The organism is Variovorax sp. 05T418 (assembly GCF_056396385.1).
Genome location: NZ_JBFTLJ010000027.1, coordinates 1 through 49576, shown reverse-complemented (window position 1 = coordinate 49576; position 49576 = coordinate 1). Strand labels below are relative to the sequence as shown.

Genomic DNA, 49576 nt, shown 5'->3' with positions numbered 1-49576 from the left:
CTCACGCGGGCGAGCAGTTCCTTGTAGCTGACGCGGGTGACGGCGCCGTCGTCGGCTTCGAAGACGATGGCGGTCTTGTGTTCGACGGGGGTGCCGATGTGGCGGTCCAGGCAGTTGGCGCTGGCGTTGAGTTCGCCGTCGCCGAACCAYTSGTAGAASGGSGCSTTGGATTCGTCGAGTGTCTTCGTGAAGGGYTGGGTCCAGCTCAGGTTCTCGCGCGCCAGGCGGCTCCAGAAGCCTTCGAAGTCCTGTTCGGCYTCCTGGCACAGGGCCTCGTAGGCGGCCATGCCGGCAATGCGCGCGCCAGCGCTGGCGCGGGCGTCRGGRGGGAACACGCGGTTCTCGACCAGGACGGATTCGATGTTCTTCGATGCGCTGCTGCTCATTTTCTTGTCTCCTTGATCTAGGTGCGGCCGTAATGTCGGCGGGCCCACTTACGGGCCACTGACGGTTGCGATGTTAGTTCGCAGGGTTATCACGAGTCGGACATGGGGGCACCTCTAGAATCGCCGGTCGTTTCCAACCATCCTCTCCATGTCCGCACCCGAATCCTTCGACCGCCCGAATACGCCTGTTCCAGCCCGCGGCTCGCCGCTGCGGCCGCTGCCCAAGCTGATTTTCGCGAGCCGCTGGCTGCAGCTGCCGCTCTACCTGGGGCTGATCGTGGCGCAGGCGGTGTACGTGGTGCACTTCCTGGTCGAGCTGCTGCACCTGGTGGAGGCGGCCTTCGGCAGCAAGGACGCGCTGCAGGCGCTGATCACCAGCATCGGCTACAAGACCACCGCGCCGGTGGGCACGCTCAACGAAACAGTGATCATGCTGGTGGTGCTGGCGCTGATCGACGTGGTGATGATCTCCAACCTGCTGATCATGGTGATCGTGGGCGGCTACGAAACCTTCGTGAGCCGCATGGACCTCGAAGGCCACCGCGACCAGCCCGAGTGGCTGAGCCATGTGAACGCCTCGGTGCTCAAGGTCAAGCTGGCCACCGCCATCATCGGCATCAGCTCGATCCACCTGCTGAAGACCTTCATCAACGCGGACAACTACACCGACCGCGTGCTGATTGCGCAGACCGTGATCCACATCGCCTTCCTGTTCTCGGCCATGGCCATCGCCTACACCGACAGGCTCATGGCGCCCGCCGTGCCGCAGGGCGGCGGTTCGCACTGAGCGCCGGGCCTGCCTGCGGCAGGTCCCAGGCGGGCACGCCGGTAAAACGCCTGGCAAGAAAGTCGAGCATTGTGCGCAGCGTGGCCGGCATGTGCTTGCGCGAGGCATACACCGCATACATGCCGACCACCTGCGGCTCGAACTCCGGGAACAGCCGCACCAGTTCGCCGGCCTGCAGCAGGCCGGCGGTCAGGTAGGTCGGCAGCATCGCGATGCCGGCCCCGGCCCGCGCCAGGTGCATCAGGCTCGCGGCATCGTTGGTCGACACGTTGCCGCCCACGGCCACCGACACGGGCGTGCCGTCTTCCCTGCGCGTGAAATTCCAGAGGCTGCGCCCGAAGTACGAGTGCGTGAGGCAGTTGCGCTGGGCCAGCTCCTCCACGCGCAGCGGCTGCCCGTGCTCCTTCAGGTAGCCGGGTGATGCGCACACCACCGAGCGGCAATCGGTGAGCCGCCGCGCAATCAGGTTGGGATCGATCTCCACCGCCACGCGGATCGCCAGGTCGATGCGCTCGTCCACCAGGTTCACCGCCCGGTCCAGCAGCACCAGGTCGACCGCCACGCCGGGATGGAGCCGCACGTAGTCGGCCACGGCATCGGCCAGCTGCGCCTGTGCGAACGAGGTGCTGGCCGTGATGCGCAGCTGGCCGCGCGGCGCCTCGGCCGGCTGCCGCACGGCCTCCTGCATGTCGCCCGCGAGCTCGAGCACCTGGCGGCAGCGCGGCAGCAGTTCCTCGCCCGCCGCCGTGAGGCTCAGCCGGCGCGTCGTGCGGTGCAAGAGGCGCGCACCCGTCCATTGCTCGAGTTCGGCCACGTAGCGCGTGACCACCGGGCGCGAGAGGTCGAGCTTGTCGGCCGCGGCCGAAAGGCTGCCCGAATCCACCACGGTGACGAACACGCGCATTGCATTCAATCGGTCCATTCGAACGATTTTAGGAATAAACAAGCGCGCAATTCGAGGTATTTCTTTCGAAAGCAGAAACCTAAGATGCGCTTCATCCCAACCACTTTCTGGAGCCATCCAATGAGCCACATCGCCATCATCGGCGCCACCGGACGCGCCGGCGGCCGCCTTCTCGAAGAGGCCCTGCGCCGCGGCCACACCGTGACGGCCATCGCGCGCAAGGCGAGCGAAAAACTCTCGGGCCGCACCAACGTGAAGGCCATCGACCTCGACGTGCTCGACAGCGCCGCGCTCGAAAAGGCACTGGCCGGCCACGACGCCGTCTTCAGCGCCGCGCACTTCTCCACCGTGCCGCCCGCGGCCATCATCGAGCCGGCCAAGCGCGCAGGCGTGAAGCGCCTGCTGGTGGTCGGCGGCGCCGGCAGCCTGTTCGCGGCGCCGGGCCTGAAGGTGATCGACACGCCGAACTTCCCCGAGGCCTACAAGGCCGAGGCCACAGCCGGCGGCGTGTTCCTGGAGGCGCTGCGCAACGAGAAGGAACTCGACTGGACTTTTCTCTCGCCCTCGGCCGAGTTCGTCGAAGGCGAGCGCACGGGCAAGTTCCGCCTGGGCAAGGACGACCTGCTCGTGAGCGCCGAGGGGCGCAGCTGGATCACCTTCGAGGACTACGCGATCGCGTTCATCGACGAGCTCGAAAAACCGGCGCACTCGCGCCAGCGCTACACCATCGGGTACTGATCAACGGCCGGTCATGTTCTCCGGCACCACCCACTGGTCGAACTGCTCGGCCGTGAGGTGGCCCGAAGCAATCGCGGCCTCGCGCAGGCTGGTGCCTTCCTTGTGCGCCTTCTTCGCGATGTAGGCCGACTTGTCGTAGCCGATGTGCGTGTTGAGCGCCGTCACCAGCATCAGCGAACGCTGCACCAGCTCGGTGATGCGTTCGCGGTTCGGCTCGATGCCCACGGCGCAGTGGTCGTTGAAGCTCACCATGCCGTCGGCCAGCAGGCGCACGCTCTGCAGGAAGTTGTGCGCCACCATCGGGCGGAACACATTCAGTTCGAAGTTGCCCGAGGCGCCGCCGATGTTGATGGCCACGTCGTTGCCGAACACCTGCGCGGCCAGCATCGTGACGGCTTCGCTCTGTGTCGGGTTGACCTTGCCCGGCATGATCGAAGAGCCCGGTTCGTTCTCTGGAATGCTGAGTTCGCCGATGCCGCTGCGCGGGCCGCTCGCGAGCCAGCGCACGTCGTTGGCAATCTTGTTCATGCTGGCGGCAAGTGTCTTGAGCGCGCCGTGGGCATGCACCAGCGCATCGACGCTGGCCATGGCTTCGAACTTGTTGGGCGCGGTCACGAACGGCAGGCCCGTGAGCTTGGCCAGCTCGGCCGCCACCTGCTCGGCATAGCCCTTGGGCGCATTGAGCCCGGTGCCGACGGCCGTGCCGCCCAGCGCCAGTTCGCACAGGTGCGGCAGCGCGGCGCGCACATGCGCCTCGCCATGCGCGAGCTGCGCCACATAGCCCGAGAACTCCTGGCCCAGCGTGAGCGGCGTGGCGTCCTGCAGGTGGGTGCGGCCGATCTTCACGATGTCGGCAAAGTCCTTCGACTTCTGCTCGAGCGTGCTGCGCAGCCTGGCGATGGCCGGCAGCAGCTTGTGCGTGATGGCCTCGACGGCCGCCACGTGCATGGCGGTGGGGAACACGTCGTTGCTCGACTGGCTGCGGTTCACGTCGTCGTTCGGGTGCACGAGGCGCCCTTCCCCGCGCTCGCCGCCGAGCAGTTCGCTCGCGCGGTTGGCCAGCACCTCGTTGACGTTCATGTTGGTCTGCGTGCCCGAGCCGGTCTGCCAGACCACCAGCGGAAACTCGCCCGGATGCTTGCCGGCAATGACCTCGTCGGCCGCGGCCACGATGGCCTTGGTTTTTTTCTCGTCCTGCAGGCCCAGCGCGTGGTTGACCACGGCCGAGGCGCGCTTGACCTGCGCCAGCGCCTTGATGATCTCGCGCGGCTGCTGCTCGCCGGAGATGTCGAAGTTCTGCAGCGAGCGCTGCGTCTGCGCACCCCACAGCTTGTCGGCCGGCACGTCGATCGGTCCGAAGGTATCGCGCTCGGCACGGGTCTTGGGGGAAGTCGTCATGAGAAAAACTCCGCAGTCATGGATGGTCGCGCCGCCTGATCGGGCGCGGGCCCGAGTATCGGCCAACAAGAATAGCTCGCATCTGACGGGGCCATTGAGCCGCCGCCGACATCACGTTACGCCCGTCGGGTTGACTCGCGTCATGTCAAAAAGTTATAATCGTGGGCTTCAGACGACCAACAAGTCATGTAAATCATGGTTGGTCGGCCCTGCACTACTCGCGGATCTCCGAATCCCGTCGCGGTGCGAGGTTCTCCCCGCCGGGCCCTGTCCGGCGAACCGGCCGGATCGTTCCGGCCCCACTGCCACGCCACCTTTCGGCGGGCACTGGTTTCGTCGCCACGTCGTCTTCAGTGCCTGTCGGCAGCCTCCAGGGCTCGCCGGGCCATTGCACGCGTTCGCTCGCGCTCTGTGTTCGCAGCCTGTCGGCTGATGGCGTGACCGTTGCCGCTTCGCGCTTTGTCGCAGCGGCGCTGTGTCCAACCTTCACACAAGGAGCCCCGGCGTATGGCCAAAGGAATTCTCATCGACCATGTCTTCAAGGTGTTCGGCGACGCGCCCGAACAGGCGCTCGAACTCGTGCGCCAAGGTTTTTCGAAGAAGGAGATCCTTGCGCAAACGGGCCAGTCGATCGGCGTGTTCGATGCCACCTTCGAGATCCAGGCCGGCGAGATCTTCGTCATCATGGGCCTCTCGGGTTCGGGCAAGTCGACGTTGGTGCGCCTGCTGAACCGGCTGATCGAGCCGACCGCAGGCCGCATCGTGATCGACGGCGCGGACATCAACGAGCACTCCGACGCCAGGCTGCGCGCGCTGCGCCGCAAGGACATCAGCATGGTGTTCCAGTCCTTCGCGCTGATGCCGCACATGACGGTGCGCGAGAACACCGCCTTCGGCCTCGAACTGTCGGGCACGAGCAAGAAGGAACGCCTCGCGCAGGCCGACCTGGCGCTCGCGCAGGTGGGCCTCGCGGGCTGGGGCGACAGCTATCCCGACGAGCTCTCGGGCGGCATGCAGCAGCGCGTGGGCCTGGCGCGCGCGCTGGCCTCGGACCCGTCGATCCTCTTGATGGACGAGGCCTTCTCGGCGCTCGACCCGATCATCCGCACCGAGATGCAGTCGGAGCTGCTGCGGCTGCAGAAGGAGCAGCGGCGCACCATCGTCTTCATCTCGCACGACCTCGACGAGGCCATGCGCATCGGCGACCGCATCGCGATCATGAAGGACGGCCAGGTGATCCAGGTCGGCACGCCCGACGAGATCCTGCGCAGCCCGGCCGACGACTACGTGCGCAGCTTCGTGCGCGGCGTCGATGCGGCGGCTGTGTTCAAGGCGGCGGACATCGCGCGCAAGTCGCTCACGGTGGTGTGCGAGCACCCCGAGCGCGGTGCGCGCGCGGCGCTCAAGCTGCTCGAAGACCAGGACCGCGACTTCGCCTACGTGACGAGCCCGAACAAGCGCTTCCTCGGCGTGGTGTCGGCGGACACGCTGCGCGGCGCGCTCGACGGGCATTCAGGCTCGCTGGGGCTGCAGCACGCATTCATTGGCGACCTGCCGCGCATCGATGCCGAAGCCCCGGTGGCAGGCCTGATCGGCCAGCTCGCGCAGGCGCCGTGCGCGCTGCCGGTGGTGGCGAACGATGGCCGCTTCTGCGGTGCGATCAGCAAGACGACGCTGCTCAAGTTCCTCGACCGCGACACGCCGCCGATCGAGCCCGTCCTGCCCAACGCCGCACCCGCGCTCGCCGCCGAGCCGCACTGAAGAATTCACGAAGGCCCCCTGAACGATGAACGACAACACACTTCCTTCCGACCTGAGCACGCCCGCAACTCCCGCCTTCGCCGATCCGTGGGAAGCGCTCTCTGCCGCGCCCGACACCTCGGCCACCAGCGCCTGGCTCGATGCGCCCGCCGACGCGGCCCACCAGCTGGCCGGCTCGGCCGATGCCACGGCCAGCGGCTTGCAGCTGCACCGCCTGTGGGACGGCTCCCTGCCCGTCGAATCCTGGATCAACCAGGGCCTCGGCTGGGTGGTCGAGCATTTCCGCCCCTTCTTCCAGACCCTGCGCCTGCCCATCGACAGCACGCTGAACTGGGTCCAGGGCCTGCTGACCGGCCTGCCGACGCTCGCGATGATCGCGCTGATCGGCCTCTTCGCCTGGCAGTTCGCCGGCCGTGCGCTGGCCATCGGCACCACGGCGGCGCTGCTGCTCGTGGCCATGCTGGGCATCTGGCCCGAGGCGATGGTGACGCTGTCGCTGGTGCTGACCTCGCTGGTGTTCTGCATGATCATCGGCCTGCCGCTCGGCGTGCTGCTGGCCAGCAGCGACCGCGCGCAGCGCCTCATGCGCCCGGTGCTCGACGCGATGCAGACCACGCCCGCCTTCGTCTACCTGGTGCCGGTGGTGATGCTGTTCGGCATCGGCAACGTGCCGGGCGTGATCGTGACCATCATCTTCGCGCTGGCGCCGCTGGTGCGCCTGACCAACCTGGGCCTGCGCCAGGTGCGGCCCGACCTGATCGAGGCCGCGCGCGCCTACGGCGCCTCGCCCTGGCAGATGCTCGTGAAGGTGCAGCTGCCGCTGGCCATGCCTTCGATCATGGCGGGCATCAACCAGGCGCTGATGCTGTCGCTGTCGATGGTGGTGATCGCCTCGATGATCGCCGTCGGCGGCCTGGGCCAGATGGTGCTGCGCGGCATCGGCCGGCTCGACATGGGCCTCGCGACCGTGGGCGGCCTGGGCATCGTGCTGCTGGCGATCTCGCTCGACCGGCTCACGCAGGCCATGGGCAAGTCGCGCCGCAGCGCCGGGCGCCGCTGGTGGCACACCGGGCCGGCCGGCCTGGCGCTGCGCCTGCTGCAGCGCCTCGTGGGTACGCCGCCCCGCGGTGACGGTGCGAACGAGCCCGTTCCCGCCCTCGCCACGCAAGCGCAATGAGCCGTCACGCAGGAAATCAACGCATGAAGAAAAGAACCCGTCTCATCCTTGCCCGCGGCCTGCTGGCCCTCGGTTTCGCCGCCTTCGGCATGGGCGCACAGGCCGCCAATGACCTGCCCGGCCAGGGCGTCACCGTGCAGCCGCTCAAGAGCTCGCTCGCCGAAGAGGCGTTCCAGACGCTGCTCGTGATGCGCGCGCTCGAGAAGCTCGGCTACACGGTGGAGCCCATGAAGGACCTCGAACCCGCCACCGAGCACCTGGCCATCGCCAATGGCGACGCCACCTTCATGGCCAACCACTGGAGCCTGCTGCACGCCGACTTCTACAAGAACAGCGGCGGCGACGCCAAGCTGTGGCGCAAGGGCGTGTACTCGGACGGCGCGGTGCAGGGCTACCTGATCGACCGCAAGACGGCCGAGCAGTACAACATCCGCAGCATCGCGCAGCTGAAAGACCCGGCCATCGCCAGGCTGTTCGATGCCGACGGCGACGGCAAGGCCGACCTGACGGGCTGCAACCCCGGCTGGGGCTGCGAACTGGCGATCGAGAACCACCTGACGGCCTACCAGCTGCGCGACACCGTCACGCACAAGCAGGGCAGCTATGCCGCGCTGATGGCCGACACCATCGCCCGCTTCAAGCAGGACAAGCCGGTGCTGTACTACACCTGGACGCCCTACTGGGTCAGCGCGGTGCTGCGGCCCGGTGCGGACGTGGTGTGGCTGCAGGTGCCCTTCTCGTCCTCCCAGGGCGGCAACGCGGACACGCAGCTTCCCAACGGCAAGAACTACGGCTTCCAGGCCAACCAGGAGCAGATCGTCGCCAACCGGGCCTTCGTCGAGAAAAACCCGGCCGCCGGCCGGCTGTTCGAGGTGATGAAACTGCCGATCGGCGACATCAACGCCCAGAACCTGCGCATGAGCCAGGGCGCCAACACGCAGCAAGACCTGGAGCGCCACACTGACGGCTGGATCCGGGCGCACCGGCCGCTGTTCGATGGCTGGATCGAGCAAGCCCGGGCCGCCGCAAGGTAGAACGCGGCGGCTGAGATAATCGGGGGGCGTTTCCACACTCCAAAAAACACCCCCCACCATGACGACCACGATCCAGCAGGCCGACCTGATCGAATCGATCAGCGCCGCGCTGCAGTACATCAGCTACTACCATCCCGCCGACTACATCGCCCACTTGGCCAAGGCCTACGAGCGCGAGCAAAGCCCCGCCGCCAAGGACGCCATCGCGCAGATCCTCACCAACAGCAAGATGAGCGCCACGGGCCACCGCCCGATCTGCCAGGACACCGGCATCGTCAACGTGTTCCTCAAGGTGGGCATGGACGTGCGCTGGGGCGGCTTCACCGGCAGCCTGGACGACGCCATCAACGAAGGCGTGCGCCGCGGCTACAACCATCCCGACAACACGCTGCGCGCCTCGGTCGTGGCCGATCCGCAGTTCGACCGCAAGAACACCAAGGACAACACGCCCGCGGTGATCTTCACCGAGATCGTCCCGGGCAACACCGTCGAGGTGACGGTCGCAGCCAAGGGCGGCGGCAGCGAGAACAAGAGCAAGCTCGTGATGCTGAACCCCGGCGACAGCGTGGTCGACTGGGTGCTCAAGACCGTGCCGACCATGGGCGCCGGCTGGTGCCCGCCGGGCATGCTGGGCATCGGCATCGGCGGCACGGCCGAGAAGGCCGCGCTGATGGCCAAGGAAAGCCTGATGGACGACCTCGACATGCACGAGCTGCAGGCCAAGAAGGCCTCGGGCGCGGAACTGAGCAAGGTCGAGGCGCTGCGCATCGAGCTGTACGAGAAGGTCAATGCGCTGGGCATCGGCGCGCAAGGCCTGGGCGGCCTGGCCACCGTGCTGGACATCAAGATCAAGATGTATCCGACGCACGCGGCCAGCAAGCCCGTGGCAATGATCCCCAACTGCGCGGCCACGCGGCATGCGCACTTCGTGATGGACGGCAGCGGCGCGGTCTACCTCGACCCGCCCTCGCTCGACCTCTGGCCCGACGTCAACTGGGCACCCGACGAAAAGAAGAGCAAGCGCGTCGACCTCGACAAGCTCACGCCCGCCGAAGTGGCCAGCTGGAAGCCCGGAGACACACTGCTGCTCAACGGCAAGATGCTCACCGGCCGCGATGCCGCGCACAAGCGCATCCAGGACATGCTGGCCAAGGGCGAGAAGCTGCCAGTCGATTTCACCAACCGCGTCATCTACTACGTCGGCCCGGTCGATCCGGTGGGCGGCGAGGCCGTGGGCCCGGCCGGCCCGACCACCGCCACGCGCATGGACGGCTTCACCGAGATGATGCTGGCCCAGACCGGCCTGATCGCGATGATCGGCAAGGCCGAGCGCGGCCCGGTTGCCATCGATGCCATCAAGAAGCACAAGAGCGCCTACCTCATGGCCGTGGGCGGCGCCGCCTACCTCGTGAGCAAGGCGATCAAGACCGCCAAGGTGGTGGGCTTCGAGGACCTGGGCATGGAAGCCATCTATGAATTCGACGTGGTCGACATGCCGGTGACGGTGGCGGTCGATGCCGGCGGCACCAGCGCGCACATCACCGGCCCGGCCGAGTGGCAGAAGCGCATTGCGAGCGGCGAGTTCAAGACCATCATGATGGAAGAGGCTTGAACCACCCGGTCGGCGTCTTCGACAGCGGCGTCGGCGGGCTCAGCGTGCTGGCCGCGCTGCGCGCCGAGCTGCCGCACGAGCGCTTCGTGTACTTTGCCGACACCGCGTTCGCGCCCTATGGCGAACGCGGCGATGCCTACGTGATCGAGCGCTCGCGCAAGGTGGCGGAGCAACTGATGGCCGAGCACGGCATCAAGGCGCTGGTGGTGGCCTGCAACACGGCCACCACGGCCGCGATCCACCTGCTGCGCGCCGAGCATCCGGCCTTGCCCATCGTCGGCCTGGAGCCTGCGCTCAAGCCCGCCGTGGCGACCAGCCGCACCGGCCACATCGCGGTGATGGCCACGCGCGGAACGCTGGCCAGCGCCAAATACGCGGCGCTGCGCGACTCCTTCGCAGGAACAGCCAATGTGCGCGCCGTGCCCTGCGACGGGCTCGTGAAGGCGATCGAGGGCTTCGACACCGCGGCCATCACCGAACTCTGCGCCCGCTACATGGCCGAAGCCGGCCCCCTCGGCGATGGACCCGGCCAGGTCGATACCGTGGTGCTCGGCTGCACCCACTACCCACTCGTGAAAAATGAACTTCAGCGCCATGCGCCGCCCGCGCTGCGCTTCATCGACACCGGCGCGCCGGTCGCGCAGCAGGCCCGGCGCGTGCTGGCTTCGCTCGGCCGCCTCGCGCCCAGCGGCGAAGGCGGGCTGGTCCTGCAGGGCAGCGGCGACGCCGCCGTGCTCGAAGCCGCCGCTGCGCACTGGCTGCAACAGCCCCAAGCTGCTCCGGCTGCTGCCGCAACCGCTGCCTGAAGCCGATCCGACAACAACATGCGTCTTCGTCTCTTGCGCTGCGCCCTGCTGCTGCTCGGCCTCTCGGCAGCAGGCCTCGGCCATGCGGCCTGCGAGAGCGGCCTTGCCGAGCGCATGCATGCCAAGCTCCATCCGAACCGCCCGCTCGACGAGCGCCTGGCCGCCTGCAAGCCCTGGCCCGCCTTTCCGGGCCGCAGCATCGTGGTGCTGCCCGTGCCGCGCGAAACCAGCAGCACGGGCGCCAAGGTCTTCGACCTGGAGCTGCTGCTGATCCAGCGGCCCGACAACGGCAACACCGAGCGCGACACGGTGATCGGCCGCATCTTCCAGCCCGAGGCGCTCGACGAAGACGCCGCCACCGCCATCCAGGACATCCGCATCGACACCTCGCGCTACGTGCTGTCGTCCGACACGCGCGCCTTCGGGCTGCGCGTGCGCTACCGGGGCACGGCGCCGGGCAGCACGGTGGCCAGCGAAACCATCCGCCTCTACGTGCACCACGGCAGCAAGCTGCGCGAGGTGCTGCAGGAAGTCGAGCTCGACCACGACAGCGGCGAATGGGACAGCAGTTGCACCGGCCGCTTCGAGCAGCTTCGCACCATGCTTTCGGTCGGCAAGTCGGCGAGCAACGGCTATGCCGATCTGCAGCTGTCGCGCACGCTGGTGCAGGGCCGCGCGCAGATGCAGGAAGACCAGAGCTGCACCGAGAAGGCCATGCCCGCGCGCTTCAATGCCGTGACGCTGCGCTACGACGGCGAGCGCTACCGCGTGCCCAAGTCGCTGCGCCAGCAGCCGCCCTGAGCCGGCCGGTTCAGGCGCCGCGCAGCGCGGCCGCCCTGCCGCGCGCCATGTCGATCGGCAGCAACAGCAGCAGCCCCGCAATGAACAGCGCCGCGGTCGAGAGAATCGCAATGCGCTGGTTGCCGCCCGCGGCCCAGGTGATGGCGCCGAACATCAGCGGACCGATGATGCCCGCGAGCCGCGTGGCAAAGGTCCAGAGCCCGAAGAACTCCGCAAGCTGCCGCGGCGGCGCCAGGAAGCCCGTCATCGCGCGGCCGGCCGACTGGCTCGAGCCCATCGCAAGCCCTGCAATGGCGGCGGCCCACCAGAAGGTGCCCTTGGTGGTCGCCATCGCGGCAATCACGCAGACCGCGATCCAGGCCACCAGCGTGCCGGCCAGCGAGATCTTGTGGCCGATGCGGTCCTGCACGTAGCCGAAGCCGAAGGCGCCGACAGCGGCCGCGATGTTGAGCACGAAGATCAGCACCATGGTCTCGCTCGCCACGAAGCCGATGACCTGCTCGGCATAGATGGCGGCGAGCGTGATGGCCACTGCCACGCCGCCCTGGTAGCAGACGGTGCAGACCAGCAGCTGCATGAAATCGCGGTAGGCGCGGGCCTGCCCGAAGGTGGCGCGCAATTGCTGCCATGCGCCCACTGCGCTGCCGGCCGCACGGGGCTGCGCACGCTCGGGCAGGAGCGCGAAGGTGGCGCAGGCGGCTGCGCCGTAGATGGCCGCGGTGATCAGCATCGTGACCGGGACGAAATGCGATGCAGGCAGGCCTTTGGCCTGGGCCGACAGCACGTAGGCCAGGCACAGCCCGAGCGCCAGCATGCCGCCGACGTAGCCGAAGCTCCAGCCCCATCCGCTGACCTTGCCCATGCCCTCGGCGGTCGCGAGTTCAGGCAGGAAGGCGCCGGTCAGCGACTCGCCGTAGGAATAGAAGGTGTTGGAGACGATGATCAGCGCCATCGCAACCGCAACGCCCATGGCCCCCGAGAACCTCGGCGTGAATGCGAGCGCCGCCGTGGCAAGTACGCAGCCCAGCGTCGCCACGGCGAGCACGCGCTTCTTGGCGGCACGCCGGTCGGCCCAGGCGCCGATCGCGGGCATCGAAAGCATGACGACGGCATAGGACGCGCTGAGCGCCGCAGTCCAGGCGAATGCGGCCCACGGCGCCCCCTTGGCGATGCCGCCCACGAAGTAGGCGGCAAACACGGCCGTGATGACGACCGTGGTGTAGCCGGAATTCGCAAAGTCGTACATGGCCCAGCCGAACACCTCGCGCTTGCGCACGCCGGCGTTCAGGGCAGATGACGGAAACAGCGCCATGCGGCGACGGATGATCGACCGGGCGCCGGACGCAGCCTTGGCCCGATCGGATCAGTGCAGGTGGCGCGGGCGGCGGCCGCCGCCATGCCCACCGCCGCTGCCACTGCCGCCCGTGCCCCGCGGGCGCTTGCCGATCTCGAGCGAATTCACGAGCGCATCGAAGCGGTCGCTGAAAAGGCGGTCGATCTCGGACACCACGCCGCCGAGCTCGGCGCCATCGAAGTGGCGCTCCATCAGGTTGACGACGTCTTCCACCAGCAGGTCGCGCTGCACCTGCATGATCGCGGCCGGGTTGGGGCCGACGAACAGCATCAGGAAATCGTCGCGCGACTCTTCGTCGGGGTCGCCCTCTTCTTCGTCGAAGTCGGTGTCGTAGAAGGTGACCTCGATGGCGGCGCCGCGCTCGGACAGTTCGTTCAGGGCCATGCACATCTCGTCGAGCGCCTGGCGAAAGTCTTCGTCGCCCGGCACCGTCCAGCAGATCTGGAGCATGTGGTCCTTCTGCTCGAAGCGGATGCCGGGTTCTTCTTCGTAGGTGCTGGTCGCGCCGTCGGCCAGCGACTTGGCGCCTGCGTAGGCCCACAGCGGCTTGAGCGCTTCCTGGATCTGGTCGAAGCCGACGTCGGAGCGCAAGGGCACGTCGCCGTGCACATGGATTTCAAATGGAGCGTTGTAACGAGGCATGGAGTGCTCCCTTGTCTAAATGTGGTGCCCGGAACGGGGGTCGAACCCGTATGCCCCGATTAAGGAAGCGGCGGATTTTAAGTCCGATGTGTCTACCAATTTCACCATCCGGGCCTCGGGTTGAACATCGACGATAACCCAAACGAAACGGGCCCCGGCAACGCAGGTTGGCGGGGCTGGTTTTTTTCGGTGGAGGGCGGATCGAGCTTGATCAGAGAGGGAGAAGGTGGAGGCGCGACCCGGAGTCGAACCGGGCTAGACGGATTTGCAATCCGTTGCATAACCGCTTTGCTATCGCGCCACGCTGCTGAAAACGAAATCGAATTCGCGAAAAAAAGGGAAGCAGTGCTTCCCTTTTTCAAAACTGGAGCGGGAAAAGAGTCTCGAACTCTCGACCTCAACCTTGGCAAGGTTGCGCTCTACCAACTGAGCTATTCCCGCGTTTCGAGCCTTGAATTATAGAACATTTTTTCGGGGCTCGGCAAGTTCTGCCGATCAATGTTTGACGGAACCCTCTGAAGCCGGCGTGCCCGCACGTTGCTTGGCCAGCTCGGCCACGGCGGCCGCGGAGGCGGCAACCTCCTCGTCCGACAGCGGCTCGGGCATCTTCTCGAGCGCGATCTCCAGGACCTTGTCGATCCACTTCACGGGCACGATCTCGAGGCCGTTCTTCACGTTCTCGGGAATGTCCTGCAGGTCCTTCGCGTTTTCCTCGGGAATCAACACGGTCTTGATGCCGCCGCGCAATGCGGCCAGCAGCTTTTCCTTCAGGCCGCCGATGGCCGTGACCTCGCCGCGCAGCGTGATCTCGCCCGTCATGGCAACGTCTGCACGCACGGGAATGCCCGTGAGCGCCGACACGAAGGCCGTGGTCATGGCCGCACCCGCGCTCGGGCCGTCCTTGGGCGTTGCGCCATCGGGCACGTGGATGTGGATGTCGCGCTTCTCGAACACCTCGTCCTTGATGCCCAGGCGGCGCGAGCGGCTGCGCACCACGGTGCGCGCGGCCTCGACCGATTCCTTCATCACGTCGCCCAGCGATCCGGTGCGGCTGATCACGCCCTTGCCGGGCATGGTGACCGCCTCGATGGTGAGCAGGTCGCCGCCCACCTCGGTCCAGGCCAGGCCGACCACCTGGCCCACCTGGTTCTGCTTCTCGGCCAGTCCGAAGCTGTACTTGCGCACGCCCAGGAAGTCGTTGAGGTTGGAGCCATCCACCGTGACCTTGGGCGTCATCTGCTTGAGCAGCAGGCCCTTGACCACCTTGCGGCAGATCTTGGAAAGCTCGCGCTCGAGCGAACGCACACCGGCTTCGCGCGTGTAGTAGCGCACGATGCCGCGCACGGCCTCTTCGGTGACGAGCAGTTCGTCTTCCTTGACGCCGTTGTTCTTCATCTGCTTGGGCAGCAGGTACTTGATCGCGATGTTGGTCTTCTCGTCCTCGGTGTAGCCCGAGAGGCGGATGACTTCCATCCGGTCGAGCAGCGCCGGCGGGATGTTCATCGAGTTCGAGGTGGCGACGAACATCACGTCGGACAGGTCGAAGTCGACCTCGACGTAGTGGTCGCCGAAGGTGTGGTTCTGCTCGGGGTCGAGCACCTCGAGCAGCGCACTCGACGGGTCGCCGCGGAAGTCGGTGCCCAGCTTGTCGATTTCGTCGAGCAGGAACAGCGGATTGCGCGTGCCGATCTTGCTCAGCCCCTGCAGCACCTTGCCCGGCAGTGCGCCGATGTAGGTGCGGCGGTGGCCGCGGATCTCGGCCTCGTCGCGCATGCCGCCCAGCGCCATGCGGGTGTACTTGCGGCCGGTCGCCTTGGCGATCGACTGCCCGAGCGAGGTCTTGCCCACGCCGGGCGGGCCCACGAGGCACAGGATGGGCGCCTTGACCTTGTCGACGCGCTGCTGCACCGCGAGATATTCGAGGATGCGGTCCTTGACCTTCTCCAGGCCGTAGTGGTCGGCATTGAGCACCGCCTCGGCATTGGCCAGGTCGTGCTTGATCTTGGTCTTCTTGCTCCAGGGCAGGCCGACCAGCACGTCGATGTAGTTGCGCACCACGGTGGCCTCGGCCGACATGGGCGACATCAGCTTGAGCTTCTTGAGCTCGCCCTCGGCCTTCTTGAGCGCTTCCTTGGGCATCTTGGCGAGCTTGATCTTCTTCTCGATCTCCTCGATGTCCGCGCCCTCTTCGCCTTCGCCGAGCTCCTTCTGGATCGCCTTGACCTGCTCGTTGAGATAGAAGTCGCGCTGGTTCTTTTCCATCTGGCGCTTCACGCGGCCGCGGATCTTCTTGTCGACGTTGAGGATGTCGACCTCGCGCTCGAGCTGGCCGAACAGGTTCTCCAGGCGCGACTTGACGTCGTCCAGGTCGAGCACGGCCTGCTTGTTGTCGAGCTTGAGCGGCAGGTGCGCGGCGATGGTGTCGGCCAGGCGGCCCGGATCGTCGATGCTGGAGATCGACGTGAGGATCTCGGGCGGGATCTTCTTGTTGAGCTTGACGTACTGGTCGAACTGCTGCATCACGGCACGGCGCAGCGCCTCGACCTCGGTGCCCTTCTCGCTGCTCGCGGCCGCCTCGACGGGCGTCACGTTGGCCGAGAAGTGGGTCTCGCCGTCGTCGATGCGGTTCACGCGGGCGCGCTGCTGGCCTTCGACCAGCACCTTCACGGTGCCGTCAGGCAGCTTGAGCATCTGCAGGATGGTCGAGACGCAACCCACCTCGAACATGTCCTCGACCGAGGGCTCGTCCTTGGCGGCGGCCTTCTGGGCCACCAGCATGATGCGGCGCTCGGCCTCCATGGCCAGTTCGAGCGCCTTGATGCTCTTGGGGCGACCCACGAACAGCGGGATCACCATGTGAGGGAACACGACCACGTCGCGCAGCGGCAGCAGCGGCAGGTCGATCGCGTCGGCAGGCAGGGGGGTATGACCGGACATGAATATCCTTTGATTGATCAGGCAAAGATGGATGGGTGTTCGGGCATTTCAAGCCCGTGCACCCGGTCTTTGTCGAAGGCGCCGGACGCCTTGCTGGAAAGTGCCGGCGCCGCGTTCACTCAGGCCTTCTTGGCCGCTTCGCGGTACACGAGCAGCGGCGGCTTGTTTTCATCAATTGTGGATTCCTCGACCACAACCTTGTCGACGTTGGTGGCATTCGGCAGCTCGAACATGGTGTCGATCAGCGACTGTTCGAGGATCGAACGCAGGCCCCGCGCGCCGGTCTTGCGGGCCAGCGCCTTGCGTGCAATGGCCTTGAGCGCCGCGGGACGGATCTCCAGGTCGACGCCTTCCATCTGCAGCAGCTTGGTGAACTGCTTGACCACGGCGTTCTTGGGCTCGGTCAGGATCTGCACCAGCGCGTCTTCGCTGAGCTCGGCCAGCGAGGCGACCACGGGCATGCGGCCCACCAGTTCGGGGATCAGGCCGAACTTGATCAGGTCTTCGGGCTCGACCTCGCGGAACACCTCGGTGATGCTGCGCTGCGCCTTGCTCTTGACCGAGGCGCCGAAGCCGATGCCCGAGGCCTCGGTGCGGTTCTCGATGACCTTCTCGAGGCCGGCAAAGGCGCCGCCGCAGATGAACAGGATGTTGGTCGTGTCGATCTGCAGGAAGTCCTGGTTCGGGTGCTTGCGCCCGCCCTGTGGCGGCACGCTGGCCATGGTGCCTTCGATGAGCTTGAGCAGCGCCTGCTGCACGCCCTCCCCCGACACGTCGCGCGTGATGGACGGGTTGTCCGACTTGCGCGAGATCTTGTCGATCTCGTCGATGTAGACGATGCCGCGCTGGGCGCGCTCGACTTCGTAGTTGCAGCTTTGCAGCAGCTTCTGGATGATGTTCTCGACGTCCTCGCCCACGTAGCCGGCTTCGGTCAGCGTGGTGGCGTCGGCCATCACGAAGGGCACGTCGAGCATGCGCGCGAGCGTTTGCGCGAGCAGCGTCTTGCCCGAGCCCGTGGGGCCGATCAGGAGGATGTTGCTCTTGCTGAGCTCGACGTCGTCGCCCTTGGCCTTTTCCTTGTGGCGCAGGCGCTTGTAGTGGTTGTAGACCGCCACCGACAGCATGCGCTTGGCCGGCTCCTGGCCGATCACGTAGTTGTCGAGGTTGGTCTTGATTTCCAGCGGCGTGGGCAGGTCGCTGCGCGCCTCGCGCGCCTCTTCACCGGCCGGGAGCTCGTCGCGGATGATTTCGTTGCAAAGGTCGATGCACTCGTCGCAAATGAAGACCGAAGGGCCCGCGATCAGCTTCTTGACCTCATGCTGGCTCTTGCCGCAGAACGAGCAATAAAGCGTTTTTTCGCTGGAGGAGCCTTTTTTTTCGGCCATGGACAGGTGCCTCGTAAAGGGGTGGGGACAATGATAACTAAACAAAAACGGCGTTTCCCGTGTGGAAAACGCCGGTTTTTGCCTTTTTGGCGCCGCCGGCGCCGCGGCAGGGGCTCAATGCCTCAGCTGCGCTTCGCAATGACCTGGTCCACCAGGCCGTAGTCCTTGGCTTCGTCGGCCGTGAGGAAATAGTCGCGTTCGGTGTCCGACTTGACTTTTTCGAGCGGCTGGCCCGTGCGTTCGGCCAGGATGCGGTTCATCTGGTCCTTGGTGCGCAGGATGTCGCGGGCGTGGATCTCGATGTCCGTGGCCTGGCCGCGCGCGCCGCCGAGCACCTGGTGGATCATGATCTTCGAATTGGGCAGCGAGAAGCGCTTGCCCTTTTCTCCGGCCGCCAGCAGGAAGGCGCCCATGCTGGCCGCAAAGCCGATGCACATGGTGGAAACGTCTGGCTTGATGAACTGCATGGTGTCGTAGATGGCCATGCCGGCGCTCACGCTGCCGCCCGGGGAGTTGATGTAGAACGAAATGTCCTTGTCCGGGTTCTCGCTCTCGAGGAACAGCAGCTGCGCCACCACGAGGTTGGCGGTCTGGTCGTTCACCTCGCCCACCAGGAAAATGATGCGCTCCTTGAGGAGGCGCGAATAGATGTCGTAGGACCGCTCGCCGCGGCCCGACTGCTCGATGACCATCGGGATCATGCCGAGGCCTTTGATTTCCTGTGCGCTCATTGAATTGCTCTCCGGAAAAGGGTTCGTTCGCTGTTCGAATTTACTGTACGCCTGAGTGAAATGGGGCTCGTGCCGCAAAGCACAAGCCCCATTGGCGTCGCGGGCGGCAGTGGATCAGCCTTGTTGCGCCATCAGCTCGTCGAACGACACCGACTTTTCCTTGACCTTGGCCTTGCCGAGCACGAAATCGGTCACGTTGTTCTCGATGACCACGGCTTCGACTTCGGCCAGGCGGTTGTTGTCGCTGAAGTACCAGCGCACCACGTCGGCCGGCTTTTCGTAGCTGGCGGCCAGCTCGTCGATGTGGGCCTTGATCTGCTCGGGCTTGGCCTGCAGGTTGTTGGCGCGCACCAGCTCGGCCACCACGAGGCCCAGGCGCACGCGGCGCTCTGCTTGGGGACGGAACACTTCGTCGGGGATCGGTGCCTTGTCGGCATCCTTGATGCCGCGCTGCTTGAGCTCGGCGCGGGCGCCTTCGACCATGCGGTTGACTTCGGACTGCACGCTCGCGTTGGGCAGGTCGAGCTCGGCGTTGGCCACCAGGGTGTCCATCACGGCGTTCTTGTTGCGCGCCAGCAGGCGGAACTTCACTTCGCGCTCGAGGTTCTTCTTGATGTCGGCGCGCAGGCCCTCGACCGTGGCTTCGGCAATGCCGAGCGACTTGGCGAGCTGTTCGTTGACTTCGGGCAGGTGCGAGGCTTCGATCTTCTTCACGGTGACCATGAAGTCGGCCTGCTTGCCGGCCACGTCCTTGCCGTGGTAGTCGGCCGGGAACGAGAGCGGGAAGGTGCGGCTGTCGCCGGCCTTCATGCCGCGCACGGCGTCTTCGAATTCCTTGAGCATCTGGCCTTCGCCGACGATGAACTGGAAGTCTTCGGCCTTGCCGCCCGGGAAGGGCTCGCCGTCGATCTTGCCTTCGAAATCGACCGTCACGCGGTCGTCGTCCTGGGCCACGGCGTCCTGGGCGCGCTGCGCGAAGGTGCGGCGCTGCTTGCGCAGGATGTCCAGCGTCTTGTCGATGGCGTCCTCGCCCACTTCGGCCGAGAGCTTCTCGACTTCGGCGTTCGACAGGTCGTTGATCTTGACTTCGGGGAACACTTCGAAGACCGCGTCGAAGGCGAGCTGGCCTTCGGGCGACTCTTCCTTCTCGGTGATGCGGGGCTGGCCGGCCACGCGCAGCTTGGCTTCGTTGGCGGCCTGCGAGAAGGCTTCGCCGACCTTGTCGTTCATGACTTCGTAGTGCACCGAGTAGCCGTAGCGCTGGGCCACGACGTTCATGGGCACCTTGCCGGGACGGAAGCCATCCATCTTGACGGTGCGCGCGAGCTTCTTGAGGCGCGAATCGACTTCGGACTGGATGGTGCCGACCGGCAGGGTCAGCGTGATCTTGCGTTCGAGCTTCTCGAGAGTTTCAACGGTCACGGTCATGGTGTCTTCCTTGTGAGGGGTGTGGCTGGTGCGCGGGGCCGGACTCGAACCGGCACGTTCTTGCGAACGTCAGGACCTAAACCTGGTGCGTCTACCAATTTCGCCACCCGCGCTTGCCAATTTTTCAGGTGAATGCAAAGGCGGACGGCCCTGGTGCCGCGGACCCCCGATTGCCGGATGCCTGCCGCCCAAAGACCGTCCGCCTGAAATCGGTCAACCGCGTATTTTAAGCGCTAATCGGGAGCTCTTTCGGCTCCCGCTTGACGCGGAAGGCGGCGGCGTACATTGCCGGCAGCGCCAGCAGGGTCAATACGGTCGCCACGATCAGCCCGCCCATGATGGCCACGGCCATCGGCCCCCAGAACACGCTGCGGGAGAGCGGAATCATCGCCAGCACCGCCGCGGCCGCCGTCAGCACGATCGGCCGCAGGCGCCGCACGGCCGATTCCACGATCGCATCCCAGGCCGGCACGCCGGCCTCGCGGTCGCTCTCGATCTGGTCGATCAGGATCACCGCGTTGCGCTGGATCATGCCCATCAGCGCGATCACGCCCAGCAGCGCCACGAAGCCGAACGGACGGTTCAGCAGCAGCAGCGCACCGGCCACGCCGGCGATGCCCATCGGGCCGGTGATGAACACCAGCAGCGAGCGGCTGAAGCTGTGCAGCTGCAGCATCAGGAGCGTGAACACCAGGAACAGCATGATCGGCACGCCCGCCACGATGGACGCCGAGCCCTTGCTGCTTTCCTCGACCGCGCCCGCCACCTCGATGCGGTAGCCGCCCTCGCCGGCTGCGTGCCAGCCGGCCTCGAGCTGGCGCAGCTTCGGCAGCAGCTGCTCGGTCACCGTGGCGCCCTGCAGGCCTTCGACCACGTCGCCCTGCACCGTGATGGCGTAGTCGCGGTTCTCGCGCCACATCACGCCGGGTTCCCAGCTGAACACCGGCCGGGCGATCTGGGTCAGCGGAATCGAACGGCCCGAGGTGGTGGGCAGGTAGGCGTTGCCGATGTCCGAGATGGCCTCGCGCTCGTCGGCCGACTGGCGCAGCACGATGTCGATCAGCAGGTCGTTCTCGCGGTACTGGCCCACGGTGGTGCCGGAGAACATGGTCTTGGACGCCTGGGCGATCGCCTGGCTGGTGACGCCGAGCGCGCGCGCCTTGGCCTGGTCGACCTCCAGGCGGATCACCTTGACCGATTCGTTCCAGTTGTCGTTCACGCCGCGCATGTTGGCGTTCTCGCGCAGCACGGCCTTGACCTCGTCGGCATGCGCGCGCAGCTGGGCGGGGTCGGTGCCGATCACGCGGAACTGCACCGGATACGGCACCGGCGGCCCGTTGGGCAGCAGCTTCACACGGCCGCGCACTTCGGGAAATTCCTGCGCCAAGAGCGCGGGCAGCTTGATGCGCAGGGTCTCCCGCACCTTCAGGTCCTTGGCCAGCACGATGAGCTGCGAGACGTTGGTCTGCGGAAAGACCTGATCCAGCGGCAGGTAGAAGCGCGGCACGCCGGAGCCGATCCAGGTGCTGACGGTCTTCACGCCCTCTTCCTTCATGATGCGCTGCTCGACGCGCTTGGCGACTTCTTCGTTGGCCGCGAACGAGGTGCCTTCGGGGAACCAGATGTCCACCATGATCTCCGGCCGGCTCGAATCCGGGAAGAACTGTTGCTGCACCTTGCCCATGCCGAAGATGCCGAGCGCGAAGATCAGCACCGTGGCACCGATGGTCAGCCACCGGTGCTGCACGCACCAGTTCACCGCGCGGCGGAAGTTGTTGTAGAACGGCGTGTCGAACAGCTCGTGCGGCGGCGCATCGGGGTCGTGCGGCTTGACCTTGAGCAGCAGCGTGCCCAGGTAGGGCACGAAGTACACCGAGACGATCCACGACAGCACCAGCGCGATCACCGTTACCGCGAAGATAGCGAAGGTGTATTCGCCCGTGACCGACTTGGCGATGCCGATCGGCAGGAAGCCCGCGGCCGTGATGAGCGTGCCGGTCAGCATGGGCTTGGCCGTGACGTCGTAGGCGAAGGTGGCGGCGCGCACCTTGTCGTAGCCCTCCTCCATCTTCCGCACCATCATCTCGACCGCGATGATCGCGTCGTCCACCAGGAGGCCGAGCGCGATGATCAGCGACCCCAGCGATATCTTGTGCAGCCCGATGCCGAAATAGTTCATGGACAGGAAGGTCACGGCCAGCACCAGCGGGATCGTGATGGCCACCACCAGCCCCGGCCGGATGTCGATGTACCAGCCGAATCGCCCGCCCTTGTGCAGGCCCAGCGAGATGATGCTCACGGCCAGCACGATCGCCACCGCCTCGATCAGCACGCCGACGAATTCGTTGACCGAGCTGGACACCGACACCGGCTGGTCCTGCACCTGCGCGAGCTTCACGCCGGCCGGCAGGCGCTGGTCGATCTCCGCGGTGGTGGCGCGCAGCGCCTTGCCCAGCGCGATGATGTCGCCGCCCTTGGCCATGGAAACGCCGAGCGCGACGACTTCCTTGCCCTGGTGGTGCACCTTCACGGCCGGCGGATCGATGTAGCCGCGGTGGATCTCGGCGATGTCGCCGAGCCTGAGCTGGTTGCCCGAGCTGCCGCGGATCGGCATCTCGCGCAGCTGCTCGACGTTGGTGAACTGCCCGCCCACGCGCACCTGCACCACGTCGAGCGGCGACTGGATCGTGCCTGCGCTCTCGATCGCGTTCTGCGAGCCGAGCTGGGCCAGCACCGCGTTGAAGTCCAACCCCAGCTGCGCGACGCGCTTCTGGGAGATCTCGATGTAGACCTTCTGGTCCTGCACGCCGAACTGGTCGACCTTGGCCACGTCCTTCACGCGCAGCAGCTGCTGGCGCACCTCGTCGGCCAGGGTCTTGAGCTCGGCCTGGCTGAAGCCTTCGCTCTCCAGCGCGTAGATCACGCCATAGACGTCGCCGAAATCGTCATTGAAGAACGGCCCCTGCACGCCCGGCGGCAGCGTGTTGCGCATGTCGCCGACCTTCTTGCGCACCGTGTACCAGACATTGGCCACGTCGGCGGCCTTGGACGAGTCCTTGATCTGGAAAATGATCTGCGACTCGCCCGGCTTCGAATAGCTGCGGATCTTGTCGGCGTACGGTGCCTCCTGCAGCGTGCGCTCGAGCTTGTCGGTGACCTGCTCGGCCACCTGCTGGGCAGTGGCGCCGGGCCAGAAGGTGCGAACCACCATGGCACGGAAGGTGAACGGCGGGTCTTCGTCCTGGCCGAGCTGGAAGTACGCGAAGGCGCCCAGCACCATCAGCACCACCATCAGGTAGCGCGTGAGCGGCGCGTGGTCCAGCGCCCATTTGGAAAGATTGAAGCCGGCGGGCTTGGCGGTGGTTGCTGCGCCTTCCGTCATTTGGAAGCACCTGCAGCGATCTCCTTCTTCGAGGCCGCCACGGCCTCGACCGGCTGCGCCGATTCCTTCGCGTTGGCGGCCGCCGCGGCAGCCTCCTTCGACTGGTAGATGGTGACCTTCTGCCCCGGCGAGAGCACGTGCACGCCCGCCGCCACGACCATCATGCCGGGCGCGAGGCCGGCGCCGATCACGGCCTCGTTGCCGTCGGCCGTGGCCACCTGCACGGGCTGTGAGCGCACCGTCATGGTCGACTTGTCGAGCACCCAAACCGCCGTGCCCTTGCCTTCCTGGCGCAAGGCGCTGGTCGGCAGCTTCATGACCGCGCCGCCGGTGCGTGCCAGCGCCTGCGGGCGGGCATACACGGTGGCGCCGAGCGCCGGCGAGGTGGCGGCATCGATCGCCACCTTGACCGCATAGGTGCGCGTGACCGCGTCGGCGCTGGCCGCCACCTCGCGCACCTGGCCTTGCAGCTCGCTGCCGCCCGACCAGCCGCGCACCGTGACCGGCGAGCCGGGCTTGATCAGCGCGGCGCGGTCTTCGGGCACCGCAAACACCACGTCGCGCGCGCCGTCCTGCGCAATGCGCACGACGGGCGTGCCCGCCTGCACCACCTGGCCGGGCTCGGCCTCGATGGCGGTGATGACGCCGGCCACGTCGGCCACCAGCGTGGTGTAGCTGGCCTGGTTGCCCTGCGACGAGAGCTGGGCCTGCGCCTGCTCGAGCTGCGCCTGCGCGGCCTTCCAGGTGGATTCGCGGCGCTCCAGCTCGGCGCCGCTGATGAAGTTCTGCGTACGCAGTTCGGTATAGCGCTTGAGATCGGCTGCCGCGAGATCGCGGTTGGTCTGGGCCGCCGCCAGCTGCGCGCGCGCCGCTTCAGCGGCCAGCCGGTAGTCCTGCGGATCGAGCTGCGCCAGCACCTGGCCGGCCTGCACGTGCTGGCCGAGCTCGGCCTGGCGCTTGGTGATCTTGCCCGCCACGCGGAAGCCCAGCCGCGATTCGACGCGCGCCCGGACTTCGGCCGAGAACTCGGGCTGGGCGTCGAAATCGCTGGTGCCCACAGTCACCAGCTTGACCGCGCGCACAGGTTCCTCGGCCGGCTTCGACTGCGAACAGCCGGCCAGGAACAAGGCGGGAAGCAGCAGCCAGGCGGCACTGCGGGCAAGAGGAGAAAAGCCGGAGGAGGCAGTCATGAGACACCCTAGAAAGGTCGAACCCGGTCATTACTGACCCACTGGTTAGTAATTTAGGGTAAACCTCAGGGACTGTCAATCGAGATTCGGGGGTTGTCAGGTCCTCTGCCCCATTTCGACCAGCCGGTTGTCCGGCAGCTCGAAATAGTCGGACGCCCGGCCCGCGTTGCGCTGCAGCCAGCCGAAGAGCGCGCGGCGCACGGGGTTCATGCCGGGCAGGTGCTCCTCCCCCACCGAGGCGCGCGAGACGAAGTAGGAGGTGGTCATCGAATCGATGGCCAGCGTCTTCTGGTAGGCCAGGATGCGGATGAACTCGGGCACGTCGGGCCGCTCCATGAAGCCGTGGCGCGCCGTGACCACCCAGATGCCGTCCATCAGCTGCTCGGCCTCGATGCGCTGCCGCGCGTCCACGCGCGGCGTGTCGCAGGCCAGCACCCGCAGCACGATCACCTGCTCGTGCAGCACCTGGTTGTGCTTGAGGTTGTGCAGCAGCGCGTGGGGCACGGCGGTGGCATCGGCGTTCAGGAATACGGCCGTGCCGCGCACGCGGTGCGGCATGTGGAGCGCCAGCGATTCGACGAAGGACTTGAGCGGCAGGCTTTCGGCCGCGGCCGCCTCCAGGCCCAGCCGGCGCCCCTTGGCCCAGGTGGTGAACAGCAGCATCACGGCCGCCGCCACCGCCAGCGTGAGCCAACCCCCTTCGGCGATCTTGAGGCTGTTGGCAAGCACGAAGGCCAGGTCCACGGCGGCGAAAGCCACCACCCCCACGACCACTGCCACCCTGTTCCACCGCCACAGCCCCCAGGCCACGACGCCCGCCAGCAGCGTGGTGGTCACCATCGTGATCGACACCGCGATGCCGTAGGCCGCCGACAGCGCCCCCGAGCTGCGAAAGCCCAGCACCAGCAGCAGCACGCCCGTCATCAGCATCCAGTTGACGACCGGCACGTAGATCTGGCCGATGGCCGAGCCCGAGGTCTGCACCACGCGCATGCGCGGCAGGTAGCCCATGCGCATGGCGTGGGCGGTGAGCGAGAACGCGCCCGAGATCACGGCCTGGGACGCGATGACGGTCGCCATCGCGGCCAGCACCACCATCGGCACCACGCCCCATGGAGGAAAGAGCCGGAAGAAGGGGTTGTCGACCGCCGCCGGCTGCGCCAGCACCAGCGCGCCCTGGCCGAAGTAGTTCAGCACCAGCCCGGGCAGCGCGATGAAGAGCCAGGCGAGGCGGATCGAGCGCGCGCCGAAATGGCCCATGTCGGCATACAGCGCCTCGCCGCCGGTAAAGGCAAGAAAGACCGCGCCCAGCACCGCCAGCGACTGCAGCCGGTGCTCGGCCAGGAAAGCGACAGCCCGGCGCGGATCGAGCCCCGCCAGCACCTGCGGATGCTGCAGCACCTGCCAGCCGCCCGCCAGGGCCAGCACCAGGAACCACAGCAGCATGACGGGCCCGAACACCTTGCCCACCGCGCCGGTGCCCTTGCGCTGCACCGCGAAGAGCCCGAGCAGGATCAGGATGGTGATCGGGATCACCACGCGCTGCAGCACCGGCGCCTGCACCTCCAGCCCCTCAACCGCCGACAGCACCGAGATGGCCGGCGTGATCAGGCTGTCGCCATAGAACATGGCCGCGCCGACCAGGCCGAGCCCCGCAATGACGTTCAACACCCAGGGCCGGGTCCGCGGGCCCGCCACCGCATTGCGCGCGAGCGCCTGCAGCGCCAGGATGCCGCCTTCGCCGTCGTGGTCGGCGCGCAGCACGAACACCACGTACTTGAGCGTGACCACGAACATCAGGCCCCAGAAGATCAGCGAGAGCAGGCCCAGCACCGCATCGGGCGTGAACGCCACGCCGTGCTCGGGATTGAGCGTTTCCTTGAAGGCGTAGAGCGGCGAGGTGCCGATGTCGCCGAAAACCACCCCCAGCGCCGCGATCATCAGGCCCGGCCCCGCCGCATGTGGCGCCTCGCCTGGCGCTGGACTCGGGACGGCGGGAGCCTGCGTGGGTGCATTCATGAATGAGAAGGAAGTGAGATGTTGGCGACGCCGCGAGCATAGTCCGCGCCGCGTGTCGCGGACAATCGCGGCGTGCCTGCACCACCCCATATTGCCGCGCCGCCGGCGCATTACGAGAATTTCCCCGTGGCCTCCTGGCTGTGCCCGCCGCATCTGCGGCCGCCGATTGCCGCGATCTACCATTTCGCGCGCACCGCGGACGACATCGCGGATGAAGGCGACGCCTCGCCCGGCCAGCGGCTGGCCGATCTTCGCGCCTACCGCGAGGAGCTGGCAGCCGCCGCGCACGGAGAGGTGGCGCCCTCCTCGCGCTGGCCCCAGGTGTTCGGCCCGCTCGCACACAGCATCGCGCAGTTCAAGCTTCCCGAACAACTGCTCGCCGACCTGCTGAGCGCCTTCATGCAGGACATCGAGAAGACCCGCGACGGCGGAACCTACGCCGACCGCGCCGAACTGCTCGACTACTGCCGCCGCTCCGCCAACCCGGTCGGCCGCCTGCTGCTGCATCTGTATGGCGTGAACGATGCGCAGGCGCTGGCGCAAAGCGACGCCATCTGCAGCGCGCTGCAACTCATCAATTTCTGGCAGGACCCGAGCGTGGACCTGCCGCGCGGCCGCTTCTACCCGCCGCTGGCCGATTGCGCACGGCGCGGCCTCACGCGCGAGAGCTTCAAGGTCTTCATGCCGCTGGCCGGCGCGCCGCCGCCGCAGGAAGCCATCAACCTGATCGCCGTCGAAAGCGCCTGGGCGCGGGAGCTGATGGCCGAAGGCGCGCCGCTGGTCCATCGCCTGCCGGGCCGCGCCGGCTGGGAGCTGCGCTTCGTCGTGCAGGGCGGTTTGCGCATTCTCGACAAGATCGAGGACCTGGGCTTCGACACCTTTTCGCAGCGCCCGAAAATAGGCAAGGCCGACGCTCCGCTGCTGGCCTGGCGCGCCCTTCGGATGCGGAGACAATTGCGGCCCATGAAAGCGCCCCTCCGATGACTCCCGAGCAATACGTACAGGACAAGGCCGCCGCCTCGGGCAGCAGTTTCTATTACGCCTTTCTGTTCCTTCCCAAGCCGCGGCGCGCCGCGATCACGGCCTTCTATGCCTTCTGCCGCGAGATCGACGACGTGGTCGACGAGGTCAGCGACCCCGGCGTGGCCGCGACCAAGCTCGCCTGGTGGCGCACCGAGGTGGCGCAGTCCTTTGCGGGACCGCCGCGCCACCCCGTGATGCAGGCGCTGGTGCCGCATGCCGCCACCTACGGCATCGAGCCCGCCCAGCTCAACGAGGTGATCGACGGCTGCCAGATGGACCTCGAGCAGACCCGCTACCTCGACTTTCCCGGCCTCGCGCGCTACTGCCACCTGGTGGCCGGCGTGGTGGGCGAAGTCGCTGCGCGCATCTTCGGCCAGACCGACCCGCAGACCACCGCCTATGCGCACAAGCTCGGGCTGGCGCTGCAGCTCACCAACATCATTCGCGACGTTGGCGAGGACGCGCTGCGCGGCCGCATCTACCTGCCCGTGAACGAACTGCAGAAATTCGACGTCAAGGCGCACGAGATCCTGAACCGCGTGCATTCGGAGCGCTTCGTCGCGCTCATGAAGTTCCAGGCCGAGCGCGCGCATGCGGCATACGACGAAGCCCTCGCCCTGCTGCCCGCCCCCGACCGCCGCGCCCAGAAGCCCGGCCTCATGATGGCCAGCATCTACCGCACGCTGCTGCGCGAGATCGAGCGCGACAACTTCCAGGTGCTGAACCAGCGCGTGAGCCTGACGCCGGTGCGCAAGTTCTGGCTGGCGTGGAAGGTTCAAGCCTTGGGGCGCATTTGAGAACAGCCATCGTGGGTGCCGGCTGGGCCGGCCTCGCCTGCGCCGTCGAAGCCACGCGGCTCGGCCATGCCGTGACGCTTTATGAAGCGGCGCACATGGCGGGCGGGCGCGCGCGGCGGGTCGACCACATGCACGGGCTGGTGCTCGACAACGGGCAGCACATCCTGATCGGCGCCTACGCCGCAACGCTCAGGCTGATGCGCGAAGTGGGCATCGATGCCGGCCAGGCGCTGCTGCGGCTGCCGCTCTCGCTGCGCTTTGCCGATGGCGGCGGCCTGAAGCTGCCGCGGCTGCCTGCACCGCTCGACCTGCTGGCCGGCATCTTCACGGCGCGTGGCTGGACGTGGCGGGACAAGTCCACGCTGCTGCGCACCGCCGTGCAATGGCGCCTCACCGGATTCCGCTGCGCCGCCGGCACCACCGTGGCCGCGCTCTGCACCGGCCTCACGCCGCGCGTGATGGAGGAGCTGATCGAGCCGCTGTGCGTGTCCGCCCTCAACACGCCGGTCGACCAGTCGAGCGGCGAGGTGTTCCTGCGCGTGCTGCACGACGCCCTCTTCAGCGGCAGCGGCGGCGCGGACCTGCTGCTGCCGCGCGTCGACCTGGGCGCGCTCTTTCCCGACGCGGCCCTGGCGTGGCTTGCGCAGCACGACGCAACGCTGCGCATCGGCACGCGCGTGCACGCCATCTCGCCCGAGGGCGCGGCATGGCGAGTCGACGGCGAGCGCTTCGACCACGTCGTTCTGGCGTGTGCGCCCTGGGACGCGGCTCGGCTCGTGCGCGCGTCCGGCGCGGCGGCGCAGCGCTGGTGCGAAAGCACCGAGGCGCTGCGCTTCGAGGCCATTGCCACGGTCTATGTGCGCGGCGCCTCGCCGCTTGCGGAGCCGATGCTGGCGCTGCGCAGCCATCCCGCCACCGCGCCGGCCCAGTTCGTGTTCGATCGCGGCCAGCTCGGCGGACCCGAAGGCGTGCTCGCCATGGTGGTGAGCGCGAACGAGACGCCGCGCGAAACGCTGGAGCAGCAGGCGCTTGCGCAAGCCGCCGTGCAGCTCGGCCAGGCGGCGCTGCACATCGTGCAGACCGTGGTCGAAAAGCGCGCCACCTTCGCCTGCACGCCTGCGCTCGCACGGCCGCCGATGCGCATCGCACCCGGCCTGCACGCCTGCGGCGACTACACCGAAGGCCCCTACCCTGCGACACTCGAAGGCGCGGTCCTGAGCGGACTGGCTGCCGCCAAGGCATCGACAACACCATGACCGAACTGCGCTACCTGGATTTCGACTACAGCGAAGACACCGAGGGCCACGGCACCTTCGATGCCATGGCCTCGACCGCGCCTGCAAGAACGCACGAAGTGCTGGCCGAGATCGCCCAGGTGCTGGCCTGGGCCGATGCCACCTTTCCCGATGCGCGCGGCGCGCTCGACGACGGGGCGGCCTGGGACTTCGACCTGCAGCAGACCCGCGAGGCGCCGGAGCTGGACACGGTGACCTTCTCGCTCAGCGGCACGCCAGATTTCTGCGCCGCGCTGCGCGCGCACTTCGGCCTGGACTGAGGCCTTCCCTGTTCCCACGGAAAGAACCATGGTCACCTGCTACCTGCGCTACATCGTCGATCCCTACAAGCTCAAGGAATTCGAGCACTACGGCAAGCTGTGGATTCCGCTGGTCGAGAAGTTCGGCGGCCAGCACCATGGCTACTTCCTGCCGTCGGAAGGCGCGAACAACGTGGCGCTCGCGATGTTCAGCTTTCCGAGCCTGGCCGCCTACGAGCAGTACCGCGCCGATTCGATGCAGGACGCCGACTGCCAGGCTGCCTTCAGGTACGCCGAGGACACCCGGTGCATCCTGAGCTACGAGCGCAGCTTCTTCCGGCCGGTCTTTTCGTAGTTCAGGCGCCGAGCGCCACGCACAGCGCGTGCAGGTTCGGCACGATCAGCTGGGGCCGCGCGCCATGCACCCACGGGCGCTCGTCGCGCACCAGCCAGGCCGCCTGCATGCCGGCGTTGAGCGCGCCGACCACGTCGAGCTCGGCGTCGTCGCCCACGTGCAGCACGTCCTTGGGCAACAGGCCGACCGATGCGGCCGCGGCGCGGAAGATCGGCGCATGCGGCTTGCCGCTGCCGAAGGCGCGCGCGTTGAACGCGGTGCGGAACCATCGGCCGACGCCGGTCTGGTGGATGTCCGCATTGCCGTTCGACACCGCCACCAGCGGATAGCGCTCGCTGAGCCACTTGAGGGCCGGCAGCGCGTCTTCGTAGAGCGTCACGCGCTGGCGTTCGGCAAAGAAGGCATCGAAGGCCGGATCGGCCAGCGCCGGGTCTTCGCCCGCGTGCCTGAGTGCCGCGCGGATCGACTCGCGGCGCAACGCACTCAGGTCGTGCGCCAGGTCGGAGCGCTCCTTGGCGGTGGCTTCGCGCAGCTCGCGCAAGACGCCCGGCGTCAGCAGCAGCGAGGCGGTCTTGGGTGCCTCGCGCAGCAGCCATTGCTGCAGCACGGTCTCGGCGCGCTCGATGGTCGGCCAGATCGGCCAGAGGGTGTCGTCCAGGTCGAGCGAGATCGCCGAGATGCGCTTGATGTCGAGGGGCGCGGCGCTTGCCGGCGCCGTGGAAGCGGAGGTCATGCCCGAGAATATCGCATGCCTCAAGACAACGGGAACCGCGGTTCCATCGACCCCCAGCGCGCCATCGAACGCACCGCCATCCTCTGGTGCAACCTGGGCTCGCCCGATGCCCCGACCGCGGCCGCCGTGCGGCCCTACCTGGCGGAGTTTCTCGGCGATCCGCGCGTGGTCGAGATTCCCAGGCTGCTCTGGGCGCTGATCCTGCACGGCATCATCCTGCGCGTGCGGCCCGCCAAATCGGCCGCCAAGTACGCGAGCATCTGGATGGCCGAGGGTTCGCCGCTGAAGGTGTGGACCCGCAAGCAGGCCACGCTGCTCGCCGGCTGGCTCGGCGAGCGCGGCCACCGCGTGGCGGTGCAGGACGCCATGCGCTACGCCAGCCCGTCGATCGCTTCGCGGCTCGATGCGCTGCAGGCCGAAGGCGCCACGCGCGTGCTGGTGCTGCAGGCCTATCCACAGTATTCGGCCACCACCACGGCCAGCGTGATCGATGCGGTGAACGACTGGGGCCGCGGCCAGCGCCGCATCCCGGAGTTCCGCTTCGTCAACCAGTACCACGACGATCCGGCCTACATCGAGGCACTGGCACTCGGCATCGAAGCGCACTGGAAGCGCGAGGGCCGCGGCGAGCTGCTGCTGATGAGCTTCCACGGCATTCCGGTGCGCAACATCGCGCTTGGCGATCCCTACCAGGCCCAGTGCCTCGAAACCGCGCGCCTGCTCGCGGCGCGGCTGGGCCTTGCGGCGACGGGATACCGCGTCACCTTCCAGTCGCGTTTCGGCCGCGCCAAGTGGCTCGAGCCCTACACCGAGCCGACCCTGCGCGAGCTCGGCGCAAGCGGCGTGAAGCGTGTCGACGTGGTCTGCCCAGGCTTTCCGGCCGACTGCCTCGAGACGCTCGAAGAAATTGCCATGGAGGGCCGTGAAGCCTTCCTGCATGCGGGCGGCCAGACCTTCAGCTACATCCCCTGCCTCAATGACAGCCCGGCATGGATCACCGCGCTGGGGGGCATTGCCGAGCGCAACCTGGCGGGCTGGCCCACCCGGCCCGCCGCCAGCGCTCAGAGCTTGCCCAGATAGTCCATCTTGCCGATCGGCATGCCCTTGTGGCGCAGCACGTCGTAGGCGGTGGTCACATGGAAGAAGAAGTTGGGCAGCGCGAACTGCAGCAGGTAGCGCTGCGCGGTGAAATGCGCCTCGCCCTCGCGCGTCTTGATGGTCACGGCGCGCTCCTCCTGGCCATCGACCAGCGTGCGTTCCACGGTCGCGAGGAACTCCTGCGTCTTCGCGATGCGGGCCAGCAGATCGTCGTAGGTCTTTTCCTCGTCGGGAAAGCTCGGCGCCGTGATGCCCGCGATGCGCGCCACGCCGAGCTTCGCGGCATCGCTCGCGCGCTGGATCTGGCCGGCCAGCGTGAGCATGTCCGGTGCCAGCCTCGCGTCCACCAGCGTGGCCGGATCGATGTCGTTGGCCCTGGCGTGCGCCAGGCTCTTCTCGAGCAGGTGGGTCAGCTGGCCGAGTCCGCGGGAGAAGACCGGCACGGAAAGGTCGTACATCGAAAGCGCCATGGCGTGGATCCTTGTGGTTGGAAATCGGCGGCGATTGTCTCGCCGACGCGCGCCTAGCGGCCGGCGGACCGGATAAACCCTTCGATCAGCTGCAGTTGTTCGGGCACGTTGAGCGCGGGTGCGTGGCCGCACCCCTGGATTTCGACCACCTTCAGCAGTCCGGCGGCGCCCGGCCCCCGCTGCTGCATCTGCTGTGTCACCTCGGGCAGCACCAGGTCCGACTCGGCACCGCGCAGGCACAGCACCGGCGCCTCGATCACGTCGTAGTGCGGCCAGATCAGGTAGTCGTTGTCGTGCGCGCTGAACTGCCGGACCATCGCCGGGTCGTAATGCGGCGTCACGCGGCCGTCGGGCAGGCGGCGCGTGGAGCTTTCGGTCAGGCGGCGCCACTGCGCATCGCTGAGCCAGCCATAGGGCTTGTAGACCGTGCGGAAGAACGCCTCCAGCTCGGCCACCGTGCCGAAGGCGGGCGGCTCGCCGGCATAGGCGCGGATGCGCTCGATGGCCGCCTGCGCGAGCTGCGGCGCGTTGTCGTTGAGCGTGAGGCTCGCAATGCGCGCCTTCATGCGCGGCTCGAACAGGCCCGACGCGCAGACCGTGCCGATGGCGCCGCCCATCGAGGTGCCGACCCAATGCACGCGGTCCAGCCGCAACTCGTCGCACAGCGCACCGGCCATGCGCGCATAGAACGAGAGCTGGTACTCCTCGTCGGGCAGCGGGCTCCACTGGCTCAGGCCCCGGCCGATGGTGTCGGGGCAGATCACGCGGAAGCCGCGCGCGGCAAAGTGCTGCGCCAGCTCGTCCATGTCGCGGCAGGTGCGCGCAAGGCCGTGCCAGGCAATGACGACCGGCGCGTCCGGTGCGCCCCAGTCGAGCCAATGGATCTCGCGGTCCGCGAGCTGCGCGTAGTGGGAAGACGGAACCGGAAGATCGCTGCTCATCGCGCGGCCCTCGCCCGAAGCTTGCCGACGATGCCGGTCGGAAAGTAATAGACCGAGAGCACGAACAGCACGCCCAGCCACAGCAGCCAGCGGTCGGGCGACAACAACGCCGCGAGCCATGGCAGCCCGCTCGCGGCCTCGCTGCCCACGCGCAGCAGGTCCTGCAGGTAACTCTGCGCCACCACGAACAGCACCGCGCCAATGGCCGCGCCGTAGATCGTGCCCATGCCGCCGATCACCACGATCAGCAGCACGTCGATCATGATCTCGAAGCTCAGCGAGGTGTCGGGCCCGTTGTAGCGCAGCCAGATCGCGAGCATGGCGCCGGCCAGCGTGGCAAAGAGTGCCGATAGCACGGCCGCCGTGGTGCGGTACACCACCACGCGGTAGCCGATGGCCTCGGCGCGGAATTCGTTCTCGCGGATGGCCTGCAGCACGCGGCCGAAGGGCGAATTCACGATGCGCAGCAGCGCGAGCACCAGCACCACCGCAGCCACGAAGAGCAGGTAGTAGCACAGCAGCCGGCCATCGAGCGAGACGCCGAGGAAAGGGTCTTCGGAGAACTCGAAGCTCGGCGAGATCAGCTCGGGCAGCTTGAAGGTCAGGCCGTCCTCGCCGCCGGTGAAGTCCGACAGCTGCGAGGCCAGCGTCTGGAAGGCCGAGGCCACCGCCAGCGTGATCATCGCGAAGAAGATCGCGCGCACCCTGAGCGAGAACAGCCCGATGGCGAACGAGAGCACCAGCGAGACCGCGAGCGATGCCGCGAGCCCGAGCAGCACCGCGCCCCAATTGGGCCCGAGCCGCGACGCCGAGATGGCAATGCCATAGGCGCCGATGCCGAAGAACATGGTGTGCGCGAAGCTCACGATGCCGGTGTAGCCCAGGAGCAGGTCGAAGCTCGCGACCAGCACCACGAACACCAGGACCTTGGCCGCCACGCTGAGCGCCTTCACGCCCGGGAAGATGAACGGCGCCAACGCCAGCGCGATGAACAGCGCCACCAGCAGCAGCGCCAGCAGGCGGCTTCGGGGCATGTCGTTGGAGAGAAGTCGTTTCAGGAACATGGCAGCTTCTTCTTTCTCAACGATTCGCCACCGGGTACACGCCCTGCGGGCGCCACAGCAGCACCGCCACCATCAGCAGGATGCTCGCGAACTGCGTGAGCGTGGGCAGCAGGAAGCCGATGTAGTTGGTCATGAGCCCCACCAGCAGCGCGCCAATGAGCGCGCCGCCCGTCGAGCCGAGCCCGCCGATGATGATCACGATGAAGATCAGCACGTTGACCTGCGCGCCCATCTGCGGCACCAGGTTCTGCTGGAACAGCCCCCACATCACGCCGCCCAGGCCCGCCAGCGCACTGCCCACCACGAATACGCCGACGAACAGCCGGCCGATGCGGTAGCCCAGCGACTCGACCATCTCGCGGTCCTGCACGCCGGCGCGGATCAGGAGGCCGATCTTGGTGCGCGCGAGCGTCCATGCGAGCAGCCCGAACACCACCACGCCCACCGCCACCGCGAGCAGCCGGTACTTGCTGATGGCCGCGTCCGCCACGAACAGCGAGCCGCGCAGCGCCTCGGGCAGCGGCAGCGGGATTTGCGCCGGGCCCCAGATCACCTTGATGAGCTCCTCGCCGATGATCATGCCGCCCATGGTGATGAGGATCTGCTTCAGGTGCTGGCCGTACACCGGCCGCACGATGAAGCGCTCGAACGCAAGGCCGACCGCGCTGGCCACCACCATGGCGACCAGCATCGCGGGGAACACGGCAACGAGGTTGCGCCACAGCTCGCCCGAACCGGTCCAGTCGCCCATCAGGCCGAGCACGCTGCTGGCCACGAAGGCGCCGAGCGCAATGAACACGCCGTGGCCGAAGTTGAGCACGTCCATCAGCCCGAACACCAGCGTGAGGCCCGAGGCGATGATGAAGATGATCATGCCCATCGCCAGCCCCGCGACCGTGAGCGTGAGCCAGGTCGAGAACGAGCCCGTGAGCGGCAGCGCGGCCAGCGCGAGGATCGGGGCGAGAAGCAGCGGCTTCCAGTCGAAGTCGAGTGCTTTCATTTCTGCGCTTTCCTTTCTTGCTCCCTCTCCCTCCGGGAGAGGGTTGGGGTGAGGGCCAGCAGCACCGATGTGAGGGCATGGCCTTTGCGCAGGCCGCCTGCCCTCACCCTGGCCCTCTCCCGCAAGCGGGAGAGGGGACAAGACATCGAATACGTCATAGCGCGAGACCCAATAAAGATTGCTGCAATTGCGCGTCCGCGGAAAACGCCGCCATCGAGCCGCTGTGCACCACGCGGCCGTTGTCCATCACCGCGACGTTGTCGCCCAGGCGCTGGGCGAAGTTGATGTTCTGCTCCACCAGCAGGATCGTCACGCCGCTGGCCTTGAGCTCGGCGAAGGCGTCGATCATGTTGTTGATCATCACGGGCGCCAGGCCCTTGCTGGGCTCGTCGATCAGCAGCAGCTCGCGCGGCTCGACGATCGCGCGCGACACCGCGAGCATCTGCTTCTGCCCGCCCGAGAGCTTGCCGGCCGGATGGTTCCAGAACTTCTCCACCGCGGGAAAGAGCTTGAAGATCCACTTGAGGCGCGTGTCGTCGATCTGCGCCGCGTTCTTGGCCCCGCGCGCGGCCAGCAGCATGTTCTCCTTCACCGTGAGGTCGGAGAAGATGCCCATGTTCTCGGGCACGTAGGCAATGCCGAGTTCGGCGATCTGCGGCGTGTGCATCGCAGCGATGTCCTTGTCGCCAAAGCGCACCCGGCCCTCTGACGCATGCCACAGGCCCATGATGGTCCGAAGCGTGGTCGTCTTGCCCGCGCCGTTGCGGCCCAGCAGCATGGTGAGCTGGCCGCGCGGCACCGCCAGGTCGACGCCGTGGAGGATGTGGTACGCCCCGATGTGCGTGTGCACGCCTTCGAGGGTCAGCAGGTTCTGAGTGCTCATCGGTCTTGCTCCTTCCCCTTCCGGGGGAAGGTTGGGATGGGGGCGAGCGGCGCTTGGAAGGCGGCGGCGGTGTCAGGGCCGCGAGCCCCCACCCCTGCCCTCCCCCGGGAGGGGAGGGAGAAATTCGTCAGGGCTGTCTTCATGCCGCAGCCTCCTTCGCAATGCCCAGGTAGGCTTCCTGCACCACCGGCGAGGCAATCACCTCCGCCGGTTCGCCATCCGCCACCAGCGTGCCGTTGTGCAGCACGATGATGCGGTCCGCGAGTTCGCGCACCACGTCCATCTTGTGTTCGACCAGGAGAATGGTCTTGGTCTTGTCCTGCTTGAGCCTGCGGATCAGGTCCAGGATGACCGGCGCCTCGGCCGCGTTCATGCCGGCCGTGGGCTCGTCGAACATGAAGACCTTGGGTTCGAGCGCCATCAGCAGCGCCACCTCGAGCTTGCGCTGGTCGCCGTGCGGCAGGCTCGCCACCGTCGCGTGCTCGCGCGACTTCAGCGCCACGTCCGCGAGGATCTGGTCGGCGCGCTCGGTCAGTGCCTTGTGGTCGCTCCAGATGCTCCAGAGGTTGAGGCCGCGCCGGTGCGCGCCCTCCCGCGTGGCCTGCACCGCGAGGCGCACGTTCTCCAGCACCGTGAGGTTCGGGAACAGGTTGGTGAGCTGGAAGGCCCGCCCCAGCCCCGCGTGCGTGCGCGCTGACGGCGACAGGCCCGACAGCAGCTGCCCGTCGAGCGACACCGTGCCCGCGCTCGCCTTGAGCTGGCCCGAGATCAGGTTGAAGTAGGTGGTCTTGCCCGCGCCGTTGGGGCCGACGATGGCCGTCAGCGTGCCCGGCGCGAAGGCGCAGCTCACGCCGTTGACGGCCACGTGCCCGCCGAAGCGGATGGTCAGGTCTTTGGTCTCAAGCATCGTGGGTCATGGCAAATAAGAAAGGTAGTGCGGATCGGCCTCAGCAGGTGCCGATCACGTAGTAGTTGGGCCCGGTCTGCTTGAGCGTGGTGGTCACGTAGACGTTCCACAGGCCCATCGACTGGCCCGAGCCATAGGCATAGGTAAGGCCCCACAGCGCGTAGGCGCGGCCCGCCACGGTGTGCGCGTAGTTGCTGGCGGTGTAGCAGGTTCCGCCGCCACCGCTGCCAGCGAGCGTGGTGCCCGTGGCCGCGGCCGACATCGCGCCTTGCGCATTGCCGGCGTCCAGCGCCGCCACGGTCCAGCTGTAGGTGGTGGACGGGGCCAGGCCGGTGTCGGTGTAGTTGGTGCCGGCCACCGGCGCCGCGTTGACCTTGCTGCCGCCGCGGTAGACGTTGTAGCCGCTCGCACCCGTGACGCCGGCCCAGCCGATCACCATGCTGCTGCTGGTCGCGCCCGAGGTGCCCACGCCGGTGGGCGCGGGCAGCGACGAGCCGCCGCCGGAGCCGGTCACGCGGTCGACCATGGCCTTGAGCGCCGCCATCTGCGGGCCCGACTTCTTTGCGTAGTTCGCGTTGTCGTAGCCCCACCAGTCCCAGCAGCTGTTGGTGGCGCCGGTGCTGGTCTGCGGGTAGATCAGCACGATGTTGTTGGTGTCGGCCCAGCGGTTGTAGCCGGTCTTCTTCACGTACTGGTCGCCCACGTCGGTGTAGTTCTGCTTGCAGCCATGCAGCACCAGGTGCACGCGGCATGACGCGGTGGTGCAGGCCTGCGGCACGTAGATCCAGCCGGTGGCCGCCACGCCGTGGCCGGTGATGAATTCCGACTGGTTGAACTCGGTGAAGCTGCCGCCCAGCGTGCCGTTGTTGCGCGGGTTCAGCGGACCGTAGAGCTGCGTGAGGATCTCGCCCGCCAGGTCGAAGCCGCAGTTGTTGATGTAGGGCGCGGCGGTGGTGCCGCAGGCGCCGCCGTAGTCGTCGGTGACCATCGCGTGGCCGGCGCCGATGTTGTTCCTGTAGACCGTGTTGGCCGCGGGCACGAAGCTCTGGTAGTAGGTCTTGAGGTCGTCCATCACCGCGGTCTTGACGGTGTTGTCCGAAGTGCCCGAGAACAGGTACACCTTCGAGCTCGCCATGTTCGACACCGGGTCGATCGCGCCACTGGCGGCCCAGCTGTTGGTGGTGCTGACCAGTGTCGACACCGGAATGCTGCTGCCGTGCGCCATGCAGCGGCCGGTGGCGTTGAGCACCGAGCCCTCTGCGCAGTAGTACGGCCCGCCGGCCACCACGCCGGCACCGCGCTTGAAGGTGGCCGAATAGGCCACGTGCAATTGCACGGCCATGAAGCCGCCCGCCGACAGGCCGGACACGCTCACCTCCGCCGGGTTGGCGCCGAGCGACGGCAATGGCACCGCCGCCGTCGCGGCCTGCCCTGCCGCCATCGTGATCGCCGCAGCCGCGGCCCATCCCTTCCAGTTTTTCCATCGCATCGCTGCCATCGCTGTCTCCTTCTGTTGCAGGTCTATCGAACGCTTGCTGGATTGCTGACGAATCGGCCGCTGGGCGCGCAGGCTGGCGCTTCGCCCGGCGGCCATGCCGGGGCGAATTCGCACGAATTGAAAGGGCGAGCCCTACCTCTTGTTCTTGATGGGAATGTCCATCTCTTCAGGCTTGATCTCGCGCACGAGCTCCGGCACGCCCCAGGCGAAGGCCGGGTCGGCCTTGATCTTGAAGTGGTACATCGACTGCATCGCCTGGTGGTCTTCCTTGCGGAAGGTCATCTTGCCCTTGGGCGTGTCGAAGCTCATGCCTTCCATGGCGCCGATGAGCTTGTTGGTGCCGGTGTCGCCGCCCGTCTTCTTGAGCGCTGTGACCACCGCCATTGCGGCCGAGAAGCCGCCGGCCGTGAAGAAGTCCGGCGGTGCCTTGAACTGCTTGTAGTGCGCGGCCACCAGCGCCTCGTTGACGGGGTTCTTCGGGATGCCGAAGTAGTAGTACGTAGCGCCTTCCATGCCCGGGAAACGCTTGTACGCAGTCATGGCGGGCAGAATATTGCCGCCCGTGGCCACGTCGATGTTGTAGCGCTTCTTCAGCTCGGCATCGGCCAGCGCGTTGAAAGGGGTGGTGGCGCCCGCCCACACCACGGCGATCACCTTGCGGCCGGGCTTGTCCTTCAGCGCATCGACCATGCGCTGAATGCCCGCGGTGAAGTCGGTTGTGGCTGGCGGCAGATATTCCTCGTGGACGATCTTGGTCTTCTTCAGCGCGTCCTTGAATGCCTTCACGCCATCGCGGCCAAAGGCCCAGTCCTGCGCCAGCATGACCATGGAGATGTCGCTCGCGTCGGCGGCCACCGCGTTGCTGATCGCGTCCTGGCTCGAATTGCGTCCGGTGCGGAAGATGTACTTGTTCCACTTGTCGCCGGTGATCGAGTCGGCCACCGCGGGCTCCACGACCAGGATCTTCTTGTATTCCTCGGCCACCGGCAGCATGGCCAGCGCCACGCCCGAAGCCGTGGGGCCCACGGCCAGCGCGGCCTTGTCGTCGGAGTACGCGGCGGCGAGCAGCGACTTGCCCAGGTCGGGCTTGCCCTGGTCGTCCTTCTCGATGACCACGAGCTTCTTGCCGTTGACCATCATCGTGCCGCCGGTGGCGTAGTCCAGGCCCATCATCAGGCCGGTCTGGGTCTGCTTGCCGTAGGCCTCGAGCGGACCGGTCTTGCTGTAGATGTGGGCGATGCGGATTTCGTTGGACTGGGCCCAGGCGGGGGCTGCGGCGGCGCCGGCGGCGAGTGCAGCCAGGGCGACGAGGTGGCGACGGTTCATTCTGTGTCTCCTGAAATAGGTGACTGAATATTGCACACTTCGTGCCATCTGCTAACCCCTTGATACCAAACGCTTCTTCATTGGGAAGATGCGCCTTTCGACTGAATTCAGAACACTTGGAGTGTATGAATTTCAATCAACTGTCTATTTATCGGTCAGGGTTTTCTCGGAGGCCTGGCGCGCCGCGATCCAGCTCTGGAACTGGCGTTCGGCCTGCATGCGGAACTCGTTGCGCGCATGGTTGCAGGCGGCATGCGCGAGCCGGCGGTGCTTCTGCGATCGCACGCCGCCGAGCGTCGAATCGACCAGGTGCTCGATGGTCGCGGACTCGGGCCTGCCGTGCGGCTCGTCGAAGTCCATGGCCAGGCCGCACCAATGGCAGTTGGGGCCGAAGGTGGAACGCAGGGCACGCACGCTCACGGGTTCGCTCGCTCCGGGCCGATGCGGCGCGCGAGGCTCGGCGGCTTCACGCCGGCCGCTCCTGGTTCGTCATGCGCTCGTAGAGCGTGGCGCGCGAAATGCCGAGCAGCCTCGACGTGGCCAGCTTGTTGCCGCCGGTGGCCGTGAGCGCCGCGGCAATCGCCTTGCGCTCCAGCTCGGCCACCTGCTGCGCGAGCGGCCGCAGCAGCAGCGCCTCTTCGTCGGCGTCGTGCGCGCTCTGCAGCGTGGCGGGCAATTCGATCTGCTCCAGCCCGGCTTCGCGCAGGATGCGCTCGAGCTGCGCGGCGTCGATGCGCTGCGAGTCGCTGCGCATCGTGACCTGCTCCAGCACGTTGCGCAGCTCGCGGATGTTGCCGCGCCAGTGCTGGCCGGCCAGCAGCGCGAGCGCATCGGGCGTGAGCTCGGGCGGCGCTTCGCCGCTGCGCAGCGCCATGTCTTCGCCCAGCGCTTCGACCAGCGCCGGAATGTCGCTGCGCCGCTCGCGCAGCGGCGGCACGCGCAAGGGCAGCACGTTGAGGCGGTAGTACAGGTCTTCGCGGAACTGGCCGCGGCGCACCAGCTCGGGCAGGTCGCGCGAGGTGGCGGCGATCACGCGCGCATCGAAGGGCACCAGCTTGTTGGAGCCGAGCGGCTCGATCTCGCCCTCCTGCAATGCGCGCAGCAGCTTGGCCTGCAGGCCGAGCGGCATGTCGCCGATCTCGTCGAGGAACAGGCTGCCGCCGTCGGCCAGCTTGAACTTGCCCTCGCGCCCTCGCCTGTCGGCGCCGGTGAAGGCACCCGGCGCGAAGCCGAAGAACTCGGCCTCCAGCAAGGTGTCCGGCACGGCCGCGATGTTGACGCTGACGAACTGCCCCTTGGCCCGCGCCGAGGCCGCATGGATGGCATGTGCGAGCAGTTCCTTGCCGGTGCCCGTTTCGCCCAGCAGCAGCACCGGGCTCGCGGACTGCGCGGCGCGCCGCGCATGGCGCTTGACCTCCACCGCGGCCGGGCTGCTGCCGATGAAGCTGGCAAAGGTGTACTTGGAGCGGCGCTGCCCGTCGGCGGCGTGCTGGTAGAGCGGGTTGTTGCGCTGGGTGGCGAGCTCGCGCCGCGCGTCGTCGAGGTCGCGCTGCAGCAGCGCGAACTTGCTGATGAGCGGCTGCAGCGTGGTCTCGGGCTGGTCGAACAGCACGATGCCGATGGCGCCGATGACTTCTCCCGCCCGCCCCGCGCGCCCGTCGCTTTCGGCGCGCAGCGGGATGCGGCTGACCACGAAGGTGCCCGCCTTGTTGTCGAGCAGGTCGACCAGGATCGGCTCGCCGGTCTCGAGCACGCGCCGCATCTGCGTGTTGGGAATGACGTCCTCGACCATGTGTCCGAGGAACTGGTCGATCGAGGAAAAGCCCAGCGCCGGCAGGAAGCGGCGATAGCCTTCGTTGACCCACACGATGCGCCCGCTGCGGTCCACCAGGAACATGCCCTGGCTGATGCTCGAGAACAGATGGAACATCGAGCGCGCGGCCAGCGCAAGGATGCCTTCGGCATCCAGAGGCAGGGCGGGCGATGCGGCGGCGGGCGGAACGGCGGACATGGGCGGATCGTAGCGCGCCTCATTCGGCCGCTCGCCGGGGCCGCTTGCGGCGGCATCGATGCGGCCGGCGGAAATGCGTCAAAAGCACATTCGCCGCCCATGCGAAGAAAGCCCTCATCCCGCCATAAGTAAATCAAACGTTTGATTTGCTGCATGGTCTAATCGCCGGCATGAGCGCCTCCGCCCTGCAAGCACTTTCCGCCCGCGCACCGCGCAGCGACGGCGTCGAAGCACGCCAGCGCCTGCTCTACGCCGCCCTCGCGCTGTTCGCCGCCAATGGCTTCGCCAAGACCTCGACCCGCGAGATCGCGCGCGCCGCGGGCGTGAACATCTCGGCCATCAGCTACTACTTCGGCGACAAGGCCGGGCTGTATGCCGCCACCTTCGGCGAGCCGATGGGCGGCAATGCGGGCGATTTCATCTCGCTCTATGCCGCGCCCGAGCTGCCGCTGGAAGAGGCGCTGCAGATCTTCTTCACGCGCATGATCGAGCCGCTCAAGCAGGGAGAGATCGTGCGCCAGTGCATCCAGCTGCACCTGCGCGAAATGCTCGAGCCGACCAGCCAGTGGGCCGAGGAGATGGAGCGCGACATCAAGGGTCCGCACAATGCCATTGCGCGCATCCTGTGCCGGCGCCTGGGCCTCGCGCGGCCCGACGACGACGTGCACCGCCTGAGCTTTGCCATCACGGGCCTGGCGATGCAGCTTTTCGTGAGCCAGGACCTCGTCGAGGCGATACGCCCCTCCCTGCTGAACACGCCGCGCAGCGTGGACACCTGGGCGCAGCGCCTCACGGGCTATGCCGTTGCACTGGTCGAGGCCGAAGCCCTGCGCCGCCAAACCGCCGCCAAGCCCGCGGCCGCGCCCGCCCGTTCCGGGAGAAAGAAGACATGAGACGACTCCGATCGATTGCCGCCCTTGGCCTGGCGCTGGGCCTGGGTCTCGGCCTTGCGGGCTGCGGCCTGACGCGTCCGCCGGCCGCGGTCGAGGCGCCCTTCCCGGCCCAATGGCATGCACCGCTGCCGCACGGCGGTTCGCTGGCATCGTTGGCCGACTGGTGGCGCCAGCTGGACGATCCGCTGCTGGTCGAGCTGATTGCCGCGGCCGAGGCCGCAAGCCCCAATCTCGCCAGCGCCGCGGCGCGCGTGGCCGAGGCGCGTTCGACGCGCGTGCAGGCCGGCGCGGCGCTGCTGCCCAACCTGGACGCTACGGCATCAGCCAGCCGCGGCGTCTCGGGCTCCTCCTTCGGCTCGGGGGGCGCGGCTTCCTCGTCCAGCAGCAGCACGGCTGCCATCGCGCCGCTGACCACGCTACAGGCCGGCCTGCAGTCCAAATGGGAAATCGACCTGTTCGGCCGCCTGCGTGCCGACCGCGATTCGGCCGAGCAGAAGCTGAGCAGCGCCACCGCCAAGTGGCACGAGGCCCGCGTGGCCGTCGCGGCCGAAACGGCCAACGCGTACTTCGCCGAACGTGCCTGCCAGCAGCAGCTGCGCGTGTCCGAGTCCGACGCCAAGTCGCGCGGCGAAACCGCACGCCTCACCGACCTGTCGGCGCGCGCCGGTTTCACCGCGCCGGCCGATGCCGCGCTCGCACGCGCCAGCGCCTCGGACGCCTCGGGCCGCCTGACCCAGCAGCGCGCGGTGTGCGCGGTGCAGCGCAAGGCGCTGGTGGCGCTCAGCGGCATCGACGAACCCACGCTTGAACGCAAGCTCGCCGCCTCGCCCGCGCAGCGCACGCTGCCCGCGGTTGGCAGCATCGCCAGCGTGCCGGCCGAGGCGATCTCGCAGCGGCCCGACGTGTACGCAGCCGAACTCGGCGTGGCGTCGGCCAGCGCCGACGTGGGCTCCGCCGAGGCCGAGCGCTATCCCAGGCTCAGCATCTCGGGTTCGATCGGCCGCATGCAGATCCGCACCAGCGGCTTCCGCGAGTCGCTCGACACCTGGACGATCGGACCGGTGTCGCTCACCGTGCCGCTGCTCGACGGCGGTGCCCGTGCGGCCAACAGCGACGCGGCCAAGGCGCGCTACACCGAGGCCGTGTCGCTCTACCGCGCGAACGTGCGGCAGGCGGTGCGCGAGGTGGAGGAAGCGCTGGTCAACCTCGAGGCCACCGATGCGCGCGCAGCCGATGCCGATGCGGCGGTGAAGAACTACCAGGCCTCGTTCGACGCCACCCAGGCGCGCTACCAAAGCGGCCTGGCCAGCCTGTTCGAGCTCGAGGATTCACGCCGTACGCTCTTTGCCGCGCAGACCGCGCGCGTCTCGCTGCAGCGCGAGCGCACCGAAGCCTGGGTGGCGCTGTACCGCTCCATGGGCGGCGGCTGGACCCGCCCCGAATCGCCCTCAATGACTTCCAACCCGGCCGCCAAGGTCGCGACGTCGCCATGAAAAGAATCAAACGCTCCACCCTTGCCATCGCGCTGCTGGCGCTGGTCGTCATCATCGCCGCGGCCGTGTGGCTGACCCGCAAGCCCGCGAACGAAGCCGGCACGCCGGCCGCCGCCGCCAAGGGCAAGGCCGCCACGCCCGCCTCCCGGCCGACGCTGACCGTGACCGTGGCCAAACCCGAAGCCACCGAGCTGACCCTCACGCTCGCGGCCAACGGCAACGTGGCGGCCTGGCAGGAGGCCAGCGTGGGCTCCGAGTCCAGCGGCCTCCGGCTTGCCGAGGTGCGCGTGAACGTGGGCGACGTGGTCAAGAAGGGCCAGCTGCTGGCCGTGTTCTCGCCCGAGACGGTGCGCGCGGACATTGCGCAATCGCGCGCCTCGCTCGCCGAGGCCAGGGCCACCGCGGCCGATGCCGCGGGCAACGCGGCGCGCGCCCGCACGCTGCAGGCCACCGGCGCACTGAGCCAGCAGCAGATCAACCAGTACCAGACGGCCGAGCAGACCGCCAAGGCGCGCGTCGAGGCCGCCGAAGCCGTGCTCGCGGCGCAGGAAGTGCGCGGCCGCAACACGCAGGTGCTGGCGCCCGACGACGGCGTGATCTCCTCTCGCACCGCCACGGTCGGCAGCGTGGTGGCCGCCGGCACCGAGCTGTTCCGCCTGATCCGCCAGGGCCGGCTCGAATGGCGCGCCGAAGTCACCTCGGCCGAGCTCAGCCGCATTGCCGTGGGCACCACCGCCTTCGTGGTGAGCGCGAGCGGCGCGCAGGTGCGCGGCAAGGTGCGCAGCATCGCGCCCACGGTCGATCCGCAGACCCGCGCGGCGCTGGTCTATGTCGACCTGCCGAACGTGCAGCAGAACACCGGCATCAAGGCCGGCATGTTCGCGCGCGGCGAATTCGAACTGGGGCGCAGCTCCGCACCCACCGTGCCGCAGAGCTCCATCGTTCCGCGCGACGGCTTCAACAACGTCTTCGTGCTGCAGCCCGACAACCGCGTGGTGCAGTTGAAGGTGCAGACCGGCCGCCGCGTCGGCGAGCGCGTGGAGATCACCAGCGCGCTGCCCGAGGGCGCGCAGATCGTGGTGCAGGGCGCAGGCTTTTTGAACGACGGCGACCTGGTACGCGTGGTGGCGCCGCCGGCGCCGGCAGCCGCAGGCGCCCGGCCCGCCGCAGCGCCGGCCTCGGCTGCCGCGGGTGGCCAGGGCAACGGCGAAACGAGGGCACGCCCATGAACGTCTCCGCCTGGTCCATCCGCAACCCGATTCCGGCGGTGATGCTGTTCGTGCTGCTCTCCTTCGGCGGGCTGCTGTCCTTCAACGCCATGAAGGTGCAGAACTTTCCGGACATCGACCTGCCGACCGTGACGGTCTCGGCCTCGCTGCCCGGCGCCGCGCCTTCGCAGCTGGAGACCGACGTCGCGCGCAAGCTCGAGAACTCCATTGCCACGGTGCAGGGCCTCAAGCACATCACCACCAAGGTGCAGGACGGCGCCGCCACGCTGATCGTCGAGTTCCGCCTCGAGAAGCCGGTGCAGGAAGCCGTGGACGACGTGCGCTCCGCAGTGCAACGCGTGCGCGCCGACCTGCCGGCCGACGTGCGCGACCCGGTGGTCACCAAGCTCGACTTCGCGGCGCAGCCGGTGCTGGCCTTCACCATCGCCTCGTCGCGCATGGACGCCGAGGCGCTGAGCTGGTTCGTGGACAACGACATCACCAAGAAGCTGCTCGCGCTGCCCGGCGTGGGCGCAGTGAACCGCGTGGGCGGCGTCACGCGCCAGGTGCACGTCGACCTCGATCCGGCCAAGCTGCAGGCGCTGGGCGCGTCGGCGGCCGACATCTCGCGCCAGCTGCGCCAGGTGCAGACCGAAAGCGCGGGCGGCCGCATCGACCTGGGCGGCAGCGAGCAGCCGGTGCGCACCCTGGCCACCGTGCAGTCGGCCGACCAGCTGGCCGACATGCAGATCGCGCTTTCCGACGGCCGCCGCATCCGGCTCGACCAGGTGGCGCGCATCAGCGACACCATCGCCGAGCCGCGCGCCGCGGCGCTGCTCAACGGCAAGCCGGTGGTCGGCTTCGAGGTGGCGCGCAGCCGCGGCGCGAGCGAGGTCGAGGTGGGCCGCGCGATCCAGAAGGCGCTGGCCGAGCTGCGCGCGCAGCGCCCCGACATCGAGCTGACCGAGGCATTCAATTTCGTCGAGCCGGTGGAAGAAGAGTACGAAGGCTCGCTGCACCTGCTGTACGAGGGTGCGATCCTGGCCGTGATCGTGGTGTGGCTGTTCCTGCGCGACTGGCGCGCCACTTTCGTCTCGGCCGTGGCGCTGCCCATGTCCGTGATACCGGCCTTCATCGGCATGCACCTGCTGGGCTTTTCGGTCAACGTGATCTCGCTGCTCGCGCTCTCGCTGGTGGTCGGCATATTGGTGGACGATGCCATCGTGGAAGTGGAGAACATCGTGCGCCACCTGCGCATGGGCAAGTCGCCCTACGAGGCGGCCATGGAGGCGGCCGACGAGATCGGGCTGGCGGTGATCGCCACCACCTTCACGCTGATCGCGGTGTTCCTGCCCACCGCCTTCATGAGCGGCGTGGCCGGCAAGTTCTTCAAGCAGTTCGGCTGGACGGCCTCGCTGGCGGTGTTCGCTTCGCTGGTGGTGGCGCGGGTGCTCACACCGATGATGGCGGCCTACATCCTCAAGCCCGTGGTGGGCGCCGAAAAGGAGCCGCGCTGGCTCACGGCCTACATGCGCGCCGTGGAATGGAGCACGCACCACCGCTTCAAGACGATGGTGCTCGCCACCCTGTTCTTCTTCGGTTCGCTGGCGATGATTCCGCTGCTGAAGACCGGCTTCATTCCGCCCGACGACAACTCGCAGACGCAGATCTACCTGTCGCTCGCGCCCGGCTCCACGCTTGCGCAGACCACCGCGGCCGCGGAGGAAACGCGCCACCGCGTGATGAAGATCGACCATGTGCGCAGCGTCTACACCACCGTGGCCGGCGGCAGCGCGGGCGGCGATCCGTTCGCCAACTTCGGCACGCCCGAGACGCGCAAGGCCACGCTCACCATCAAGCTCGACGAGCGCGGCGACCGGCCGCGCAAGCAGGTGATCGAGAACCAGATCCGCGCCGCGCTCGAAACGCTGCCCGGCGTGCGCAGCACCGTGGGCCTGGGCGGCTCGGGCGAAAAATACATCCTCGCGCTCACGGGTGAAGACCCCGCCGCGCTGGCCAGCGCCGCCAGCGCAGTCGAGAAAGACCTGCGCACGGTGCCCGGCCTCGGCAACATCACTTCCACCGCAAGCCTGATCCGCCCCGAGATCGCCGTGCGCCCCGACTTCGCGCGCGCCGCCGACCTGGGCGTGACCAGCTCGGCCATCGCCGAGACGCTGCGCGTGGCCACGCTGGGCGACTACGACCAGGCGCTGGCCAAGCTCAACCTCGCGCAGCGGCAGGTGCCCATCGTGGTGAAGCTGGAGGACTCGGCGCGGCAGAACCTCGACCTGCTCGGCCGCCTCTCGGTGCCCGGCGCGCGCGGCCCGGTCATGCTGAGCCAGGTGGCCTCGCTCACGATGGAAGGCGGCCCCGCCGTCATCGACCGCTACGACCGCTCGCGCAACGTCAACTTCGAGATCGAGCTGTCGGGCGTGGGCCTGGGCGATGCCAAGACCGCGGTTACGGCGCTGCCCTCGATCCAGAAGCTGCCGCCCGGCGTGCGCGTGACCGAAGTGGGCGACGCCGAGGTGATGACCGAGCTGTTCAACAGCTTCGGCCTTGCGATGCTGACAGGCGTGCTGTGCATCTACATCGTGCTGGTGCTGCTGTTCAAGGACTTCCTGCATCCGGTGACGATCCTCTGCGCACTGCCGCTGGCGCTCGGCGGCGCCTTCGTGGGCCTCCTGATCGGGCAGAAGGCGCTGTCGATGCCGTCGCTGATCGGCCTGATCATGCTGATGGGCATTGCCACCAAGAACTCGATCCTGCTGGTGGAATACGCCATCGTGGCGCGCCGCGACCACGGCATGAGCCGCTGGGACGCGCTGCGCGACGCCTGCCACAAGCGCGCGCGGCCCATCATCATGACCACGCTGGCCATGGGCGCCGGCATGCTGCCGATTGCGGTGGGCCTTGGCACCGCGGATTCAAGCTTCCGCTCGCCGATGGCGATGGCGGTGATCGGCGGGTTGATCACTTCCACGGTGCTGAGCCTGCTGGTGGTGCCGGCGGTGTTCACTTATGTGGACGACATCGAGCACTGGATGCGGCGGACGGTGCGCAAGCTGCGGGGGCTGCCGGCTGATCCGCATATTGATGATGATCTGGTGGAGCGGACGGCTGGTTGATTCTTTGAGTTTTGCTTGGGGGTTGTTTTCCGGGGCCGGGTCTCGCCCCGGCGGGCGACCTACTTTTCTTTGCTTCGCCAAAGAAACGTAGGCAAAAGAAAGGCGACCCTACTGTCTGCGTCCCTCCGCTTCGCTACGGGCAACCTGCGGTGCTCGATTCCGGCGGGGGTCCGCAGAACTCGCTTCGCTCAAACAGCTGCGGCCCTGATCCCGCCTCCATCTGCGCTCCTCGGCGCATACAGAAGGGGTGGGAGCGGGCGGCCTTCGCTTCGCTCGGCCCAATACCAAGAGCCCAACTCAATACCAACCACCGCGGCGCTGCGCGCCGCAGTGGCTTGGTGGCCGAGCGAAGCAAAGGCCCGTGTGGTTCGCCCTCCCCTCTGTATGCGCCGAGGAGCGCAGCGTTTCGCGGATCAGGGCTCGCCCTTGTTTGAGCGAAGCGAGTTTGGGCGAGACCCCGCGAAACGCGAGCACCGCAGGTTGCCCGCAGCGAAGCGGAGGGTCGCAGACAGTGGGGTCGCCTTTTCTTTGGCTACTTTCTTTTGGCGAAGTGTATGGACCGGGGACCTGGGTAACAGGTGTGCGGGGACATAGGAAACACTTTCGAGGTCGAGACGACCGAGGAAGCGGCCCATGCCCTGGCAACCGAGAGACCTGATGGACACCAAACGCGAATTCCTGGAACTGGCCTTGCAAGAAGGAGCCAACCGCCGCGAACTGTGCCGGCGCTTTGGCATCAGCC

Annotated in this window: 41 protein-coding genes and 4 tRNA genes; 18 read left to right on the top strand and 27 right to left on the bottom strand. The window is 67.6% G+C overall.

Annotated features, from left to right (window positions below):
* Window positions 1-386: acetyl-coenzyme A synthetase N-terminal domain-containing protein (locus AC1DMS_RS30790; RefSeq protein WP_478182089.1), on the bottom strand; the 386-nt coding region annotated here is incomplete at its 3' end.
* Window positions 387-534: 148 nt separating this feature from the next.
* Between AC1DMS_RS30790 and AC1DMS_RS30785 the strand changes: the two genes are divergently transcribed.
* Window positions 535-1173: a YqhA family protein gene (locus AC1DMS_RS30785; protein ID WP_012747634.1), complete on the top strand. Its 639-nt coding sequence runs from the start codon at window positions 535-537 to the stop codon at window positions 1171-1173.
* Here AC1DMS_RS30785 and AC1DMS_RS30780 read toward each other — a convergent pair.
* A complete protein-coding gene (locus AC1DMS_RS30780) occupies window positions 1133-2095 on the bottom strand; it encodes a LysR family transcriptional regulator (protein ID WP_012747633.1) in 963 nt (320 codons plus the stop codon). The two genes, AC1DMS_RS30785 and AC1DMS_RS30780, sit on opposite strands and share 41 nt — an antisense overlap.
* Before the next feature lie 102 nt (window positions 2096-2197).
* On the opposite strand from AC1DMS_RS30780, the gene AC1DMS_RS30775 reads away from it, so the two are divergent.
* The gene (locus tag AC1DMS_RS30775; RefSeq protein WP_012747632.1) at window positions 2198-2815 is read left to right on the top strand and encodes an NAD(P)-dependent oxidoreductase; all 618 of its coding nucleotides are present in this window, start codon (window positions 2198-2200) and stop codon (window positions 2813-2815) included.
* On the opposite strand, the gene fumC is transcribed toward AC1DMS_RS30775, so the two are convergent.
* Entirely contained in the window at window positions 2816-4213 is a 1398-nt protein-coding gene (gene fumC, locus AC1DMS_RS30770; RefSeq protein ID WP_012747631.1) for a class II fumarate hydratase, read from the bottom strand.
* Between the two features lie 507 nt (window positions 4214-4720).
* On the opposite strand from fumC, the gene proV reads away from it, so the two are divergent.
* From proV to AC1DMS_RS30740, 6 genes are read left to right on the top strand one after another with little or no spacing between them, the layout of a single operon-like run.
* On the top strand, window positions 4721-5974 hold the full coding sequence (proV, locus tag AC1DMS_RS30765) for a glycine betaine/L-proline ABC transporter ATP-binding protein ProV (RefSeq protein ID WP_012747630.1): 1254 nt from the start codon (window positions 4721-4723) through the stop codon (window positions 5972-5974).
* 25 nt (window positions 5975-5999) lie between these two features.
* Window positions 6000-7151: a glycine betaine/L-proline ABC transporter permease ProW gene (proW, locus tag AC1DMS_RS30760; protein WP_012747629.1), complete on the top strand. Its 1152-nt coding sequence runs from the start codon at window positions 6000-6002 to the stop codon at window positions 7149-7151.
* Window positions 7152-7174: 23 nt separating this feature from the next.
* Complete coding sequence (gene proX / locus AC1DMS_RS30755) at window positions 7175-8185, top strand: glycine betaine/L-proline ABC transporter substrate-binding protein ProX (protein WP_012747628.1); 1011 nt, start codon at window positions 7175-7177, stop codon at window positions 8183-8185.
* A gap of 58 nt (window positions 8186-8243) precedes the next feature.
* Window positions 8244-9797, top strand: a complete 1554-nt coding sequence (locus tag AC1DMS_RS30750; RefSeq protein ID WP_012747627.1) for a fumarate hydratase — start codon at window positions 8244-8246, stop codon at window positions 9795-9797.
* The gene (gene murI, locus AC1DMS_RS30745; RefSeq protein WP_012747626.1) at window positions 9794-10603 is read left to right on the top strand and encodes a glutamate racemase; all 810 of its coding nucleotides are present in this window, start codon (window positions 9794-9796) and stop codon (window positions 10601-10603) included. The genes AC1DMS_RS30750 and murI overlap by 4 nt, the downstream gene beginning before the upstream one ends.
* Window positions 10604-10621: 18 nt before the next feature.
* A complete protein-coding gene (locus AC1DMS_RS30740; RefSeq protein ID WP_012747625.1) occupies window positions 10622-11404 on the top strand; it encodes a PA3715 family protein in 783 nt (260 codons plus the stop codon).
* 10 nt (window positions 11405-11414) lie between these two features.
* Here AC1DMS_RS30740 and AC1DMS_RS30735 read toward each other — a convergent pair whose 3' ends face one another.
* From AC1DMS_RS30735 to AC1DMS_RS30675, 13 genes are all read right to left on the bottom strand, one after another.
* Window positions 11415-12716 carry an MFS transporter gene (locus AC1DMS_RS30735; protein WP_012747624.1) on the bottom strand — a complete coding sequence of 434 codons (1302 nt, stop codon included), beginning with the start codon at window positions 12714-12716 and terminating at the stop codon, window positions 11415-11417.
* Window positions 12717-12767: 51 nt separating this feature from the next.
* Entirely contained in the window at window positions 12768-13400 is a 633-nt protein-coding gene (locus AC1DMS_RS30730; RefSeq protein ID WP_012747623.1) for a DUF6806 family protein, read from the bottom strand.
* A gap of 22 nt (window positions 13401-13422) precedes the next feature.
* Window positions 13423-13514 (bottom strand) — tRNA-Leu (locus tag AC1DMS_RS30725).
* A gap of 113 nt (window positions 13515-13627) precedes the next feature.
* Window positions 13628-13701: transfer RNA gene (locus AC1DMS_RS30720), tRNA-Cys, on the bottom strand.
* A gap of 64 nt (window positions 13702-13765) precedes the next feature.
* Window positions 13766-13841 (bottom strand) — tRNA-Gly (locus AC1DMS_RS30715).
* 54 nt (window positions 13842-13895) lie between these two features.
* The gene (gene lon, locus AC1DMS_RS30710; protein ID WP_012747622.1) at window positions 13896-16337 is read right to left on the bottom strand and encodes an endopeptidase La; all 2442 of its coding nucleotides are present in this window, start codon (window positions 16335-16337) and stop codon (window positions 13896-13898) included.
* Window positions 16338-16456: 119 nt separating this feature from the next.
* Window positions 16457-17722, bottom strand: coding sequence for an ATP-dependent Clp protease ATP-binding subunit ClpX (gene clpX / locus AC1DMS_RS30705; protein WP_012747621.1), 1266 nt, complete (start codon window positions 17720-17722; stop codon window positions 16457-16459).
* A gap of 122 nt (window positions 17723-17844) precedes the next feature.
* On the bottom strand, window positions 17845-18453 hold the full coding sequence (gene clpP, locus AC1DMS_RS30700; protein WP_012747620.1) for an ATP-dependent Clp endopeptidase proteolytic subunit ClpP: 609 nt from the start codon (window positions 18451-18453) through the stop codon (window positions 17845-17847).
* 114 nt (window positions 18454-18567) lie between these two features.
* A complete protein-coding gene (tig, locus tag AC1DMS_RS30695; RefSeq protein WP_012747619.1) occupies window positions 18568-19881 on the bottom strand; it encodes a trigger factor in 1314 nt (437 codons plus the stop codon).
* Between the two features lie 26 nt (window positions 19882-19907).
* Window positions 19908-19994, bottom strand: a tRNA-Leu gene (locus AC1DMS_RS30690).
* Window positions 19995-20107: 113 nt separating this feature from the next.
* The gene (locus AC1DMS_RS30685; protein WP_012747618.1) at window positions 20108-23263 is read right to left on the bottom strand and encodes an efflux RND transporter permease subunit; all 3156 of its coding nucleotides are present in this window, start codon (window positions 23261-23263) and stop codon (window positions 20108-20110) included.
* Entirely contained in the window at window positions 23260-24453 is a 1194-nt protein-coding gene (locus tag AC1DMS_RS30680) for an efflux RND transporter periplasmic adaptor subunit (protein ID WP_012747617.1), read from the bottom strand. Before AC1DMS_RS30680 ends, AC1DMS_RS30685 begins: the two co-directional genes overlap by 4 nt.
* Window positions 24454-24549: 96 nt before the next feature.
* Window positions 24550-26394 carry a potassium transporter Kup gene (locus AC1DMS_RS30675; protein ID WP_012747616.1) on the bottom strand — a complete coding sequence of 615 codons (1845 nt, stop codon included), beginning with the start codon at window positions 26392-26394 and terminating at the stop codon, window positions 24550-24552.
* 204 nt (window positions 26395-26598) lie between these two features.
* On the opposite strand from AC1DMS_RS30675, the gene hpnC reads away from it, so the two are divergent.
* Genes hpnC through AC1DMS_RS30650 form a run of 5 tightly spaced genes read left to right on the top strand, consistent with a single transcriptional unit; the run spans window position 26599 to window position 30181 of the window.
* The gene (gene hpnC / locus AC1DMS_RS30670; RefSeq protein WP_012747615.1) at window positions 26599-27456 is read left to right on the top strand and encodes a squalene synthase HpnC; all 858 of its coding nucleotides are present in this window, start codon (window positions 26599-26601) and stop codon (window positions 27454-27456) included.
* Window positions 27453-28292: a presqualene diphosphate synthase HpnD gene (hpnD, locus tag AC1DMS_RS30665; protein ID WP_012747614.1), complete on the top strand. Its 840-nt coding sequence runs from the start codon at window positions 27453-27455 to the stop codon at window positions 28290-28292. The genes hpnC and hpnD overlap by 4 nt, the downstream gene beginning before the upstream one ends.
* Window positions 28289-29548 (top strand): hydroxysqualene dehydroxylase HpnE, encoded by a 1260-nt coding sequence (gene hpnE / locus AC1DMS_RS30660; RefSeq protein WP_041945508.1) that lies wholly within the window; start codon window positions 28289-28291, stop codon window positions 29546-29548. Before hpnD ends, hpnE begins: the two co-directional genes overlap by 4 nt.
* A complete protein-coding gene (locus tag AC1DMS_RS30655; RefSeq protein ID WP_012747612.1) occupies window positions 29545-29847 on the top strand; it encodes a hypothetical protein in 303 nt (100 codons plus the stop codon). The genes hpnE and AC1DMS_RS30655 overlap by 4 nt, the downstream gene beginning before the upstream one ends.
* Window positions 29848-29875: 28 nt before the next feature.
* Window positions 29876-30181: an NIPSNAP family protein gene (locus tag AC1DMS_RS30650; protein ID WP_012747611.1), complete on the top strand. Its 306-nt coding sequence runs from the start codon at window positions 29876-29878 to the stop codon at window positions 30179-30181.
* A gap of 1 nt (window position 30182) precedes the next feature.
* Here AC1DMS_RS30650 and AC1DMS_RS30645 read toward each other — a convergent pair whose 3' ends face one another.
* Window positions 30183-30914 (bottom strand): HAD family hydrolase, encoded by a 732-nt coding sequence (locus tag AC1DMS_RS30645; RefSeq protein ID WP_012747610.1) that lies wholly within the window; start codon window positions 30912-30914, stop codon window positions 30183-30185.
* Between the two features lie 15 nt (window positions 30915-30929).
* Between AC1DMS_RS30645 and hemH the strand changes: the two genes are divergently transcribed.
* On the top strand, window positions 30930-31994 hold the full coding sequence (hemH, locus tag AC1DMS_RS30640) for a ferrochelatase (RefSeq protein ID WP_012747534.1): 1065 nt from the start codon (window positions 30930-30932) through the stop codon (window positions 31992-31994).
* On the opposite strand, the gene AC1DMS_RS30635 is transcribed toward hemH, so the two are convergent.
* The 10 genes from AC1DMS_RS30635 to AC1DMS_RS30590 all read right to left on the bottom strand — a co-directional run bounded on the left by AC1DMS_RS30635 (window position 31976) and on the right by AC1DMS_RS30590 (window position 42112).
* Window positions 31976-32482, bottom strand: coding sequence for a DUF1993 domain-containing protein (locus AC1DMS_RS30635; protein ID WP_012747533.1), 507 nt, complete (start codon window positions 32480-32482; stop codon window positions 31976-31978). The genes hemH and AC1DMS_RS30635 overlap by 19 nt on opposite strands.
* Window positions 32483-32535: 53 nt before the next feature.
* Window positions 32536-33423 carry an alpha/beta fold hydrolase gene (locus tag AC1DMS_RS30630; protein ID WP_012747532.1) on the bottom strand — a complete coding sequence of 296 codons (888 nt, stop codon included), beginning with the start codon at window positions 33421-33423 and terminating at the stop codon, window positions 32536-32538.
* Window positions 33420-34487: a branched-chain amino acid ABC transporter permease gene (locus tag AC1DMS_RS30625; protein WP_012747531.1), complete on the bottom strand. Its 1068-nt coding sequence runs from the start codon at window positions 34485-34487 to the stop codon at window positions 33420-33422. Before AC1DMS_RS30625 ends, AC1DMS_RS30630 begins: the two co-directional genes overlap by 4 nt.
* 16 nt (window positions 34488-34503) lie before the next feature.
* Window positions 34504-35487, bottom strand: coding sequence for a branched-chain amino acid ABC transporter permease (locus AC1DMS_RS30620; protein ID WP_012747530.1), 984 nt, complete (start codon window positions 35485-35487; stop codon window positions 34504-34506).
* Window positions 35488-35641: 154 nt separating this feature from the next.
* The gene (locus AC1DMS_RS30615) at window positions 35642-36370 is read right to left on the bottom strand and encodes an ABC transporter ATP-binding protein (protein WP_012747529.1); all 729 of its coding nucleotides are present in this window, start codon (window positions 36368-36370) and stop codon (window positions 35642-35644) included.
* A gap of 139 nt (window positions 36371-36509) precedes the next feature.
* Complete coding sequence (locus tag AC1DMS_RS30610; RefSeq protein WP_012747527.1) at window positions 36510-37277, bottom strand: ABC transporter ATP-binding protein; 768 nt, start codon at window positions 37275-37277, stop codon at window positions 36510-36512.
* Between the two features lie 40 nt (window positions 37278-37317).
* Complete coding sequence (locus AC1DMS_RS30605; protein WP_012747526.1) at window positions 37318-38775, bottom strand: extracellular catalytic domain type 2 short-chain-length polyhydroxyalkanoate depolymerase; 1458 nt, start codon at window positions 38773-38775, stop codon at window positions 37318-37320.
* Window positions 38776-38907: 132 nt separating this feature from the next.
* Window positions 38908-40101, bottom strand: a complete 1194-nt coding sequence (locus AC1DMS_RS30600; protein WP_012747525.1) for a substrate-binding domain-containing protein — start codon at window positions 40099-40101, stop codon at window positions 38908-38910.
* A gap of 144 nt (window positions 40102-40245) precedes the next feature.
* On the bottom strand, window positions 40246-40521 hold the full coding sequence (locus AC1DMS_RS30595; protein WP_041945495.1) for a hypothetical protein: 276 nt from the start codon (window positions 40519-40521) through the stop codon (window positions 40246-40248).
* Window positions 40522-40567: 46 nt separating this feature from the next.
* A complete protein-coding gene (locus tag AC1DMS_RS30590; protein WP_012747524.1) occupies window positions 40568-42112 on the bottom strand; it encodes a sigma-54-dependent Fis family transcriptional regulator in 1545 nt (514 codons plus the stop codon).
* Between the two features lie 170 nt (window positions 42113-42282).
* Between AC1DMS_RS30590 and AC1DMS_RS30585 the strand changes: the two genes are divergently transcribed.
* From AC1DMS_RS30585 to AC1DMS_RS30570, 4 genes are read left to right on the top strand one after another with little or no spacing between them, the layout of a single operon-like run.
* Window positions 42283-43005: a CerR family C-terminal domain-containing protein gene (locus tag AC1DMS_RS30585; protein WP_012747523.1), complete on the top strand. Its 723-nt coding sequence runs from the start codon at window positions 42283-42285 to the stop codon at window positions 43003-43005.
* Window positions 43002-44498: an efflux transporter outer membrane subunit gene (locus AC1DMS_RS30580; RefSeq protein WP_012747522.1), complete on the top strand. Its 1497-nt coding sequence runs from the start codon at window positions 43002-43004 to the stop codon at window positions 44496-44498. The genes AC1DMS_RS30585 and AC1DMS_RS30580 overlap by 4 nt, the downstream gene beginning before the upstream one ends.
* Entirely contained in the window at window positions 44495-45727 is a 1233-nt protein-coding gene (locus AC1DMS_RS30575) for an efflux RND transporter periplasmic adaptor subunit (protein ID WP_012747521.1), read from the top strand. The genes AC1DMS_RS30580 and AC1DMS_RS30575 overlap by 4 nt, the downstream gene beginning before the upstream one ends.
* Window positions 45724-48834: an efflux RND transporter permease subunit gene (locus AC1DMS_RS30570; protein WP_012747520.1), complete on the top strand. Its 3111-nt coding sequence runs from the start codon at window positions 45724-45726 to the stop codon at window positions 48832-48834. Before AC1DMS_RS30575 ends, AC1DMS_RS30570 begins: the two co-directional genes overlap by 4 nt.
* The last annotated feature ends 742 nt before the right edge of the window (window positions 48835-49576 follow it).

Excerpts from the sequence above, each read along its gene's own strand:
- AC1DMS_RS30785 (WP_012747634.1), top strand. The coding sequence starts at position 535 with ATGTCCGCACCCGAATCCTTCGACCGCCCGAATACGCCTGTTCCAGCC.
- AC1DMS_RS30780 (WP_012747633.1), bottom strand. The coding sequence starts at position 2,095 with ATGGACCGATTGAATGCAATGCGCGTGTTCGTCACCGTGGTGGATTCG.
- AC1DMS_RS30775 (WP_012747632.1), top strand. The coding sequence starts at position 2,198 with ATGAGCCACATCGCCATCATCGGCGCCACCGGACGCGCCGGCGGCCGC.
- fumC (WP_012747631.1), bottom strand. The coding sequence starts at position 4,213 with ATGACGACTTCCCCCAAGACCCGTGCCGAGCGCGATACCTTCGGACCG.
- proV (WP_012747630.1), top strand. The coding sequence starts at position 4,721 with ATGGCCAAAGGAATTCTCATCGACCATGTCTTCAAGGTGTTCGGCGAC.
- proW (WP_012747629.1), top strand. The coding sequence starts at position 6,000 with ATGAACGACAACACACTTCCTTCCGACCTGAGCACGCCCGCAACTCCC.
- proX (WP_012747628.1), top strand. The coding sequence starts at position 7,175 with ATGAAGAAAAGAACCCGTCTCATCCTTGCCCGCGGCCTGCTGGCCCTC.
- AC1DMS_RS30750 (WP_012747627.1), top strand. The coding sequence starts at position 8,244 with ATGACGACCACGATCCAGCAGGCCGACCTGATCGAATCGATCAGCGCC.
- AC1DMS_RS30740 (WP_012747625.1), top strand. The coding sequence starts at position 10,622 with ATGCGTCTTCGTCTCTTGCGCTGCGCCCTGCTGCTGCTCGGCCTCTCG.
- AC1DMS_RS30735 (WP_012747624.1), bottom strand. The coding sequence starts at position 12,716 with ATGGCGCTGTTTCCGTCATCTGCCCTGAACGCCGGCGTGCGCAAGCGC.
- AC1DMS_RS30730 (WP_012747623.1), bottom strand. The coding sequence starts at position 13,400 with ATGCCTCGTTACAACGCTCCATTTGAAATCCATGTGCACGGCGACGTG.
- lon (WP_012747622.1), bottom strand. The coding sequence starts at position 16,337 with ATGTCCGGTCATACCCCCCTGCCTGCCGACGCGATCGACCTGCCGCTG.
- clpX (WP_012747621.1), bottom strand. The coding sequence starts at position 17,722 with ATGGCCGAAAAAAAAGGCTCCTCCAGCGAAAAAACGCTTTATTGCTCG.
- clpP (WP_012747620.1), bottom strand. The coding sequence starts at position 18,453 with ATGAGCGCACAGGAAATCAAAGGCCTCGGCATGATCCCGATGGTCATC.
- tig (WP_012747619.1), bottom strand. The coding sequence starts at position 19,881 with ATGACCGTGACCGTTGAAACTCTCGAGAAGCTCGAACGCAAGATCACG.
- AC1DMS_RS30685 (WP_012747618.1), bottom strand. The coding sequence starts at position 23,263 with ATGACGGAAGGCGCAGCAACCACCGCCAAGCCCGCCGGCTTCAATCTT.
- AC1DMS_RS30680 (WP_012747617.1), bottom strand. The coding sequence starts at position 24,453 with ATGACTGCCTCCTCCGGCTTTTCTCCTCTTGCCCGCAGTGCCGCCTGG.
- AC1DMS_RS30675 (WP_012747616.1), bottom strand. The coding sequence starts at position 26,394 with ATGATCGCGGCGCTGGGGGTGGTTTTCGGCGACATCGGCACCTCGCCG.
- hpnD (WP_012747614.1), top strand. The coding sequence starts at position 27,453 with ATGACTCCCGAGCAATACGTACAGGACAAGGCCGCCGCCTCGGGCAGC.
- AC1DMS_RS30655 (WP_012747612.1), top strand. The coding sequence starts at position 29,545 with ATGACCGAACTGCGCTACCTGGATTTCGACTACAGCGAAGACACCGAG.
- AC1DMS_RS30650 (WP_012747611.1), top strand. The coding sequence starts at position 29,876 with ATGGTCACCTGCTACCTGCGCTACATCGTCGATCCCTACAAGCTCAAG.
- AC1DMS_RS30645 (WP_012747610.1), bottom strand. The coding sequence starts at position 30,914 with ATGACCTCCGCTTCCACGGCGCCGGCAAGCGCCGCGCCCCTCGACATC.
- hemH (WP_012747534.1), top strand. The coding sequence starts at position 30,930 with ATGCCTCAAGACAACGGGAACCGCGGTTCCATCGACCCCCAGCGCGCC.
- AC1DMS_RS30635 (WP_012747533.1), bottom strand. The coding sequence starts at position 32,482 with ATGGCGCTTTCGATGTACGACCTTTCCGTGCCGGTCTTCTCCCGCGGA.
- AC1DMS_RS30630 (WP_012747532.1), bottom strand. The coding sequence starts at position 33,423 with ATGAGCAGCGATCTTCCGGTTCCGTCTTCCCACTACGCGCAGCTCGCG.
- AC1DMS_RS30625 (WP_012747531.1), bottom strand. The coding sequence starts at position 34,487 with ATGTTCCTGAAACGACTTCTCTCCAACGACATGCCCCGAAGCCGCCTG.
- AC1DMS_RS30620 (WP_012747530.1), bottom strand. The coding sequence starts at position 35,487 with ATGAAAGCACTCGACTTCGACTGGAAGCCGCTGCTTCTCGCCCCGATC.
- AC1DMS_RS30615 (WP_012747529.1), bottom strand. The coding sequence starts at position 36,370 with ATGAGCACTCAGAACCTGCTGACCCTCGAAGGCGTGCACACGCACATC.
- AC1DMS_RS30610 (WP_012747527.1), bottom strand. The coding sequence starts at position 37,277 with ATGCTTGAGACCAAAGACCTGACCATCCGCTTCGGCGGGCACGTGGCC.
- AC1DMS_RS30605 (WP_012747526.1), bottom strand. The coding sequence starts at position 38,775 with ATGGCAGCGATGCGATGGAAAAACTGGAAGGGATGGGCCGCGGCTGCG.
- AC1DMS_RS30600 (WP_012747525.1), bottom strand. The coding sequence starts at position 40,101 with ATGAACCGTCGCCACCTCGTCGCCCTGGCTGCACTCGCCGCCGGCGCC.
- AC1DMS_RS30590 (WP_012747524.1), bottom strand. The coding sequence starts at position 42,112 with ATGTCCGCCGTTCCGCCCGCCGCCGCATCGCCCGCCCTGCCTCTGGAT.
- AC1DMS_RS30585 (WP_012747523.1), top strand. The coding sequence starts at position 42,283 with ATGAGCGCCTCCGCCCTGCAAGCACTTTCCGCCCGCGCACCGCGCAGC.
- AC1DMS_RS30580 (WP_012747522.1), top strand. The coding sequence starts at position 43,002 with ATGAGACGACTCCGATCGATTGCCGCCCTTGGCCTGGCGCTGGGCCTG.
- AC1DMS_RS30575 (WP_012747521.1), top strand. The coding sequence starts at position 44,495 with ATGAAAAGAATCAAACGCTCCACCCTTGCCATCGCGCTGCTGGCGCTG.
- AC1DMS_RS30570 (WP_012747520.1), top strand. The coding sequence starts at position 45,724 with ATGAACGTCTCCGCCTGGTCCATCCGCAACCCGATTCCGGCGGTGATG.